Here is a 56208-nt window from a genome sequence, read left to right on the forward strand (position 1 = left end):
CTCGCCGCCCGCATGTCCAGCCGCCGAAGCGCTAGCCAAATCAGGATTGTGCGCCCAACGTTCACTTGATGTTTACCGTCACCTCCTCATATACAGCATGGTTAACGGGCTTGCCGCACGGCATTGTCGGTTGGGTGATTCGGACGGGACAAGATGGCACGCATTCTGCTGGCGGAAGACGACGACGACATGCGCCGGTTCCTCGTCAAGGCGCTGGAGCGCGCCGGCTATCAGGTCAGCGATTTCGACAATGGTGCCAGCGCCTATGAGCGGTTGCGCGAGGAACCTTTTTCGCTGCTTTTGACCGACATAGTCATGCCGGAGATGGATGGCATCGAACTCGCCCGCCGCGCCACCGAGATCGACCCCGACCTCAAGGTGATGTTCATAACCGGCTTTGCCGCCGTCGCGCTGAACCCCGATTCGAAGGCGCCGAAAGACGCCAAGGTGCTGTCGAAGCCGTTCCACCTGCGCGACCTCGTCAACGAAGTCGAAAAGATGCTGCAGGCCGCCTGACGCGCTTTTTGTCCCGTCCTGACCGGCCCGGCAAGCCAGCCATTCTTTCCCTTTTCCCGCTATTGACGTGCAGAACCAAAAATGGTGTATGCGCGGCTTCGGATGGGCGTGTAGCTCAGCGGGAGAGCACTGCATTGACATTGCAGGGGTCACAGGTTCAATCCCTGTCACGCCCACCATCCAGACAATCCCTCAATCGGCCGTCGGTGTTTTCATCGGCTGACGTTCTCGGCCTGATCCGATCCTGACGCCGAGCTCGCCAATACCGACCTCAGGCCGCGCCGAGGCGAAGATCGCCAGTCTCGACGTGCTCCAGAAACCACGCATAGGTCTGTTCCAATCCGCTGCGCAGCGAGTAGCGCGGGCGCCAGCCGGTGGCGAACAGGCGCGATACGTCCATCAGCTTGCGCGGCGTGCCGTCCGGCTTTGTCGGATCGAATGTGATCGTGGCATCGGCGCCGGCGACCGACACGATGGTGCGGGCAAGGTCGGCAATGGTGATGTCTTCCCCAGAGCCGACATTGATGTGGCTGTCGCCGGCATAATTCTTCAACAGCCAGACCAGGGCGTCGGCGGCGTCGTCGACATGCAGGAATTCGCGCATCGGCGTGCCCGATCCCCACACCTCCAGGCTCTTGCGGCCGGCGCGCCTGGCCTCGTGCGCCTTGCGCATCAGAGCGGGCACGACATGGCTGGAATTGAGGTCGAAATTGTCGCCCGGGCCGTAGAGATTGGTCGGCATCGCCGAGATGTAGTCGACACCGTATTGGCGCCGGTAGGCCTGGCACAGTTTCAGTCCGGCGATCTTGGCGATCGCATACCATTCGTTGGTGGGTTCGAGCGGGCCGCTCAGCAAGGCGTCCTCGGAGATCGGCTGCGCCGCGAATTTGGGATAGATGCAGGATGAACCGAGAAACAGCAGCTTCTGCACCTCGTTACGGAAGGCGCTGTCGATGACATTGTTCTGCATGACGAGGTTGTCCTGCAGAAAATCGACCGGAAGCCTGTCGTTGGCCAGGATACCGCCGACCTTGGCCGCTGCCATCACCACTGCATCCGGCTTGCGGTCGGCCATCCAGCGCCGCACCCCGGCCTGGTCGAGAAGATCGAGCTCGGCGCGCGAGGCGGTCAGGACCTCGCAATCCTCGTCGGCCAATCTGCGCAGGATGGCCGAGCCGACCATGCCGCGATGCCCGGCGACAAAAACGCGCTTGCCCTGAAGGTCGAAGGTCATCAACTCACCCCAATGCAGAACGGCAGCTTTGCCAGTGGCCGGCGGAGCGCCGGATCGGCTTCTCTGTTGCCGGACGCATACCGCATACAGATTTATCCAGACAAGCCAAATCGCAAAACCGCCCAAACCAGGCGTTTGGATCAGACGCTGTAACGTCTAGCGATCAGACACCCGCTACTGCGCAGAGGCTTGTCATTCTGGCGATGGCGAGTTCCGGCTCGGCCAGCAACCCCGCCTGATCGGCAAGGCGAAAGACATCGGCATAGTGACGGATGCCGCGCGCCGATTGCATGCCGCCGATCATCGAAAAGTGCTCCTGATGGCCGTTAAGCCATGCCATGAAAACGATGCCGGCCTTGTAATATTCGGTCGGCGCCTCGAAGATCTTGCGCGACAGCGGCACTGTCGGGACCATCAGCGCGTCATAGCCGGCGCGGTCGCCGTCGGCCAGCTTTGCCAGCGCCGCATTGGCGACGGGCGCGATGGCATCGAAAATGCCGAGCAGCGCGTGCGAATGCCTGTCGCCGTCGCCGGCGATCAGCTCGGGGTAGTTGAAGTCGTCGCCAGTGAACATCACCACGCCCTCGGGCAGCCGGTCCCTGAGCGCGATCTCCTTGCCGGCATCGAGCAGCGATATCTTTATGCCTTCGACCTTGCCGGCATGGCGTTCGATGATCGCGATCACCGTCTCGAGCGCAGTTTCGAAATCGCTGCTGCCCCAGTAGCCTTTCAGCGCCGGGTCGAACATATCGCCCAGCCAGTGCAGGATGACCTTGCCGGAGGACTGGGACAGGATGCGGTCGTAGACACTGACATAATCGTCGGGCCCTTTGGCGACCGCCGCCAGTGCACGGCTGGCCATCATGATCGCCTTGCCGCCAAGTCCTTCGATGAAGCCGAGCTGCTCTTCATAGGCCGCGATGACATCGGCGAGCGTGCTCGCGGCGCCCGGCGCCAGATGGTCGGTGCCGGCGCCCGACGCGAGATCGGCGCCGTCGACGCTGCGCGCCTCGGCGATCGAGCGGCGGATTAATTCCCTGGCATTTGCCCAGTCGAAACCCATGCCGCGCTGCGAGGTGTCCATCGCTTCGGCGACGCGGAAGCCGAGCCGCCAAAGGTGACGGCGAAACGCCATCGTCTTGTCCCAGTCGACTGCCGGCCGGGACCACGGATCGGTCATCGCCACAGGATCGGCGACCACATGGGCGGCGGCATAGGCGATGCGCGAGAACCGCGCGCCGGCCGCAGGCTGCACCGGCTGGCCGACAAGCCGGTAGCGGATGCGGCCGCCGCCTTCCCCTGGCAAGGTGATGTCCATGGCTCTCTCCCTTCCCAGCGCCTATTAAATGGAACGTTCCAGTAAATCAAGATGCTTTGCCGCTCCGCCGTGCGCCGGTCGAATTGCGGCAGCGCAACAGCAGAAAGCCATACACTCCTTCGCAATTGGGCGCCATGAGCCGCATTTTCACGGATTCGCAAAAACGCGATTGACTCAAATCCATAGGAGGGATTAGATCGTTCCAATAAATCGCATAAGAAACCATCGGGAGGATAGATCTGGATGGCCAGCCGGGCCAAGGCAACGATACTCGACATAGCCCGTGAGGCGGGCGTGTCCAAATCGACGGTTTCGCTGGTGCTGCAAGGCAGCGGGCTGATCCGGCCTGAAACTGCGCTCAAGGTGCGCAAGGCGATCGAGGATGTCGGCTATGTCTACAACCGCGGCGCCGCCAATCTGCGCAAGGCCCATTCCAACGTCATCGGCATGGTCATCAACGATCTTACCAATCCGTTTTTCGCCGAGATGGCGGTCGGCATGGAGCGCGTCTTCCAGTCGGCTGGCATCGTGCCTTTCATCGCCAACACGGCGGAGAGCCCGGTGCGCCAGGAAGAGGTGCTGAAATCGCTGATGGAGCAAGGGGTCGCCGGGCTCGTCGTGTCGCCGGCGCGCGGCACCGCGCCTGGCGCCTTCCGCCGGCTTGAGACCGCGGGCGTTCCGGTCGTCTTCGTCATGCGCCGGCTTCCTGAAAGCCGCATTCCGGTGATCGCGCCCGACAACCATCGCGGCGCCTATCTTGCCACCGCCCATCTGATCGGCAAGGGGCATCGCCGGCTGGCCTTCTTCGGCGGCTCGCCCGATCTTGTCGTCTATCACGAGCGGCTGGGCGGCTTTCGCGAGGCCTGTGAAGCGCTCGGCATCGCACCGGCCGACAGGCTGGTCTTCGAGGGCGAAACCAGCCGCAAGGGCGGCATTGCCTGCCTGGAAACCGCGCTCGCCATGGCCGCGCCGCCGACCGCGGCGCTTTGCTTCAACGATGCGGTCGCCTTCGGCGTCTTGCTGGCCCTGCGCAAGCGCGGCCTGGAACCCGGCGCGGATTTTGCCGTCGTCGGTTTCGACGACGTGGCCGAGGCCGAACACTACATGCCGGCGCTGACCAGCGTCGCGGTGAACACCGCCGGTCTCGGCGAGCGCGCCGCCCATGTCGTGCTGAAGATGATCCAATCGCGCACCACGCGCGCCGAGGATCATATCGGCGCCGTCAACCTCGTGGTCAGGGAAAGCTGCGGCCCCGATCGCAAGGGACATAGCTGCGCAGGAATGGGAGACGCGGCATGACCGTCAGTTGGGGGCTGATCGGCGCCAGCACGATCGCAAGACAGTTCATGATCGGCGCCATCCGCGCGCAGCCGGACGGCGAGATCGCCGCAGTGATGAGCTCCAGCCCGGGGCGCGCCGCCACCTATGCCAGCGAAAACCGCATTCCGGCGGCGGTCTCGGCGCTTGATGAATTGCTCAGCTCCGACATCGACGCCGTTTACATCTCGACCACCAACGAATTGCATCTCGAACAGGCACTCGCCGCTATCGAGGCGGGAAAGCATGTGCTTTGCGAAAAACCACTGGCGCTGACCAGCGCCGACGCCCGCAAGATGGTCGCCGCCGCCAGGGCTGCCGGCGTCGTGCTCGGCACCAATCACCATTTGCGCAATGCCGGCTCGCATCGGGCGATGCGCGCAGCGATCGCTGCCGGCCGCATCGGCAGGCCGATCGCCGCGCGCGTCTTCCACTCTGTCTATCTGCCGGAAAACCTGCAGGGCTGGCGCATCACCAGGCCGGACGCCGGCGGCGGCGTGGTGCTCGACATCACCGTCCATGATGCCGACACGCTGCGCTTCGTGCTCGGCGACGATCCAGTCGGGATCTCGGCCTTCACACAATCGGCCGGCATGGCCGCCGGCGGGCTGGAAGACGGCGCCATGTGCCTCTGGCGCTTCGCATCGGGCGTCATCGCCCAGTCGCATGAGGGCTTCACCACCAAGTTCGCCGGGACCGGCTTCGAGGTGCATGGCACCGAAGGCTCGCTGATCGGCAGGGACGTGATGACGCAGAAGCCAGTCGGCTCTGTGTTGCTGCGAACGGCACAGGGCGAGGAGGAATTGAGCTTCGATCGCGAAGACCTCTATGCCCGTTCGCTGCGCCAATTCCACGCGGCGATCCGCGGCGAGGGCCAGCCTTCCGCCACCGGCGAGGACGGCGTCTGGTCGCTGACCGCGGCCGAAGCGGCATTGCAGTCGGCCAGGTCCGGCAAGGCCGTTGCCATCGACCCGAAGCTCGGGAGTGCTGGGTGAGCAAGCTCGTCTCCGCGACTGAGGCTGCCGGCCTGATCAAGGATGGTATGGTCGTTTCCGTGTCATCGTCGAGCGGCCTCGGCTGTCCGGACGCGGTGCTGGCCGCCATCGGCGAGCGCTTCGACGCGGATGGGCATCCCAAGGATATCACGACGCTGCACCCGATCGCCGCCGGCGACATGTACGGCATCAAGGGCATTGATCATCTCGCCAAGCCCGGCTTGTTGAAGCGCACTTTGTGCGGCTCCTATCCATCCGGGCCGTCCTCGTCCGAACCGCCGCAGATCTGGAAGATGATCGGCGACAATTCGGTCGCCGCCTATAACGTGCCGTCCGGCATCCTGTTCGACATGCATCGCGAGGCCGCCGCCAAGCGCCCCGGGGTGCTGACCAAGGTCGGGCTCGACACCTTCGCCGACCCGCGCCACCAAGGCTGCGCCATGAATGCCGCCGCCAGCGAGCCGATCGTTTCCGTGCAGCAGTTCGATGGCGAGGAGTGGCTCTATTTCCGCTCGATCGTGCCGCAGGTCGCGATCATCCGCGCCACCACCGCCGACGAGCGCGGCAACCTCACCTATGAGCATGAAGGCGCCTATCTCGGCGGCCTCGAACAGGCGCTGGCCGCTCGCAACAATGGCGGCATCGTCATCGCGCAGGTCAAGCGCGTCGTCGAGAACGGCACGCTGAAGCCGCACGATGTGCGTGTGCCCGGCGTGCTGGTCGATCATATCGTGGTGGCGCCCGACCAGTTGCAGACGACGCTGACGCCCTACGATCCGGCCATCTCCGGCGAGATCTTCCGGCCACTGTCGAGCTTTCGCAACGCTGAAATGAACGTCCAGAAGGTCATTGCCCGCCGCGTCGCCATGGAGCTTGCCGACGGCATGGTCGTCAATATCGGCTTCGGCATCTCGGCCAATGTGCCGCGCATCCTGCTCGAGGAAGGCCAGCACGGCAAGGTCACCTGGGTCATCGAACAGGGCGCGGTTGGCGGCGTGCCGCTGCTCGACTTCAAGTTCGGCTGCTCGTCGAACGCCGACGCTTTCATGCCCTCGCCGCACCAGTTCATCTATTTTCAGGCTGGCGGCTTCGACGCCTCGCTGCTGTCCTTCCTGCAGATCGACCGCCACGGCTCTGTCAATGTCTCGAAGCTTTCGGCGCGGCCGCATGTCACCGCCGGCGCCGGCGGCTTCGTCGACATCACCGCGCGGGCGAAGAAGATCGTCTTTTCCGGTTTCTTCAATGCCGGTGCCAAACTCTCATTGGCCGATGGCGGCATCCGCATCGACCAGGAGGGCAAGGTCAAGAAAGTCGTCGGCGAGGTCGAGCACATCTCCTTCTCGGGCAAGCGTGCCGTCGCCCAAGGGCAGGACATCACCTACATCACCGAGCGCTGCGTGATGAAGCTGACGCCGGCAGGGCTGATGGTCACCGAGCTGGCGCCGGGCATCGACCTTGAACGCGATGTGCTGGCGCAGGCCGAGATCCCGCTTGCTGTCGCCAACGACCTCAAAGTGACGCCGGACGCGCTCTACCACGACCGACCGATCGGCCTGTTGCTTAATAGCGGCGCCTCGCTTGGGGGCGCACATGGCTGAGCGTCTAGTAACCTTTGAAACTGACGGCGCCATCGGCATTGTCACGCTGCGCCGGCCGGAGAAATTCAACGCGCTCGACATTCCGATGCTGCGGGCGCTGGAAGCAGCACTCGACGAGGCCGAGGCGGCGGATGGCGTCCGCGTCGTGCTGGTCTGCGGCGAAGGCAAGGGCTTTTGCGCCGGCGGCGATGTCGAAGCATGGGCAGAAATGAGCGCTGTCGACTTCCAGGTGCAATGGGTGCGCCACGGCCACCGCGTCTTCGACCGGCTGGCGCGGCTGCGGCAGCCGACGATCGCCGTGCTTGCCGGCCATGCGCTGGGCGGTGGGCTGGAACTGGCAGCTGCATGCGACTTTCGCGTGGCAGAAACACAGGTGAAGCTGGGCTTCCCCGAGACCTCGATCGGCGTCGTTCCCGGCTGGTCCGGCACACAGCGCGCCGTGCGCCGGTTCGGTGCACAGGCGGTGCGGCGGATGGCGCTTGGCGGCGAGGTGTTTCTGGCAACCGATGCGATGGCGTTGGGGATTGTCGACCGGGCGGTCGAGACCGGCAAGGCGTTCGCGGACGCCAAGGCCTGGGCCGGCAAGATCGCCGAGCGCGGGCCGCTGGCAACCGAAGCCGCCAAGCTGATGATTGCCATCGCCGAAGGCGAAGAGAGTGCCGCCGCGACCGAAGCGCTGGCCAGCGGCTTCATTGCGCTGACAAGCGATCTCAGGGCCGGCGTCGAGGCTTTCAAAGCCAAGCAGAAGCCGGCGTTCTCAAGATCTTAGGAACCTGAAACTCACATGAACGCGCCTCTTAACATCACTATGCCCGCCGAGGCAGCCGCAGCGCCGAAAAGCTACCGGCTGCTGATCGACGGCAAGTTCGTCGATGCCCAGGACGGCCGCACGCTGGAGCGCAGCAGCCCCGGCCACGGCTTCACCGTTTCGCGCTATGCGCAAGCCGGCGCGGCGGACGTCGAGGCGGCGGTACAGGCCGCGCACAAGGCCTTCGAGACCGGCCCGTGGCCGCGCATGAAAGCCGCCGAGCGCGCCGCGATCCTGCTCAAGACGGCTGGCCTGATCGAGGCGCGACTGGACGAGATTGCCCGGCTCGACGCGCTGGAATCCGGCAAGCCGATTGCCCAGGCGCGCGGCGAGATCGGCGGCGCCATCGACATCTGGCGCTATGCTGCGGCACTCGCCCGCACGCTTCACGGCGAAAGCTACGCCAATCTCGGCGATGCCATGCTCGGTGTCGTGCTGCGCGAACCGATCGGCGTCGTCTCGATCATCACGCCGTGGAATTTCCCGTTCCTTATCGTCAGCCAGAAACTGCCCTTCGCGCTCGCCGCCGGCTGCACGGCGGTGGTCAAGCCGAGCGAGATGACCTCGGCCTCGACCTTCGTGCTCGGCGAGATCCTGATGCAGGCCGGCTTGCCCGATGGCGTCGTCAACATCCTTGCCGGGCTGGGCGCCGATGTCGGCGCACCGATGGTCAGCCATCCGCTGGTCGAAATGGTGTCGTTCACCGGCTCCACCCGCGTCGGCAAGATGACCATGGCGTCTGCCGCCAACTCGCTGAAGAAAGTCTCGATGGAGCTCGGCGGCAAGAACGGCCAGATCGTCTTTCCCGACGCCGACCTCGAGGCCGCCGCCGACGCGGCGGTATTCGGCGGCTTCTTCAATGCCGGCGAATGTTGCAATGCCGGCAGCCGGCTGATCGTCCATGAGGCGATCGCCGACGAGTTCCTCGGCGCCGTCAAAGCCCTCACCGCCAAGGTGGTTGTCGGCGACCCGCTCGACGACCGCACCAAGGTTGGCGCGATGATCTCCGCCGACCATGTGGCCAAGGTCACCGGCTACGTGACGGCAGCGGAAAACGACGGCAGCCGGATTTATACTGGCGGCAAGCAACTTGCTTCCAGCGCCGGCCAGTATCTCGACCCGACCATCATTCGCGACGTCACCGAAGACATGGCCATTGCGCGCGAGGAAGTGTTCGGTCCGGTGCTCTCGGTGCTGACTTTTGAATCGATTGAAAGGGCGTTGCACATCGCCAACAACACGCCCTATGGTCTGTCGGCGGGCGTGTGGAGCGCCAGCATCGATACGTGCATGTCGGTGGCGCGGAATGTGCGTTCGGGAACCGTTTGGATGAACACGTTCATGGAGGGTTACCCCGAACTGCCTTTCGGCGGCTACAAGCAGTCCGGTTTGGGACGCGAACTCGGCAAGCGCGCCGTCGAGGATTATACCGAGGAAAAGACAATCCAGTTTCATCGCGGCCAGCGCACCGGATGGTGGGTCGGCTGAGTTGGGAAGAACCCGGTGGCCATCCGCCGGTCGTTGTAAGTTCAACAAGGGAGGAAGTACATGTTGCGCAAACTGCTTATCGGGACGGCACTCGCGTCGGGCGTTGCGTTCGCGGCCCATGCCGAGGACGTCAAGGAAGTCCAGATGCTGCATTGGTGGACGTCGGGCGGCGAAGCTGCCGCTCTGAACGTGCTCAAGCAGGATCTGGCCAAGGAAGGCTTTGCCTGGAAGGACGTGCCGGTGGCCGGCGGCGGCGGCGACGCCGCCATGACCGCGCTGAAGGCGATGGTGGCGGCCGGCAACTACCCGACCGCCTCGCAGATGCTTGGCTATACCGTGCTCGACTACGCCGCAGCCGGCGTCATGGGCGACCTGACCGAGACGGCGATAAAGGAAGGCTGGGACAAGTCCGTTCCCGCGGCCCTGCAGAAATTCTCGGTCTATGACGGCAAGTGGGTCGCGGCCCCGGTCAACGTCCACTCGGTCAACTGGCTGTGGATCAACAAGGCGGTGATGGACAAGATCGGCGGCACCGAGCCCAAGACCTTCGACGACTTCATCGCGCTGCTCGACAAAGCCAAGGCGGCGGGCGTCATCCCGCTCGCGCTGGGCGGCCAGAATTGGCAGGAAGCCACCATGTTCGACTCGGTCGTGCTGTCGACCGGCGGGCCCGAGTTCTACAAGAAGGCCTTCAACGACCTCGACGAGGAGTCGCTGAAGTCCGACACGATGAAGAAGTCGTTCGACAATCTCGCCAAGCTCGTCACCTATGTCGACCCGAACTTCTCGGGCCGGGACTGGAACCTCGCCACCGCCATGGTCATCAAGGGCGATGCGTTGGTGCAGGTGATGGGTGACTGGGCCAAGGGCGAATTCAACGCCGCCAAGAAGGTCCCCGGCACCGACTTCCTGTGCTACCGCTTCCCCGGCACCGATGGCAGCGTCGTCTACAACTCCGACATGTTCGGCATGTTCAACGTTCCGGAGGACCGCAAGGCCGCCCAGATCGCCTTGGCCACCGCCACTCTGTCGAAGAGCTTCCAGTCGGCCTTCAACGTCGTCAAGGGCTCTGTTCCGGCCCGCACCGACGTGCCGGACACCGATTTCGACGCTTGCGGCAAGAAGGGCATGGCCGATTTGAAGGCCGCCAATGAAGGCGGCACGCTGTTCGGTTCGCTGGCGCAAGGCTATGGCGCGCCTCCGGCGGTTGCCAACGCCTACAAGGATGTCGTCTCGAAGTTCGTGCACGGCCAGATCAAGACCTCGGACGAGGCCGTGACCCAACTGGTCAGCGCGATCGAAGACGCCAAGTAAGGCACCGCCGATGTGAATGATCTCCCCGGCGCAAGCCGGGGAGATTTCCCTGCGGCGAGGTTTTGCGGTTGCGCCGACCGGCACGCTTTCGTGCCGCAGAGCCCGCGACAGCCGAATTCCGGACCCGCCATACGGAATGGACAGATGAGTACAGTTGCTGAAACCAGTATCACGCTGACGCCGGAGCACGATGCCCGTCCGGGCGCCTCTGTGCGCTCGCGCCTTCAGGACGCGCTGCCGAAGCTCGTGCTAGCGCCAAGCTTTGCCGCCTCCGTCGTCTTCGTCTACGGCTTCATCCTGTGGACGATCTATCTGTCCTTCACCAACTCCAAGACCTTTCCCTCCTACGCCATCACCGGGCCACGCGCCTATCAGCGGCTATGGCGCTGGACCTTCGAAAGCGATCCGCCGTCCAGCTGGTACACGTCGATCACCAATATGGGGATTTTCGGCTTCCTCTATATTTCCATCTGCTTGGCACTCGGCCTGTTCCTGGCGATCCTGCTTGATCAGAAGATCCGCGGCGAAGGCATGTTGCGGCCGATCTATCTCTACCCCATGGCACTGTCCTTCATCGTCACCGGCGTTGCCTGGAAATGGTTTCTCGACCCCGGCCTCGGCCTCGAGCAGACGTTGCACCAGTGGGGCTGGACGAGCTTCCATTTCGACTGGATCAAGAACAAGGATTTCGTCATCTACACGGTGGTCATCGCCGGCGTCTGGCAGGCTTCGGGCTTTATCATGGCGATGTTCCTGGCCGGCCTGCGCGGGATCGACGGCGAGATCATGAAGGCGGCGCAGATCGACGGCGCCACCACCTTCCAGCTCTACCGCCGCATCGTCATTCCGCTGCTGCGGCCGATCTTCCTTTCGGCGTTGATCGTGCTCGCGCATCTCGCCATCAAGTCCTACGATCTGGTCGTCGCGCTGACCAGCGGCGGGCCGGGCGGCTCGGCTTGGCTGCCGTCGAACTTCATGTATGAGTACACCTTCAAGCGCAACGAAATGGCCGTCGGCTCGGCCAGCGCCGTGATCATGCTGATGACCATCACCGCGATCATCGTTCCCTATCTCTATTCCGAGCTCCGGGAGAAGCCGCGATGAGCGCCGTGGCCACTCCTGCTCGCCAGAACACTGGCGGTATCCGCGCCAGGACGGTCAACCGCATCGTCATCTACGGGCTGCTGGCGCTGTTCGCGCTGTTCTACCTGATGCCGCTATTCGTCATGCTGGTGACCTCGTTCAAGACCATGGACGAAATCCAGAACGGCAACATGCTGGCGCTGCCGCAAGCGCCGACTTTCGCACCCTGGATAAGGGCGTGGAGCGAGGTCTGCTCGGGTCTCACCTGCGTCGGCATGAAGGGTTATTTCTGGAACTCGATCAAGATGGTGGTTCCAGCGGTCGTCATCTCGACCCTGCTCGGCGCGCTCAACGGCTATGTGCTGACGAAGTGGCGCTTTCGCGGGGCGACGCTGGTGTTCGGGCTGATGCTGTTTGCCTGCTTCATCCCGTTCCAATCGGTTCTCTTGCCGATGGCAACGATCCTCGGCAGCTTCGGCCGGTTCGGCGTCAAACTGCAGAACGCGACCGGCCTCACCTTCGGCTTCGGCAATCCGACGGTGAACCTGGTGTTCGTCCACGTCGTCTACGGCATCGGCTTCACCACCCTGTTCTTCCGCAATTACTACGAAGCGTTTCCGAATGAATTGGTGAAGGCGGCGCAGATCGACGGCGCCAGCTTCTTCCAGATCTTCCGGCGCATCATGCTGCCCAACTCGCTGCCGATCATCGTGGTGACGGTGATCTACCAGTTCACCAATATCTGGAACGACTTCCTCTTTGCCTCCGCCTATGCCGGCTCCGGCGACGTGATGCCGATGACCGTGGCGCTGAACAACGTCGTCAACACCTCGACCGGCGTCGTCGAATACAACGTCAACATGGCGGCGGCGATGATCGCCGCGCTGCCGACGCTCCTCGTCTATGTGCTCGCCGGCCGCTATTTCGTGCGCGGCCTGATGGCCGGCGCCGTCAAAGGATAATCGCATGGCTTTTCTGGAAATTGACGGGTTGAAGAAGCGTTTCGGAGCGGTCGAGATCCTGAAAGGCATCGATCTCGACCTCGAAAAGGGCGGCTTTCTCGTGCTGGTCGGGCCCTCCGGTTGCGGCAAGTCCACGCTGCTCAACACCATTGCCGGCCTGGAGACCATCACCGAAGGCGAAATCCGCGTCGACGGACGCACGATCAACGATCTCCACCCCTCCAAGCGCGACATCGCGATGGTCTTCCAGAGCTACGCGCTCTATCCGAACATGACGGTCGCCGGCAATATCGCCTTCGGCATGGAGATGCGCGGCGTGCCGGCCGACGAGCGCCAGAAGGCCATCGACAAGGTGGCGAAGGTCCTGCAGATCGGCCATTTGCTGAAGCGCAAGCCAAGCCAGCTTTCCGGCGGCCAGCGCCAGCGCGTCGCCATGGGCCGGGCACTGGTGCGCGATCCAAAGCTGTTCCTGTTCGACGAGCCTTTGTCCAACCTCGACGCCAAGCTGCGCGTCGACATGCGCATCGAGATCAAGCGCCTGCACGCCACCACCGGCACCACCATCGTCTACGTCACGCACGACCAGATCGAGGCGATGACGCTGGCCACCAAGATCGCGGTGATGCGCGACGGCGAGGTGCAGCAGTTCGGTACGCCGGCCGAAATCTATAACAATCCGGTCAACCTGTTTGTTGCTGACTTCATGGGCTCGCCGGCGATGAACCTGATCCCGGCGACGATCGGCAGCAACGGCAGCGGCTTCTCCGTCGTCATGGAGCGCGAGGCGCGCCAGCCGATCTCGCTGCCGCTGGCCAATGCGCCGGCCGGCCTGTCGGCGTTCCAGGGAAAACCGATCATCTTCGGCGTCCGCCCGGAAGCACTGACCGATCCCGAAGGGGCCGAACGCAACGCCTCGAACATCGCCCGCGCCGACTGTCACATCGAGGTCATCGAGCCGGCCGGCTCGGATACGTTCGCGGTCACCAATCTCGGCGGCAAGGCGGTGGTGGCGCGGCTGCGCGCCGACGCCAACATCCAGCCCGGCACGGTCACGCCGCTCGCCTTCAACCTGACCAAGGCGGTGTTCTTCGATCCGGCGACCGAGAGACGCATCGTCTGACGGCCATGACAAATCCAGATATCGTCATCATCGGCTCCGGCATAGGCGGCGCCACGATCGCTTCCGGCCTTGCCGGCGGTGGCGCCTCGATCCTGATGCTGGAGCGCGGCGAACCGCTGCCGGCGACGCCGCATACACGCGACACCCGCGCCATCTTCGTCGATGGCCACTACCGGCCGAAGGAGATGTGGCTCGAGGCCGGGGGTGCCGCGTTCAACCCTGGCAATTACTACTATGTCGGCGGCAATTCGAAATTCTACGGCGCGGTGCTGATCCGCTACCGCAGGCAAGACTTTTCGGAGATGGAGCACTATGGCGGCATCTCGCCGGCCTGGCCGTTTTCCTATGAGGAATTCGAACCCTGGTATTCCAGGGCCGAGCAGCTTTTTCGCGTGCGTGGTGCGCTCGGCGAAGACCCGACCGAGCCGTTCCACTCGACGCCCTACCCTTTCGGCCCGGTACCCGACGAGCCGCCTATCGCGCGTGCGCGCGCCGAGTTGAAGAGCCTGGGCCTGCATCCGGCATCGCTGCCGCTCGGCGTCGACATCGAAGCCTGGCTGAAAGACGGCAGCACGCCGTGGGATGCGTTTCCCAACACCGGCGCCGGCAAGGTCGACGCGCAAACGGGGCCGCTGGCGTCGGCCCTTGCCGACCAGAACATCAAGCTCGAGACCGGCGCGCATGTCGAACATCTCGAAGCATCGCCGGACGCCAGGACGATCGCCGCCGTCCATTATCGACAGAACGGTACGCTGAAGAGCGTCGCGCCGAAGCTGGTCATCCTGTCGGCCGGCGCGGTCAATTCCGCCGCCATCCTGCTGCGTTCGCCTTCCCCCAACGGCAAAGGCGGCGGCAAAGGCCTGGCCAACCGCTCCGACCAGGTCGGCCGCAACTTCATGAACCACAATTCGAGCGCCATGCTGGCGATCGATCCGCGCCGCCGGAACAAATCCGTCTACCAGAAGACGCTGATGCTGAACGACTATTATCTGTCCGACGGCAAGGGCGGCAAGCCGCTCGGCAATGTCCAACTCCTCGGCAAGATCGACGGCAACATCCTCAAGGCCAATGTCAGGCGCGCGCCCAAATTCGCGCTCGATTTCATGGCCGGCCGCGCCGTCGACTGGTATCTGATGTGCGAGGACCTGCCCGATCCCGAGAGCCGCATCATGGTCGACGGCAAGGACATCGTCATGCAGTGGCGGCGCTCCAACATGGAGTCGCTCGACGGGCTGACCAAGGTGATGCGCGAGAATTTCCGCGCCTGCGGCTATCCGATCGTCCTGTCGCGGCCGTTCGACAAGCGCACGCCCTCGCACCAGTGCGGCACGGTGAAGATGGGCAATGACCCGGCGACCTCGCCGCTCGACCCATTCTGCCGCTCCTTCGACCACAGCAATTTGTTCGTCGTCGATGCCGGCTTCCTGCCGAATTCGGCCGCCGTCAATCCGGCGCTGTCGATCGCCGCACAGGCGCTGCGCGTCGCCGACCACATCCGCAAGACGGAGCTCGCAACATGAGCCGCCCGGCAGCGATCGTCACCGGCGGCGCGCGCGGCATCGGCCTTGCCTGCGCCGAGGCGCTGGCCAGCGCCGGCTTCGACATCCTCGTCGCCGACCTTGCCAACGAAGCCGCCGACGGGCTCGCCGCCGACATCACCGGGCGCGGCGCGAAGTTCGCCTATGTCAGCGGCGACATCGCCGACCTCGACGACCATGCAGCGCTGATCGATGCCGCGACAAGCGCCTTCGGCCGCATCGACTGCCTGGTCAACAATGCTGGCATCGGCACCGTCCTGCGCGGCGACCTGCTTGAACTCAAGCCGGAAAATTTCGACCGGGTGCTCAGCATCAATCTGCGCGGCACCGTATTCCTCAGCCAGGCCGTTGCCAAAGCGATGCTCGACTTGCCGAGCGATGGTGCGAGGTCGATCATCACCATCACTTCGGTCAGTGCCGCCATGGCCTCGCCGGAACGCTCCGATTACTGCATTGCCAAGGCCGGGCTTTCGATGTGGGTGAAGAACCTGGCGCTGCGGCTTGCCGCCGAAAACATCGCCGTGTTCGAAGTGCGGCCGGGCATCATCCGCACCGACATGACCGCGGGTGTCACCGCCAAATATGACGGATTGATCGACGGCGGCCTGGTGCCGGCAATGCGCTGGGGCGAGAGCAAGGATATCGGTGCCGCCGTGGCGGCGCTCGCCGGGAGCAAGCTCGGCTTTTCGACCGGCTCGGTCATCAATGTCGACGGCGCGCTGTCCGTGCCGAGGCTATGAACAGGTGACGCCATGATCGACTACATCCCATGACTGACTACATAATTGTCGGCGCCGGCCCGGCCGGCTGCGTACTCGCCAATCGGCTGAGCGAAGATCCGTCGCATCAGGTGCTGCTGCTCGAAGCCGGCGGCAAGGACTGGCATCCCTTGATCCACATGCCGGCCGGTTTTGCCAAGATGACCAAGGGCATCGCCGCCTGGGGCTGGTCGACGGTGCCGCAAAAGTACATGAACGATCGCGTCTTCCGGTACACGCAGGCCAAGGTGATCGGCGGCGGCTCTTCGATCAACGCCCAGATCTACACGCGCGGCAACGCACGCGACTACGATGCCTGGGAGAAGGAAGAAGGCCTTGCCGGTTGGGGCTATCGCGACGTGCTGCCCTATTTCAAGCGCGCCGAGAACAACCAGCGCTATGCCAACGATTTTCACGGCGACCAGGGCCCGCTCGGCGTATCGAACCCGATCGCGCCGCTGCCGATCTGCGAGGCCTATTTCCGTGCCGGACAAGAGATGGGCATTCCCTTTAATCCCGACTTCAACGGCGCCAGCCAGGAGGGCGTCGGCTACTACCAATTGACGCAGAAGGACGCAAAACGCTCCTCCGCCTCGGTCGCCTATCTCAGGCCGATCCGCGAGCGCAAGAATCTCACCGTCAGGACCGGCGTTCTGGTGACACGCATCGTCGTCGACAAGGGCCGCGCCGTCGGCGTCGAGATCGTCGACGGGCCGGGCGGCCAGCCAACGACCCTGCACGCCGAACGCGAGGTGATCGTCTCGTCCGGCGCCATCGGCTCGCCGAAGCTTCTGATGCAGTCGGGCATCGGCCCGGCCGACCATCTGAAGGCGGTCGGCGTGACGCCGGTGCACGATTTGCCCGGCGTCGGCTCCAATCTGCAGGATCATCTCGACCTGTTCGTCATCGCCGAATGCACCGGCAACCACACCTATGACAACTACGCCAAGCTGCACTGGACGGCGTGGGCCGGCCTGCAGTATCTTCTCCTGAAGAAGGGCCCCGTGGCCTCCAGCCTGTTCGAGACCGGCGGCTTCTGGTACGCCGATCCGACCGCCGCCTCTCCCGATATCCAGCTGCATCTCGGCCTCGGCTCCGGCATCGAGGCCGGCATCGAGAAGCTGAACAATCCGGGCGTGACACTGAACTCGGCCTTCCTGCGCCCGCGCTCGCGCGGCACGGTGCGGCTGAACAGTGCCGACCCGGCCGACCGCCCGCTGATCGATCCGAACTATTGGTCCGATCCCTGTGACCGCGACATGTCGATCAAGGGGCTGAGGCTGGCGCGCGAGATCATGCGGCAGAAGGCGCTGCAGCCCTACGTGCTGCGCGAGGTACTACCGGGACCCGACCTGCAGACCGGCGACGAACTGTTCGACTACGCCTGCCGCAGTTCCAAGACCGACCACCACCCGGTCGGCACCTGCCGCATGGGCCACGATGCGATGAGCGTGGTAACGCCCGATCTCAAGCTGCGCGGCATCGAGGGCCTGCGCGTCTGCGACGCCTCGGTGATGCCGCGCATCCCCTCCTCCAACACCAACGCGCCGACGATCATGGTAGGCGAAAAGGGCGCCGATCTGATCCTTGGCCGGGAGCCGCTGCCGCCGGCGGTGTTTTCCACCAACCGAGCGGCATGAGGGACAAAGAATGATCAGGCACTGTGTTTTCGTCAGATTCCGCAACGATGTCGCCATCGCCGAGCGCGCGGCAATCCATGGCGATCTCGAAGCGTTGCGGCCGGTGATCGACGGCATGGGCAAGGTCGAGTTCAGCGCCAACACCAGCCCAGAACCCTTCGCCCGCGGCTTCACGCACGGCTTCACCATCGACTTTCGCGATGCGGCGGCACGCGATGCCTATCTGGAGCATGAAGCGCACCAGCGAGCCGGCGCGAGACTGGTCGCGGCGCTCGAAGGTGGCACGGACGGGCTGATAGTGTGCGACCTGGAGATCGCGTGACTATCCCAGTCTCAGCGCAACGACGCCGGCGACGATGCTAAGCACCGCAGCACCTCGCCATGCCGTCATCTTCTCGCCGAGCGCGAACACCGAGATCATCATGGCGAACAGGATCGATGTTTCGCGCAGCGACGCCACCGAGGCGATCGGAGCCTTGGTCATCGCCCACATCACGATCCAGTAGGCGCCGCCGCTGAGCACGCCGGTATAGATTCCCGCCTTCCAGTCGCGCGCCAGCACCGGCAGCGCCCGTGGGCCGCGAAAGACGACGCACAGCACCAGCGCCCACAGCGCGTCGCAGACGAACAGCCAGGCCGCATAACTCGACGCGGTGGCGGCGAGCCGCGCGCCGCTGCCGTCCGACAGCGTATAGCTGGCGATGAAGATCGATGTGCCCAGCGCGAAGCCGACGGCGCGCAGGTTCAACTTCTCCAGATGCGCGCCGCCGCGAAACGACAGCACCAGCGTGCCCGCCGACAACAAGACGATGCCGACGATAGCGAGCGGCGCCGGCATCTCGGCCACAACCACAATGCCCCCCAAAGCAGCCAATAGCGGCGCGGTGCCGCGCGCCAGCGGATAGGTCTGGGCGAAATCGCCGGCCTTGTAGGCACCGATCAGGAACGTCCTGTAGCCCATGTGGAAGACAACCGAGGCGAGGATGTATGGCCACACTTCCGGCTTCGGCACCTCGACGAAAGGCAACGTCACCAGCGCGGCGGCACCCATGCCGGCCGTCATCAGCGTAATCGACAGGAAACGGTCGAGATGGACCTTGACCAGCGCGTTCCAGATCGCATGCATGGCCGCAGCGGCAAGCACCGCGAAAAAGACAAACAGGCTCATCGGCGGCTCATCCGCCGCCGATCCCGGTGGCTACCGGCGCTTCCATGTCGATATCGACCCAGAGCGGAAAATGATCGGAGGCGATTTGGCCGACATCGGCACTGACCGAACGCACGCGCCCGGCAAACATGCCGCCGACGAAGCAATGGTCGAGCCGGCGCTTTGCTACTCTGCCGTCGATGGTCTTCACATGGGTATGGAAATCCGTTGTCGGTTCCATGGCGACGGCGGCGGCATCGACAAAACCGTCGAGATAGGCGGCACCGCGATGATAGGGCGCGCTGCCGGCGATGCGGCGGTACTCGGCGCTGCCCGGCTCCATGTTGAAGTCGCCCATCCAGATCGCCGCCAGCGGGCTTTCCGGCTCCTGTTCGCCATTGCTCCAGTTGCGCGCCGGCTCATCGTCGGCACCGCTCCATGGCCCGCCCTCGGACGGCGCCCGGTGATGCTCGGCGAGCAGGTATTCGATCTGCTCCAGCCGCTCCTCGGCGGCAATATGTGCCAGATGCAGCGACAGCACCCGCACCGGGCCGGCAGGGGTGCGGATCATGCACTCGAGTGCGGCATTGCGGGTGTTGAGCGGCCGCAGCGTGCGCCTGAGCGGCAGCGTGTGCAGCCGCGACCAGGCGATCGGCAGCTTCGACAGAAGCATGGTGCCGAATTGCCGCCGCCGGTTGACGATGCGGCCTTCACGCCGTCGGCTGGCATCCATGTCGAAGGCCGGGCCATAGACCCAATGGTAGTCGGGCAGCAATTGCGAAAGAAGTTCCGGCTGGTCGTCCTCGTTGCTGCGCAACCAGTGCCGCTCCACTTCCTGTAAGGCGATGATGTCGGCGCCGGCAACGACCTTGGCGCAGCGCGCCAGATCGTAGCGGCCATCGCTGCCGAAGCCGTACTGGATGTTGTAGCTGACCAGCTTCATTGCTTATCCGGCTCAGTTTCCTGCTGGCAGTAGCCGTTCGCTGACAGCCTTGCAATGTGCAGCCGGGCGGAGGGAGCTTGGGCCAGATGCTAATGCTTGTCGCCCAAAAGTGCGCAGCGGTTTTGGGATAACGACATGCATAGAGACAAAAACTTAAAGCGCGTCGCAAGAGGCTGTCCAAACGCGACGCGCTTTAAGTGGTCAGCGGCTGGAACCGACCGGGCGGGGATGCTGCCAGTTCCGACCAGTCGATTTCTTCCTCAAGGCGGTGGTAGGCTTCGTCGCCGATCGTTCCGTCGATGCGCAAACGCTCCAGCGCATCGCGCTGGCTCTTGATGGCATAAAGACGCAATCTGTCATACTCGGTCGCGGCCTGGGCATCCTCCGGGTTTTCGGCGATGGCGCGCTGCGCCGCATATTGCTCTCGCACCGCCCCTGCCGCACTCGATGTCTTGCCGCTCAGCACGTCCAGCGCCGCCTGCATGATGGCGACGCGCGCCTGCGCGACCTCCCGGTCGACGGTCTGGTCGGGGTCGAAATTGAGCAGAAGCAGCAACGGCTTCAGGCTGACGCCTTGCAGCACCAGCGTGCCGAGCACGACAGTGAAAGCGGCGAGCACGATCGGGTCGCGGCCGGGAAAATCGGCCGGCAAGGCGAAGGCTGCCGCAAGCGTCACCAGGCCGCGCATGCCGCACCAGCCGATGAGCACGCCGCCGCGAAATGTCGGAGCGTCTCTCCGCCTGTCCTCATCGCCCAGACGTGCCAGCCTTCTGAGAATCGCGCCACAGCCCAGCACCCAGACCAGCCGCGAGACGATGACGACAGCCAGCACGGCTGCGGCGAAGATGAATGCTTCGACCTGCCCCTGCTCAGCAAGGCGGCCGACGATCAACCGTGCCTGAAGTCCCATCAGAACGAAGGCCAAGACATTGAGCACGAACACCGCCGTCTCCCAGACCGAGTAGGAACTGACACGATTCCTTGCCGGCATGCGGCGCGGCGACGTACGTGCGATCGTCATGGCATAGACGACGATCGTGATGATGGCGGAAAGCCCTATCCTGTCGGCCAGGATCCAGACGCCGAACGTTGAGGCGAATTGCACCACGGTGCCGCTCGCCGGGTCGTCGATGCGGCCGAGTATCGCGAGAGACAACCGGCCGAGCACATAGCCTGCGGCAAGGCTGCCAACCGTCGACAGCAGGATCATTGGTACGGCACTGCTGAACAGGATGGAGCCGGCGGCTGCGGAAACCGACATCCTGTAGATCAACAGCGCCGTGGCGTCGTTGAGCAGGCTCTCGCCTTCCAGGATGGCGGTGATGCGGTGCGGCACCTTGAACTGTCCGAGCACGGCCGCGGCTGCGACGGCATCGGGCGGCGCCACGATCGCCCCAAGTGCTATGGCCGCGGCAATGGGCAGGCCTGCCATCGTCCAACCGACAAATGCCACGGTCACGGTGGTAAAGATGACGGCGCCGAGCGCCAGCAGGATGAGCGAAACCTTGTAGCGGTTGAGATCGCGCAGCGACGTGTCATAGGCCGCGTCGAGCAGCACCGGCGCGATGAACAGAGCGAGCGCCAGCTCCGGGTCGATCTCGATGGTCGGTGCAAACGGCAGGAAGGCTATGCCGGCGCCGGCCAGCGCCAGCAACGAAGGATAGGGAATCTGCAGACGCCGTGACAACGCCGTCAGGGCGACCGCGGCCAGGAGAAGAACAAGGGTCAGTTCAAAAAGCGCCATGCCCAGTTATAACCGTGAAAAGCGACCGACGGCAGGGGCCTGGACGGTTCGATCATGACTGAGGGCGGTCAGCGAACTGCGGCGGCGCGCTGGAATGCTCCAAGAAGCGCGTCCGCATACATCTGGCGACGCGCCGCATGATCGGCACGCAGCTTTTCGGCCTTTTCATGCGTTCGCGCCGGTCCCTGAGACATTGTGACCATGGCGGACGCTAACGCCACGGCATCGTCGACCGGAAAGAACGTCGCGTTTGGCGCCTGCTCCCGATGAAGGCTGATATCCGAGAGGAGCATCCGTGTGCCGAGCGCCTTGGCTTCCTCGACCGTGGTTGACCAGCCCTCGAACAGCGAAGGATTGATGAGAGCATCGGAAGCAGCGTTGAGGCCGAACACATCCTCGTAAGGCACAAGGCCCAGATGACGGAAATGACCCGACACGCCGGCCTCCCTGGCGCTAGCCAGCAACTGGTCGAAATGTCGGGGATTGCGCGGGTCTTCGGTTCGCCCGGTCAAGATCACGGGGGCAACCTTATCAAGCCCGCCATTTGCCGATATGTGCGCCAATGCTTTGATCACAAGCCCATGGTTCTTGTGCGACCAGAACTGGTTCGGTAGGTAGAAATAACGCTGCGGCAGTTCATACCGTGCGATCACCTCCGCCTGCCTTGCTATATGCGGGGCCGGATCAAGATCGATTGCAAACCGAACGACCGCCGTCTTGCCGCGTGCTGCGGGATAATACATCTCGCAGTCCCGCCTGGCGTCATCGCTCGACAACAGGATGATGCGTTTGCCGGACGTCTGCAGACGGTATCCCAAATCGCGACGCCACCACATGGAGCGCGAGAACAGGTGTGGCAAGTGTCGGTGCTGGAAGTCAGGAATCCACGATACGACAGAAATCGGAAAACGGTTGCCGTAGAACTGCGCCGGCTCGAACACCACGTCGACGCCTTCGTGGCTTAGTATCCGTGCCGCATCGGCGTCGCTGCCGCTGGCCAGCGCCCGGATGGCGTTGCGACCGCGGCCAAAATCAGCAACCTTCGCATCGACGATCGGCGGCGCGGCCAGGAAAGCATCCATCGATGTGCCGATCTTTTCTGCCTGCGCCGGAGTTAAGAACAGCTTGGCCTGCAACTTCCCGGCCAATTCGCTGGAAATAACGCCGAGCATGTTGCGCAGGTAGGTCTCCCCACCTGACCAGTTGCCTCGGCCGATGAGCGTGAAGCCCGCGGTAATCATCTTCGCCCCTCGATGCCTCAGCCTGCCTTTTTGAAAGGAAACCCGCGCACGATATCGGCCACGGCGGCTGGAAGTTCGATCTTGGCGGACCAGCCAACTCGATTTCCGATCTTGTCCACCTTGGCCAGTTGCGTTGCGCGGTCGACCCTGCGTAAGCGCGCCTTGTCCTCGACGATCTCGATATCGACCTTCATCGCCGCTCCGATCAGGCGAACAAGCTCCTCCACCGATGCGTCCCTGCCGGAACCGATATTCATCACATCGAAACTCGCCTCACCAGTGTCGCCGGCCAAAGCCGCCACCCCGGCAGCGGTATCCTCCGCATGGATGTAGTCGCGCCGCGGTTTCAGATTGCCCAATGCGATCCTGGCCTGGCCCTTGGCATTGTAGAGCTGGTTGAGAATATCGGGAATGAGATGCGCATTGGGGTCGTCATGGCCGATAGTGTTGAAGATGCGCGCCACACGCCCCCTCCCGCCGGTCCTGTCGGCCCAGAAACGAAGCTGGCTTTCATTGGTCAGCTTGGACAGAGCATAGTTGTCGCAAGGCCAGGTCCTGGTCGCATCCTCGTCGAGCGGGGCATCGACCCAGTCGTACACCGCGCCGCTGGACGCCAGCACGACCGTTCCGACACCAGCCTTTTCAGCAGCATCGAGGACGATTTCGGTGCCGACCACGTTCACGTCCAACGCATAGGCGCGCTGTCGCTCGCATGTCGGAATGTGGTGAATAGCCGCCAGGTGGATAATGGTGTCGGGCTTGAAACCCTCAGCCAACTCTACCATCCCACTCTTGTCGCGGATGTCGATCTCCCGCGTCTCGCATCCGTCCATGTCAGGCATCGGCATGCCGACCGAAAGATTATCGGCGATCAACACCCGAGCGCCGTCCTTGGCGAGATTTCGCGCGCACCGCCAGCCTATGAAACCAGCTCCGCCCGTAACGAGGACGCGTTGGGGATTCGTCATCAGGATTTCTCTCCGGCTATCTGAAGTTCACAAGGGCATGGCAGCCGGCGCGGACGGATCATCGCGCGGCCGGCAGAGCACCATGAGGGAAAAGCCGCCCAGCAGCAGCGCACTGGTAGCGGGGGCAACGCTGCCTATCAGTTTGCGCACTGGATTGAGCAATTTGGTGCGCAGAGGCCTCGTGGAAACGTTGGCTTCGCCCGCCACGTCGGTAAAGTGCCAATCGACCACCGTGTAACCCGTGTCCTCAAGCGTCGCAAGCGCGGTCTCGCGCGTGAAATAATGGAGATGCCCCACCTTCTGACGTGCGTGCATGTAAGCTCGCCGAACCAGTCCCTGGACGTGAAGGTCCAAAGGAATATGAAAAACGTGATAGCGGCCGTGCGGGCGCAGTGCCCGCAAAAAGCCCATATAGTCTTCGACATGTTCGAAGACGTCGATCAGCATGACAAGGTCATGCACTGACTTGGTCGCCAGAAAATCCTCGTGGTGGAAGATCGCGCCAGACGCCTTTTGCAGCGGCCAGAGTTTTGCTGCGTCTTCGGAAATATCGTATCCATGAATAGGTCTGCCCGGATATTGCGCGGCCAATTTGCCGACGATGCCGCCGCTGCCGCAGCCGACCTCGACGGCGTCGCGCCAGACAACATTGTTGCGCTCCAGGATGTTTGCGATCTCGCGCGCCTTCCAGGCTGTATCGGCCAGATGCCAGTCAGGATTGTTGGCAAGGTACTGACTGTCCGAGTAGATGTCAGCCGCGGTATCAGTGACTGTTATCGGCCGCGCTTCTTCGACCCCTTTAGCCGACATCACGATCTTCCTTTTCACAAATGAACGATACCAGGTGACCGGCTTCGACGACATCAATGCGCGTACCGGTGTTTCTGGCGGGCGCCCGAATCGCATCAGTTCCGGTCAACGCGCTAGGGTCCGGCTCAACCGCCGTGACCTGCCATCCATCGGCCGCCGACGCAAGAGACAGGGTTCCATTGCCCACCCCGAGATCAAAGGCTCGCCCAAGCTGCTTCGGCAAATTGCGGCGCAACTCGGCACTTCCATGATAGCGGCGCGCCGGCATCGATTTCAGTTGATGGAAATACGCTGCGCGCGCCAAGTCGGCCTGTTCCGGATGACCAGGCAACCTGCGCACAGCGTCTTCAGAGTCCAGGAAATTGCTGGAGCCCATCAGCCAAAATGTCCCAAACTGCAGGTCACAAAACCGGCTGCAGACAATTCCAATTCAAGGATCAATCTTCACTCCCCAGCGGGTTTCCCTTGGCGGTCTGCTTGTCTCTTTTGACGCATGAGATTGACCGCGATTGCAACATTCCCTGACTAAATGTGGAGCACAGGAAATCACACCGTCGCGACCTCCGTATATTCGTCCGATCGACAATTGTCACGCTACCAAGCTTGGGTCTGAGCAGATCCGGTTCTTTTGCTCGCGCCGAGGCAAATCCGCCTGTCTATTGGCGGATCGCCTGAAGGCGATCCCAGGAAAATGTGGAACAGTTTTCCAGAACTGCCTCAATGCAGCACAAGCATGTCGCCGGACGAGAACGAAATCTCGGCCTTTTCGCCGACGGCAGGCGGCGGCGTTGCCGGGCTGTTGAATGTGTCTAGCGAGACCGTGCTGCCGCCGATGCCGACGCGCACCCGGATCACCGAACCGAGGAAATGCACCTCGGCGATTTCGCCCGAAAGGCTGGAGTCGCGGCCGGGGTGGCGGCCGAGCGAGATCGCCTCGGGCCGCAACGCCAGCGACAGCGTGTCCCCGGACTTCGAGCCGTTGAGCTTGCCCTTGAGCGAGACCTCTTGCGAGTTGACGCGCACCTTGCCCGAAGCCGCGTCGGTGACCGTGCCTTCCAGCACGTTCAGCGTGCCGACGAAATTGGCGACGAATTTGGTTGCCGGCCGGTTGTAGATCTCGAACGGCGTGCCGACTTGCTCGGCCTTGCCGCCATACATCACAGCGATGCGGTCGGAAATCGACAGCGCCTCTTCCTGATCGTGGGTGACGAAGATGGTGGTGATGCCGAGCTTCTTCTGGATCGAGCGGATTTCCTCGCGCAGCGATACGCGCACCTTGGCATCGAGCGCCGACAACGGCTCGTCGAGCAGCAGGAGCTTCGGCTTCGGCGCGATGGCCCGCGCCAGCGCGATACGCTGCTGCTGGCCACCGGAGAGCTGATAGGGATAGCGATCGCCCATCTGCGGCAGCTTGATGAGGTCGAGCATCTCGGCAACGCGCCTGTCGGCATCGGGCTTGGGCATGCCCGCGACCTTCAGCCCGAAGCCGATGTTCTGCGCCACGGTCAGATTCGGAAACAGCGCGTAAGCCTGGAACACCATGCCGACATTGCGCTGGTTGGGCTTGAGCCGGGTGATGTCCTTGCCGGCCACCACGATCTTGCCGGCGCTCGGCTCCTCGAAGCCGGCGACCATGCGCAGCACCGTCGTCTTGCCGCAGCCCGATGGCCCGAGGAAGGAGACGAATTCGCCCGGCTCGACGTCGAGGTTGAAATCCTGCACCACGGTGGTGGCGCCGAAGGATTTTTGCACCTGCTGTATTGAGAGGAATGGCTCGGCCATGACTTTTTCTTTCGATCAGTTCGGGCGGTTTGCCGATTTCGGCGCGAAGCGCGACAGGATCTGGATCAGCGACATGCAGCCCCAGGTGATGGCGAACGAAATGATCGCCAGTGCCGACGGCTCATAGGCACTGTTGGCGCCGATGTTCTGCAGATAGGGGCCGAAGGCTGGGCGATTCAACAGCGAGGCCATGGTGAACTCGCCGATGACGATGGCAAAACTCAGGAACGCGCCGGATAAGACGGCGATCAGTACGTTCGGCAGGATGATGCGGGCGATGATGGTGGTCCAGCCGGCGCCGAGGATTTGTGCGGCTTCGGTGAGCGTTCTGACGTCGATGGTCCTGAGACCGGTATCGACCGCCCGGTACATATAAGGCAGCGCCAGCACTGCATAGCCGATGACCAGCAGAACATCGGTGCCGCGCGCTGTCGCCAGGAAAGGCAGCGTTGAATTCGAACCGAACATTCTGATGTAGCCGAAGACGATGACGATAGCGGGAATAACCAGCGGCAGCAGAGTGATGAACTCTATGAGCGGCCGCAGATTCGGTAGCCGCAGCCGAATCCAGTAGGCCGTCGGGACAACGAGGAGCACGCCCAAAAGAATGGTGAAAACCGCCACAACGACGGAGTAGGTAAATGTCGTCTGGAAATTCGGATCTTCGAAGACTGAGCGGTAGGCGTCAAAGGAGTATTCCCCGCGCCGCTTACGCAAGGAGAATTCAAAGGTCGCCAAAAGCGGCAGGACAAAATAGGCGGTTCCCACGCCAAAAACGAGCCAAGCCCAAAAGCGGCTGCCTTGCTTCATTTCAGCCACCGCTCGGCTCGCCGTTGGAACAAGATATAGAAGAGGTTGGCCAAGCCGGTGATGACTATCATGCCGAATGCAAGCGCGTAGCCTAGATTCGGATTGTAAAGCACGTCGCCGCGAATCTGCGCGAACAGCTGGATGGGCACGATGTTGAGTGACGGCCCCGTCAGTGCATAGGCTGTTGCGACCGCCCCGAACGCGTTGGCAAAGAGGAGGACCGTCGTACCGAGAAAACTCGGCCATAAGACCGGGATGACCACCATGCGCCAATATTGCCAATTGCTTGCGCCGAGCGTGGCGGCAGCTTCACCCCATTCCTTCTTCAGCCCATCGACCGCCGGCGTGATGATGACAATCATCAATGGAATCTGGAAATAAAGGTAGGTGAGGATTAGGCCCCAAAACGAAAAGATACTGAAGCCGAGCGAATAGATGTTGATGCCGAAAATGTCTCGCAACAGGATTGTCGCCACTCCGAGCCGACCTAGCGTCGCGATGAACGAGAATGCCAGCGGCACGCCGGCGAAATTCGAGGCGACGCCCGAGAAGGTCAAGGTCGCCGAGCGTAACCACGACGGCAAACCTCCGCGAACGACTGCCACGGCCATTGCCAGGCCGATCAAGGCGCCAAGGATCGCAGAAACAAAGCTGATCTGAATGGATACCCAATAGGCCGCCGCGAGCTTGGGTTGCGACAACGCTATGATGTTATCGAGCGTATAGTCGCCAGCTGCATTTTTGAACGCGCCCGCGACCAGCCCTACCGTGGGCAAGATCAGAAAGAGCAGCGCGAAAATGAAGAACGGAGTTACGCCTAACCAATGCAGTGGCAGCCGAAGGCGGCTGATCTCCGGCGCGCCAGGACTGACGCTGGCTGTCTGGGACATTGTGGAATCTGCCATGGAGTTCCCGAAGTTGGCATAGGGCGCCGGGCGGCGAACCGCCCAGCGCCCTATGAATTACTTCACGACGGCGCCAACGATGGCATCCCAGTTCGTGCTGATTTCCTTCTTGGCAGCGTTCTGTTCCTCCAAAGTAGGGAAGACCGCTTTTTCATAGTTCTCGGCGGCCGGCAGCTTGTCCAGCATCTCCTTCGGGATCACGCCCTTCTTGGCGAGATCGTTGAAGCGGATCGGGTGGCAGTAGCCCTTCAGCCAACCGAGCTGGCCTTCGTCCGAATAGAGATACTCCATCCACAACTTGGCGGCATTCGGGTGCGGCGCATAGGCACTGATCGCCTGAACGTAGACGCCTGCGACCACCGCTCCCTTTGGCACGACGATTTCAATTTCCGGATTGCCGGCCATCTTGTCGCGCATGGCAAGCAGGTTGTAGTCCCAGTTCATCACGATCGGCGTCGTGCCCTGGGCGACAGCTGCCGCTTCAGCGTCGACCGGCACGAAGTTGCCGGCATCGTTGAGCTGCTTGAAGAATTGCAGACCCTTGGCGGCGGCGTCCTGGCCGCCGGTACCACCAGCCGCGAGGCCCGAGGCGTAGACCGACATGACGGCGTTGTTCGACGTGCGCGGGTCACCGGCGAGCGCCACCGAGTTGGCATATTCCGGCTTCTGCAGGTCAGCCCAGTCCTGTGGCGCGTTCTGCACGACGGCTTTGTTCACGCCGAAGGCGAGCACGCCGTAGTAGTCGCCGGTCCAGAAGCCATCGGCATCCTTGGCGCTGTCAGGGATCGTATCCCAGGTCGACACCTTGTAGGGTTGGATCAGGTTATCTGCCTTGGCGGACGGGCCGAAAGACAGGCCGACGTCGATGACATCAGGCGCCTGCGGGCCTTTATTGTCCTTGTTGGCCTTGATCGCCTCGATCTCGTCGCCGGAGCCGGCATCGGGATTGAGTTCGTTGACGGTGATCCCCGGATATTTTGCCTTGAAGCCGGCGATGACGTCGCCATAGCCGCACCAGCTGTGCGGCAGCGCGATCGTGGTGAGCTGGCCTTCCGCCTTGGCTGCGGCGACCAGTTCATCCATGGACTGGGCCGACGAGATGGCAGAGGTCGCCATCAGGGCGACGGCCGAAAGGGAAAGCAGTTTTCCCGTGAATTTGAACATGTGTTCTCTCCGTTGAACTGACGCCGTTGGACGCCTGCGATGCGGTATCGTTTTCGTGTGACAGCCAGATGAAAGCTTTGTGAAAGCGATGCCCTGCAGTACGAAAAAGTAAACTCTTTTTAACCGGCTGTAGCAATCGCTACGCCGTTATTTTTCCGGCTAACTAGTTTCGGCCTTGCCTTTCATCCTTTCCCCCTTTCTTCGCCTCTTTTTTCCCAAATGGATTTGCAATGCTGAAGTTGCCTCAGACGGCGCCGGCGATGGCGTTTTCCAGCAGCGTCAGCGCCGCCTTCTTGGTCAGCTTGACCGGGTTGCCGCCGGCGGTCGGATCGACCACCGCCATGTCGGCGATCAGGCCCTTGCGCTTCTTGTCCATGTCGAGCCCCTTGATCAGGCCGGGCAGCGCGTGCGGCACCTTGAGCTCCTTGCGCAGCTTGACGATCGCCTTGGCAAAGCCGTCGAAACCGCCCTTGATGCCGCAATAGGCGGCGAGCCGGGCGATGCGCGGCTCGATCGCCTCGCGATTGAAGGCCAGCACATAGGGCATGAACACTGCGTTGGTCATGCCGTGGTGGGTGTCGTAGAGCGCGCCGATCGGATGCGACAGCGAATGAATGGCGCCAAGGCCCTTTTGGAAGGCGGCCGCGCCCATCGCAGCGGCGCTCATCATATTGGCGCGGGCGACCAGATCCTTGCCGTTGGCATAGGCTTTCGGCAGGTTTTCGAAGACCAGCCTGATGCCTTCCACGGCAATGCCGTCGGCCATCGGGTGATAGCCCGGCGCGCAATAGGCTTCGAGGCAGTGGGCGAGCGCATCCATACCGGTGCCGGCGGTGATGAAACCGGGCATGCCGACCGACAGTTCCGGATCGGCAATGACGATCGCAGGCAAAAGTTTCGGATGGAAGATGACCTTCTTGGTGTGGGTCGCTTCATTGGTGATGACGCCGGCGCGGCCGACCTCCGAGCCGGTGCCGGCCGTGGTCGGCACCGCGATGATCGGCGCGATCGCATCGGCATCGGCGCGCGTCCACCAGTCGCCGACATCCTCGAAATCCCAGACCGGCCGCGTCTGCCCGGCCTGGAAGGCGATCAGCTTGCCGAGGTCGAGTGCCGAGCCGCCGCCAAAGGCGATGACGCCGTCATGCTTGCCCTTCTTGAACACGGCGATGCCGGCGGTCAGGTTGGAATCGACCGGGTTCGGCTTGACCTCGGAAAACACGCCATACGGCACCTTGGCGTCGTCGAGGATCTTCAGCGTCGAGGCCACCACCGGCAGCTTGGCCAGTCCCGGGTCGGTGACGAACAGCGGCCGCTTGATGCCGGTCGCCGCCAGCACCTCCGGCAGTTCCTTGATGCGTCCGGCGCCGAAGCGGACGGTCGTCGGGTAATTCCATTTGGAAACGAGTTTTGTCATTTCGACCTTCTTGACTGCTTTCATGCTCTCGGCTGTTGTTAATTCACAAAGGTATTGGCCACACGGTCTGACCGCATCATGTACGGAATCCAGATGGCTGCGGCCCAGACCGAACGGTAAATGTCGCGCATCGTTTCTTTATCGAACGCATCGTCCAGCGATGGAAAGCTGTCGGGAAAAGCCAGATACCCGGCCCATGAATCGACAACGGAATATATCGGCATCGCGAATGCCCAAATCATGTACCAGCCGGGGAATATCTGCCAGCGCTTGAACATGAAGAACAATAATAGGGCCGGGGCCGTAAGGTTTAGTATGCCGGATATCACCAATTCGACAACAATCAGCACACCTTGGGACAAACTGAAGGCCTGCCAGTTCTGTAACATGCCGAGATAGTCGGTATTGTGCAATTGTACCAACCCTAGTATCGGGGTGAGCATCAACCCGAGCATCGGCAGGACAAGCCAACCGCCGATACCCTCGGGACCTTCACGATCCGGCAGCGCCGATTGTTGCGTATCCGCCATTACTCCCTCTCAACAGCGATCGTTGGCTTGCCGATCGCCACCTTAGATCACCTCGCGCAGATGGTATGATTTCGGCCTGGTCAGATTGTCGTAGCCGATGGCCGACAGTGCCGCGCCCTTGCCGGTGTCCTTGACGCCGGTCCAGACCAGCGCCGGATCGAGATAGTCGCAGCGGTTCATGAACACGGTGCCGGTCTCGACGCGATCGCCGATCGCCGCCGCATGGTCCGTGTCGCGCGTCCAGATCGAGGCCGTCAGCCCATAGGGGCTGTCGTTCATCAGCGCGATCGCCTCCTCGTCGTGGCGCACCTTCATGATACCGACGATCGGGCCAAAGCTTTCCTCGCGCATCACGCTCATCTGGTGGTCGACCTGGGTAAGCACTTCCGGCGCCAGATAGGGCGAGCCTTGCCTGTCGTTAGCCACCTTCATGTCGATGTGCGCCTTGGCGCCCTTGCGTAGCGCCTCCGCCTTTTGCTCGCGGATCAGGTCGGCGAAGCGCGCCTGCGCCATCGGCCCCATAGTGGTCGCCTGGTCGAGTGGATTGCCGACGACGTAGTTCCTGGTCTCGGCGATGAAGCCTTCGACGAATTCGTCGTAGACCTTCTCGTGGACATAGACGCGCTCGATGCCGCAGCAGCACTGGCCGGAATTGAAGAAGGCGCCGTCGACCAGATTGGCAACGGCATGGTCCATCTTGGCATCCGGCAGCACATAGGCCGGATCCTTGCCGCCAAGCTCGAGGCCGAGCGTCATGAAGGTGCCCGCCGCCGCCTTTTCGATGGCGCGGCCGCCGGCGACCGAGCCGGTAAAGTTGACATGGTCGATCTTGCCGGAGCCGAGCAGCCTTTCGGTCTGCGCATGGTTCAGAACGAGGTTCTGGAACAGGCCCTTGGGCAGGCCGGCTCTGTCGAACGCCTGCTGAAACCGTTCGCCGACCAACAATGTCTGTGCCGCGTGCTTGAGGATGACGGCGCTGCCCGCCATCAGCGCGGGCACGATCGTGTTGACGGCAGTGAGATAGGGATAGTTCCACGGCGCGATCACCATGACCACGCCGAGCGGCACCTTCTTCACATAGCGGCGAAAGCCGTGCTTCGGGTTGGAAGCCATGACCGGCTTCAGTGCCGCCTCGGCGATCTCGACCATGTAGCTGACGCGTTCCTTGACGCCGCCGAACTCACCGCCATAACGCACCGGCCGGCCCATCTGCCAGGCGATCTCCGGCACGATCTCGTCGCTCATGGCGACCAGCGCTTCCAGCATGGCAAGCATGTACTTGCCGCGCTCGACGACCGGCGTCTGCGCCCACTTCTCCTGCGCCGCCTTGGCACGTTCGACCGCGGCACCGATCGCCTGGTCCGTGGCCAGAGGCCGTTCGGCATAGATCGAACCGTCGATGGGGGATTTTATCTTGACCGTTTCGGTCATGCCTTGGGTCCTCACATTCTACAATAATTCTCGTTGGTGACGCCGCTCTAGAAGGGACGAAACACCGGCGTTGGCCCCGTTCTTCACAGAGAGCGGGTAAAGGTGAGGGGCGGGCGGCGCCGACGTTGCCAGGTCATTTAATACCGCTCGAACCCCCTGTGCAGTTCCCAGTCGGTAATCCGGCGGTCGTATTCGAACTGTTCCCAGTGTGCCGTGTGGACGTAATGTTCCAGCACATCGTCGCCGAGTGCCTGCCTCAGCATCTTCGATTCCACCAGCGTCGCGGTAGCGTCGCGCAATGTCTTTGGAATTTCAGGCAACTGCGAGACCTGGTAGGCGTCGCCGACGAAGGGCTTCTGCAGTTCAAGCTTTTCATCGATGCCGGCAAGCCCGGCCGCGATCAGCGCGGCGAAAGCCAGATAGGGGTTCAAATCGGCACCGCCGATGCGGCATTCCATGCGGATGCCCTTGGTGCCCTCGCCGCAAAGACGGAAACCGGCGGTGCGGTTGTCCTCGCTCCACATGATCTTGGTCGGCGCAAAGGTGCCGGCCTGGAAGCGCTTGTAGGAGTTGATGTAGGGCGCCAGGAACCAGGTGAATTCCTTGGCATATTTGAGCTGGCCGGCCGCCCATTGCTGGCCGAGTGTCGACAGCGTCCACTCAGCATTTTTGTCGTAGAACAACGGCGTCTTGCCGTCGGCGCTCCATAGCGAATTGTGGATGTGGCTGGAATTGCCGGCGAGTCCGTAATTGTACTTGGCCATGAACGAGATCGCCTTGCCTTCGGACTCGGCGATTTCCTTCGCGCCGTTCTTCAGGATGACGTGGCGATCGGCCATGTCGAGCGCCTCGGCATAGCGAACATTGATCTCTTCCTGGCCGGGACCCCACTCGCCCTTGGAATTCTCGATCGGGATGCCGGCCGCCTCCATCTCGTTGCGCAGCCGGCGCATGACGCCCTCTTCCTTGGTGGTGATGCCGATCTGGTAGTCGCCGATATAGGGCGATGCCGTCTCGAGGCCTTGCCAGTGCTTCCTGCGGGCGGAATCGTAGGTCTCGCTGAACAGATAAAATTCGAGCTCGGACGCGAAATAGCCGATATAGCCGCGTTCCTGCAGCCGCTTGACCTGCTTCTTCAGCATGGCGCGCGGCGAATGCGCCAGGTCGTCATGGGTATGGTGGTCGAGCACGTCGCAGATCACCAGCGCCGTCTTCTCCAGCCACGGAATGCGCCGCAGCGTCGCAAGGTCCGGCTTCATGACGAAATCGCCATAACCCTTCGACCAGCTCGCCGCCTTGTAACCGGGCACCGGTTCCATATCGATGTCGGCGGCCAACAGATAGTTGCAGCCATGCGTCTCGTCATGCGCGGAATCGACGAAATACCGGGCCAGGAACCGCTTGCCCGCAAGCCGCCCCTGCATGTCGACGATGCAGGCCAGCACGGTGTCGACCTCGCCGCTGGAGACCGCTTGCTTCAACTGATCGAACGAGAAATTTCCGGCCATTCTTACGGCACTCCAGCGCTAGTCGTTTTGAAAAGGGAATGAAACCATGGCCGGCGCGATGCCGGCCATGGTCATGAGAGAGCGTCAGGCGCCGGCTTCGCCGACAGCTATCTCGGCTGCCTTGATCGCCGCCTGGCGCTTCGCGATCTGGTCGCCGATGGGCGGACCCTGGAAGCGGCGGTTCTCGAAACCGAACCAAAGCACCGCAGTCAGTACAATGAAGCCCAGGGTGATATAGAGCACTTTGTCGTTCGGCGGCTGGATGGCGATGTAGAAAATGATCGCCATGCCGATGACCGACAGGATGCAAAACAGCTTGAACAGGCCGGCACCGAGATTCCATGGGCCGGGATTCGGCCATTTCGCCGTTCCGAAAGCCATCATGCCGAGCGCGATCGGAATGGTGAAGGACAGGAACAGGAACACCAGCGTCGAATTGACGACGATGGTGTAGATGTTGGTGCCGCCGATCGAAATGAACTGGGCAAGAAAGACATAGATGATCTCGAGGATCGCAGCTGTCCAGATGGCATTGACCGGCGTGCGCCAGGTTGGGCTGACTTTGGCGAGCCCGGCCGAACCGACCGGCATGCCGCCGTCGCGAGAGAAGGCAAACAGCATGCGCGAGGCCGAGGTCACCGTAGCGAGGCCGCAGAGGAACTGCGAGATCAGGATGGCCAGATAGAGCAGTGTCCTTAACCATCCTGGCAAGATCGCGTTCATGGTTTCGAAGAACACGGCCCACCCTTGCTTGGCGCCTGCCGCCATATCCGGAATTGCCAGCACGATCGCGCACAGCATCACCCAGCCGATCAGCGACGACCAGAGCACGGATGAAACGATTGCCCGCGGAACCGAGTGCGCCGCCCTCAACGTTTCTTCCGAGGTATGCGCCGACGCATCATAGCCAGTAATGGTGTAAACCGGCAGCAGCAGGCAGAGCAGGAAGAGATACGTCATGGAATCGGACTGCGGGAAAACACCGCCGCCCGCATCGCCCGAATAGTTCGTGAACGTCCACAACCGGGTGATGTCGATCGCTGGAGCAAACACCAGGCAGGCGACGATCAGCACCGCCGTCGCTCCGAGAATCAGGAAGCCGGACGCATCCGTCAGCATGGCGGTCAGCTTGATGCCGAAATGGTTGAACAGCGCCTGAAGGACCGTGATAATGGCAACAAAACCAACGACTTGAGCCGGAGACGCAACACCGTCGGTGGTAAGCCCTGCGCCGAAGGTCCCGTAGAAAAACAAAGACGTTCCGATGTTGATCGCGCCGAGCACGGTGATCAGGCCGAGCAAATTGAGCCATGCGGTAAGCCAGCCAGTGAAACGGTTCCCCAGAATGGATGCCCAGTGATAGAGGCCGCCGGCGGTCGGAAATGCCGAGGCGATCTGGGCCATGGCGAGCGCGAAAAATCCCGAAACCATGCACCCGACGATCCAGCCGATACCAGCGCCGGCGCCACCGATGGACGATGTCGCCTGCGCGAAGGAATTGATGCCGCCTGAGAGGATGCAGATGATCGAGAACGAGATCGCGAAATTCGAGAAGCGGCTCATGCTTCGCGACAGTTCCTGAGCATAGCCCATTCCGTGGAGAACTTTCAGGTCCTCCTTCTTGTCACCTTCGCTGTAACCCGGTGCTACCATTTTGAAGTCCCCTTTTGGTTTCTTAGCTGGCCGATTGAACTGACTTTCCGACTGCGCTTGGTCTGGAGGCCTTGGCCGCTTCGGGCTCCAGATTGAGAAAAATACCCGTGAGCAGATCCGCCCATTTCCGCTGCCCGGCTGCGCCGGAGATCTCGTCGTTGCGGATTTCGATCATTGCGCAGGGCAGCCCGCGCGAGCGGGCATGGCGTTCCAGCGTGAAATAGACGCGGTCGGCCGGCGAATAGGGTTCGTTGACGCCGACGGTGACGCCGGCGACCCGCTGCAGCGCCGCGATCAGCGGCGCCGCCAGCCGGCGGTCCTCGTCGTGGATAACGCCGATATGCCAGGGCCGGCTGCTGCCCTTGTAGACCGGGGTGAAAGAATGGACCGAGACCAGCCGCGTCTCCCGTCCGGCCGCCAGGCGCTCGTCGATGATCGTCGCGATCCGGTCGTGGAACGGCCGCCAAGCGAGCGCGATGCGCGCCTCCCGCTGATCGGCCGAAAGCCCCTGATTGGCCGGGACCACGGTTTTTTCGCTGGCGCTGACCGTCACTATCAGGTCCGGTGCATCGAGCGGGCGGTTGCAGTCGATGACGAGCCGCGAAATGCAGGTCTCGACCAGCGTCGCATCGAGTGCCTCGGCCATGCGGCGCGCCACCGGCAAGGCGCCGGGATCCCAGGCGATGTGGCGGGAAAGCTCCTCGGCGGCAAGTCCGAGCGTTCCGAATTCCGGCGGCAGGAAATTGGAGGCGTGGTCGCAGGTTAGCACGAAAGGGCTCAATCCGCCGGGGTTCGTCACCCTTACGGTTTCAGGCGATGCAAGGCTGGCGGGCCGTGCTGTCTCCATTGTCTGCCGTCCCCGGGGAGCGCTGTACCGTATGTTACGTATTTTGCCTCATTGCGTCCCTACGGATGATTTCATACAGTTTGGCCGGCTTTGTCAAACGCGATTTCGATAATGCGGTAACGGCCCGGCCAGGGTGGGGAAAAACATGGTTTCCAGCATTGCCGAACTGATCTCCGACCGCATCGGCACCATGCCGGCCGGCGAGCGGCGCGCAGCGCAAACGCTGATCGCCAGCTATCCGCTGATCGGGCTGAAGACGGTCGCCGAATTCTCGGCTGCCGCCGGCGTATCGTCGCCGACGATCCTGCGTTTCGTCGCCCGGCTCGGCTTCCAGAACTATCCGGAATTCCAGTCGGCGCTGCAAGACGAACTGGCGGCGCAATTGCAGTCGCCGGCCTCGCGCACGCTCAATCCGCCATCGCCGGGCAGCAGCGCCGTGTCGCCGATGCTGGAAGCGACGCTCGACAATATGCGCGAGACCTTCCGGCACCTTTCGGATAAGCAGCTTGCCGACATCGTCGCCAAGCTGGCCGACCGGCGCGGCAAGACATTCCTGATCGGTGGCCGCTTCACCGACCCGCTGGCGCGCTACATGGCCGCCCACCTCGCCATCATCCAGCCCAACGTTTTTCACCTCGGCGGGCAGGAAAGCGTCTGGCGCGACCGGCTGATCGACATGGGTAAACGCGACGTGCTGGTGATCTTCGACATCAGGCGCTACCAGGACAGCCTTGTCCGCTTCGCCGAGACGGCCAACCAGCGTGGCGTGCAGATCGTGCTGTTTACCGACCAGTGGCTGTCGCCGATCGCCCGCTTCGCCCGCCACGTCATCGCCGGGCGCACCGCCGTGCCTTCGGCCTGGGACTCATCCGCCGCACTTTTCGTCGTCGTCGAAACGCTGATCGGCGCCGTCACAAGGCAGCTCGAGGCCGACGGCACCAAACGCATCCGCGAGTTGGAAAGCCTACGGTAAAGCGGCCCTTCGGGCGAACGGTCTTCGTTGGGGTCTAGTCAACCAAAAGGCTGACCATCTGCAGGATCAGGATCAGCAAAAAGACGCCAAAGACAGACGCAAAGACCGCTGCCAACAGGACGATGCGTTGTTTCTTACCCACAGCTCCCTCGGGAAGGCATAGCTCCCCCACGATCACGAACGTCAGTCCTGCCTATCGCTCGGCTACCCTCCCAAGTCCTCAAGATCTGCCTGCGGCTTGGGCGGAGGAGTAATGACGAGTTGCTTCACGCGCGAAATGAACCGCTGGCCAAGGTGCTCGCTTAGGGAGACGGCTGCATCATTCATCCGACCCATGTCACGGCCGAATGACCACCTTGCCGCTGGGGCTTAACCATTTCAGCCGCAAAGCGTGCCATCGCCCCAGTCCAGCTACTTTACCCGTGGCAAGGGTGATCGAAGTTCGGCTAGCCTTGGCGACGCGAAGCCGCTCCTTGACCCACCATCAAACAGCGGTGAACTGCGCGGAGGAATTCGATGAGCTATCTGGACGAGCTGTTCTCAGTCGCCGGCAAGACGGCGCTGGTCACCGGCGCCGCCACCGGCATCGGCCGCATGGCGGCGACCGCTCTGGTCAGGGCCGGCGCCACTGTGATGATCGCCTCGCGCAAGGGCGAGGATTGCGCCAAGGTAGCGGGCGAGTTGAACGGGCTTGGCGCATCCGGCCGGGCCGAGGGTTTCGCCGGCGACGTCGCGAGCGAGGCCGGCATTGCAGCGCTTGTCGCCGAGGTCAGGGCGCGGACCGAACGGCTGCACATACTGGTCAACAATGCCGGCATCTCCTGGGGCGCGCCGCTGGAAAGCTTTCCCTATCATGCCTGGGCCAAGGTGTTCGGCGTCAACGTCACTGCGGTCTTCCATCTGACGCGCGAATTGCTGCCTCTGCTCGAGGCCGCTGCCAGCGAGGCCGACCCGGCCCGGGTGATCAATCTGGGATCGGTGATGGGCACGCAGCCTTTGGCCGAAGACGCTTACTCCTACTCGGCCTCGAAGGCTGCGGTTCACCATCTGACGCGTATCCTGGCGATCGAGTTCGCCGCCCGCCGCATCACCGTCAACGCCTTTGCGCCCGGCCCTTTCCAGAGCCGGATGACGGCCTTCGCCACCGGCACCGAAGACCAGGCAAGACATGTCGGCAATCACGTTCCGATCGGCCGCATCGGCGCACCGGATGACATTGCCGGCGCAACGCTCTATTTGTGCAGCCGTGCCGGCAGCTATGTCACCGGCGCCATCCTGCCGATCGATGGCGGGCAGTCGGTGCAACACGGGCTGACATTGTTCAAGGAATGAGACGCACGCCATCCGGCGAGTGAAATGCCGGGGGTGAAGATGGAGGACATCAGCGTGGAACCGATCAGTCTCGATGTGCTTCTGGCCAACGTCGGCAAGGAAGTCGGCGTGTCGCCATGGCGGGTGGTCACGCAGCGCATGATCGACCAGTTCGCCGATGCCACCGACGACCATCAGTTCATCCATTGCGATCCGGAGCGCGCCAGGCGCGAGACGCCGTTCGGCGGCACCATCGCGCACGGCTTCCTGTCGCTTTCGCTGTTGTCGGCAATGACCTTCGAAACCATGCCGCCGCTGGAAAACAGCAAGATGGGCGTCAATCACGGCTTCGATTCGCTGCGCTTCCTGGCGCCGGTGAAAACCGGCTCGCGCATCCGCACCCGCTTCGTGCTGGCCGATGTCAAGGTCAGGCCGTCGGGCTGGGTGCAGACTGCGCACGACGTGACGATCGAGATCGAGGGCTCGAAAAAACCGGCGCTGACCGCGCGCTGGCTGACGCTGACGCTGATCGAACGCCAGCCGGAAGCGGTTTGACTGGCATCCGGGCCTGGGAACCTAAATCTATTTGGCTTCGGCCGCGACGTACTTCATGTGGCGGCTCACCTGCAGCGCAATGTAGACGACCAATGAGCAACCGATTGGGAACACGATCTCGTTGAGGCCGGTTGCGATAGCCTGTGGCAGTGCCAGAGCAGCGTCGTTCGCCGCGGCCGTCTCAATCGTCAGCACCGTGATGCCGCCACCGAATACCGCGCCTATCAGGGCGCCTGCCAGCGCGAAATGGAGCGGACGGGGTTCTTCCTTCGATGCCAGCGACGCCAGTATCCAGCCGAGCAGCCCGTATTCGATCGCCCGCAGGACGCCCAGCGTCGTGAGCGACAGGATGGCCGGCTTTGCCGCCGCGTCGAGCGCGCTGACCATGACCTTTTGCGTCCCCTTGGCGATGCCCATGGCCAGCGGTGCCGAGATCGCGGCGATCAGGCCGCCGAGCGAGGCTCGCACTTTGGCGAGCGCCGTGCCGAGGCTGACGCCGGCGCAGACGAAGAACGACCAGGTCACGCCTTGCGCCAGTTCGATCAGGATCAGCGTCGTCGCCGGGTAGGAACCTGCCGCAAATCTGACGGTCAGAATGAGAGCCTCCATGGCGAAGCCGAGCGCGATCGCCAGCCATGCGACCATGACGACGCGCCTGAGCGCCATCCTGGCGCGATGGGAAAGCGGGTTCACGTCCGGCACGCCGGACGAAAGCTCAGTCAGGGCCATGTTGGCCTCCCAGATTCACAATTCTTGCAGAGCCGCGAATTAGCCTTTGTCTGTAACAGTCCGATGTTGCCGGCTTTATTGCCGGGTTACATCGTTTTGTGACGTCGAGCTTCTGCTTCGTGCCACCCTTGCCCGACGCCGTACAGCGTATATATGCTGCATCCAGCCATCAGTCATTTAAGGCAGTCGAACAATTGCAGCTAAGCGTCCAGGAGCGCCGCGAAAAACAAAAGGCCGAACTGCGTTCCGAACTTGTCGACGCCGCGCACAAGCTTGTCCAGGAAGAAGGCTATGACGGCCTCACCATCCGCAAGCTCGCCAAGCGCGTCGGCTATGCGCCGATGTCGGTCTATTCCTATTTCGCCGACAAGCAGGACATCCTGTTCGCGTTGGCCGAAAACGCCTTCGAGACCCTGGCCAGGCGCATCGAAAATCATACGGCCGACGACCCGATCGAGGCGCTCAAGGCGGTGCTGGTCGAATATGCCGCCTTCGGGCTCGAGAATCCCAACGAATACCGCACCGTCTTCATGACCGAAAAAGTCAGGCCGCCGGCCGGCAAGACGTTCGCCGAAATGCAGAGCGGCAACCCGGCGATGAAAGTGCTGATCGAGAGGGTCGAGGCCTGCGTTGCCGCCGGCAGGCTCAAGGGCGATCCGCGCGCCATCGCCACCATGCTGTGGGCGGTCGGCCACGGCGCCATCTCGCTGCTGATCACCTTCCCGTTCTACCCGTTCGGCGACCAGACGACGTTCATCACACGGATCGGCAACATCATGCTCGAAGCGATCGCCGCGCACGAGATTGCGCCCCTCGGCCCGCCGGTCAACTGCTGAGGAGCGGCGCTCCTCCCGATCTGTAAAATCTTTCTCCGAACGATCCGCGCTCCGGTGCCGAGCGTCCGGCAATTCCTGCGCCTAATTTCTCCGTACGTGTACGATTTTTGCTTGAACTCCCTCAGCCTTGGGCGTATCTGTACGCAATACCGTACATGTACGAATTCACTAGCTGGAACCGGAGACCGATCATGAAGAAGGCAATTCTCACGCTCGCCGCCCTGCTGGCGCTCTCTGGCGCCGCAATTGCCGGCAGCAATCAGACAGGCAAGCAAGAAGCGGCCTGCATCGACACCAAGACCGATGTGAAGCTCGATTGCGCGCCGACCGGATCGCTTGAAAATGCCGATACCGAGACCCACAAGGCCGGCAGCAAGGGCCCGAGGCTCGGCATCGGCATCGACCCGTGGATCGTGCCCAGCAGCTTCTGAGCCGACCGGCGATAATATGCGGCGATGAACCGAAAGGGCGGCAGCAATTTCCGGCCGCCTATCTTGCCGGCCTCAGCCCTGCTTTATCGCGCCGTGCAGATCACTTCTTACGCTTCTGTCCCGCCACCCTCTTCGCCTTGCCGGGTCTTGCCGGCGCGCCGGGAATGGCCGTTCCGGTGATCGACACCGGATCGCTGGCCGGAAACGTATCCTCGAGGCCTTCCTCGAGTTCCTCTTCGACATCCGCCTCAGTGCGCTGCTCGTGTTCGAAAGAGCGCACGGCCGGCGTCTTGGCCGGCAACTTCGGCGCGGAGTTCGACGGCATTTGCATTCTCCCTCGGCTCGCTGTCGCAGAACTGCTGGGCGCGGGGAACATTGCTATGCTGCCGCGTCGCGCGCTGCCTCCGACAGAAAAGTAAAGACATAGTCGGAGAAGGAACGCCAGCATTCGACGCGGAACGCGTCGGCCGCCGTGCGCAACAGCACGATTTCGACCTTGCCGAGAATGGTGCGCGATGCCGCCCCGATCGGAAAGGCGTCGAGCGACAAATCCTGCGGGCAGCCGGCATTGATCGTCGTCGCGGCAGCCGGTCCGGTGACCGATACGGCGACGTTGCGGTGCGAGATGCCGACCGCCGAATGCAGCGCGGAAATCTTGGCGCAATCGGCGAGTGGATCTTTGCCGCTTTCATCGATGACCAGCCATTCGTCCGGCCCGAGCCACAAGGCGGTCCGTCCAGCCTTTGCCGCCGAGGTTTTCGGCCTTAGCGGCAGGGCGATGCCAAGTGCTTTCGAAAGTGCCGCGATCGAGGCGTCCGGCGCGCGCAGCGATATGCGTTCGGCCGGCGGCAGCACGACAAGTGTGACGCCGGTGGCGGAAAGCGACTGGCCGGCGACAGCCGGACGGCGTTCGACCGACGGCCCGGCGACGGCGGTTTTCACAGCGGCCTTAGCCATTGAGGCGCTCCCCCTTCTCGTCGAAGAACACCATACCGGTGACCTCCACCTCAATCACCCCGTTCGGCATCGGTACATAGAGCGTCTCGCCCATGCGATCGCGGCCGCCGGCGACCAGCCCCAGTGCGATCGAGCGGCCGCAATTTTGCGACCAATAGCTCGACGTGACATGGCCGATCATCTTCATCGGGATTGCCTGCTTCGGGTCCGCGACGATCTGCGCTCCCTCCTCCAGCACCACCTTGGGATCCCTGGTCTTCAGGCCGACAAGCTGCTTGCGGCCCTTGGCGACCAGATCCGGCCGCGCCATGCCGCGAATGCCGACGAAGTCGGCCTTCTTCTTGCCGACCGCCCAGTCGAGCCCGGCGTCGTTCGGCGTCACTGTGCCGTCGGTATCCTGGCCGACGATGATGTAGCCCTTTTCGGCGCGCAGCACATGCATCGACTCGGTGCCGTAGGCACAGGCGCCATGCTTCTGGCCCTCGGCCCATAGCGCTTCCCAGACCGCCTCGCCGTAATCGGCCGGCACATTGACCTCGAAGCCGCGCTCGCCGCTGAACGACATGCGAAACAGCCTGGTCGGTACGCCGCAGATCCGGCCTTCGCGCACCGACATATGCGGCAGCGCCTCATCCGACATGTCGATGCCCTCGACCAGCGGTGCGATGATGTCGCGAGACTTCGGCCCCTGCACGGCAATGACCGCCCACTGCTCGGTGATCGAGGTCAGCCAGACGTTGAGATGCGGGAACTCGGTTTGGAGATAGTCCTCCATATGGTTCATGACGCGCGGCGCGCCGCCGGTCGTCGTCGTCACGTGGAAACGGTCCGCAGCGAGTCTTCCCACCACGCCATCGTCATAGATGAAACCGTCCTCGCGCAGCATGATGCCGTAGCGGCAGCGGCCGGGCTCGAGCTTCTCCCATGGATTGGTGTAGAGCAGTTCCATGAATTTGGCCGCATCCGGCCCGACCACCTCGATCTTGCCCAGCGTTGACGCGTCGAACAGGCCGGCCGTCTTGCGCACCGTGACGCATTCGCGGTCGACGGCCGCATGTATGTCCTCGCCCGGCTTCGGGAAATACCAGGCGCGCTTCCACTGGCCGACATCCTCGAACATCGCGCCTTGACGCTCGGCCCAGGGATGGATCGCCGTCTTGCGGGTCGGGTCGAACAGGGGACCCCGCGCGAGCCCGACGATCGAGCCGAACGTCACCGGCGTATAGGGCGCACGGAACGTCGTCAGCCCTACCTGCGGGATCGGCTTGCCCAACGTCTCGGCGGCAATCGCCAGGCCGTGCATGTTGGAGGTCTTGCCCTGGTCGGTCGCCATGCCGTTGGTGGTGAAGCGCTTGACGTGCTCGATCGAGCGCATGCCCTCATGCACCGCCTGGCGGATGTCCTTGGCGGTGACGTCGTTCTGGAAGTCGACGAACGCCTTTACCGTCGTTTCTGCCCCGGCGCCGGGCGCCGCACCCAGCATGCCGCACGACCAGCTCTCGCCGGCATCGACTTTCGGCTTGGTGCCCTTGGCTGGCTTGCTGCCGGCTTCCTTGGCCGCCTTGACGCCCGCTGCATAGGCCTCGTCGATCGTCGCCGACAGCCCGTCCGTGCCGTTGCAGGCGCCGACCGAGACGCAATCCTGTGCATAAATGCCGGGCACGAAGCGCTTGGTCTCGTCGTTGAAGGCAACCTTGCCGCGCGATTGCGAGAACAGATGCACCGACGGCGTCCAGCCGGCCGACATCAGGATTGCGTCGACTGGCATGGTGCGCTCGCCGCCGCCATTCTTCGGTTGCACGGTCATCGACGACACGCGCAATTTGCCGCCGGCGCGGATCACCGCGCGGCCGAAATTGATCTCGATGCCGAGCGCCCTCGCCTCGTCGATCGCCGGCCCGGTCGGATTGTCGCGCAGATCGACGATCGCCGCCACGTTGATGCCGGCCTTCTTCAGGTCGATCGCCGCCGCATAGGCGGAATCGTTCGCCGTATAGACGCCGATATTCCTGCCGACCGCGACGCCGTAATGGTTGAGATAGGTGCGCGCCGCCGACGCCAGCATGACGCCGGGACGGTCGTTGTCGGCAAACACCATGTGGCGCTCGATGGCGCCGGTCGCCAACACCACGCGTTTGGCGCGAACCTGCCACTGCCGCTCGCGCGGCAGGTCGCGGCCGGGGCTCTGCAGATGGTCGCTGACGCGCTCAACCAGTCCGACGAAATTCTGCGCGTAATAGCCGAAGGCCGTGGTGCGCGGCAGTACGCGGACATTGTCCATCGCGCTCAACTTGGCGAGAGCGGATTGCGCCCAGGAAAAGCCGTCCTGGCCTTCGATCTTCGCCCCGCTCTCGAAGCGAAGGCTGCCGCCGAATTCCGCCTGCTCGTCGGCAAGGATGACGCGCACGCCGGTTTCGGCGGCAGCCAATGCCGCGGCAATACCCGCCGCACCACCGCCAAGCACCAGCACCTCGCAATGGGCGAAGCGCGCCGAATAATGGTCGGGATCCGGCTGGTCGGGGGCGACGCCGAGACCGGCCGCGGCCCGGATCTTAGGCTCGTAGAGGTTCTTCCACGCAGCCTTCGGCCACATGAAGGTCTTGTAGTAGAAGCCGGCCGAAAGCATCGGCGAGGCGATGCTGCTGACCGCACCGATGTCGAAGGCGAGCGACGGCCAGCGGTTCTGCGACTGTGCCGTCAGCCCGTCATAGAGTTCCTGCATCGTGGCGCGGACGTTCGGCGTCTTGCGTGCCGCGTCGCGCTTGATCTCGACCAGCGCGTTCGGCTCTTCGGCGCCGGCCGACAGGAAGCCGCGCGGCCGGTGGTATTTGAACGAGCGGCCGACGAGATGGACGCCATTGGCAAGCAGCGCCGAGGCCAGCGTGTCGCCCTCGATGCCGGTATAGGGGCGGCCGTCGAAGCTGAAGCCAGCTATCTTTGCCTGCTTGAGCCGCCCGGCGCCGGCAATGCGGAACGTCGCGCTCATTTGGCGGCTCCCGGCAGCTTCGCCGGCTTTGGCTCGCCGGCCTTGTAGGTCATCAGGAACCTGTCGCTGACGGTGTCGCGCACGGCGTTGAAGAACCGCGCGCAGCCATGCATGTGCCGCCACCGCTCATAGATGATCCCCTTGGGATTGGAGCGGATGAAGAAGAACTTTTCGAAGTCGTCGTCGCTCTCGCCGGCGATGTTTGGGGAACGCGCAATATGCGCCTCACCGGCGTTGCGGAATTCGAGCTCGGGACGCTCTTCCTCGCAATAGGGGCAGCGGATGAGAAGCATGGTTGGTCCTACAGTTCGCCGTGGCCGACGCGAGCGCCGGCAGGTTGGTCGCAAAGCCTCTGACCCATCGTGACGAAAGGCGCGACGAGCCGGATGCGCTCCTCGATGCTTGCCGCAGGGCGAAACAGAGCGCGATTGGCCATGTTGCCGATGGTCAGTTGGATTGGATCGGTGGTGACGATGACGCCGCGCGGCTGGAAAGGCTCGTCCGGATCCAGATCGGAAGGACGGGCCTCGAAGAAGAGGACGATCTTTCGCCCGCCGCTCCAGACGCAGGTCAGCATGCCGTCATCGATGGAAAACGGCCAGTCGGCCTCGTTCCCGGCGCGACTGATCGGCTGCGTGCGCACCTCGTCCGGTGACGGAAAATGAAACAGGCCTTGCTCGCCGGCGAGCATCAGCGGCATGGCGACGGCCATCTCGGTCATCATCAGTGCGCCACCGCCGCCGCCGCCGCCTCGTCGATGAGGCGGCCGGTGCGGAAGCGCTCGATGGTGAAGGGTGCGTTGATCGGGTGCGGATCGTCCCTGGCGATCGTATGGGCAAAGACGTGGCCCGAACCCGGCGTCGCCTTGAAGCCGCCCGTGCCCCAGCCGCAATTGACGTAGAGGCCGGGCACCGGCGTCTTGGCCAGGATCGGCGAACGGTCCGGCGTCACGTCGACAATGCCGCCCCATGAGCGCAGCATCTTCATGCGGGTGAAGATCGGGAACATCTCGCAGATCGCGTCGAGCGTGTGCTGCAGGATGTGCAGCCCGCCGGTCTGCGAATAGGAGACATATTGGTCGGTGCCGGCGCCGATGACCAGCTCGCCCTTGTCGGATTGCGAGATATAGGCATGCACCGTGTTCGACATCACCACGCAAGGCACCACCGGCTTGACCGGCTCCGACACCAGCGCCTGCAGCGGATAGCTTTCCAGCGGCATGCGCACGCCGGCCATGTTCATGATCACCGAGGAGTGGCCGGCGGCGACCACGCCGACCTTCCTGGCGCCAATGAAGCCGCGCGTCGTCTCGACACCGGTAACCGCGCCGTTCGGCGCCCGTTTGACGCCGGTGACCTCGCAATTCTGGATGATGTGGACGCCGCGCGCCGAGGCGCCGCGCGCATAGCCCCAGGCGACAGCATCGTGCCGCGCCGTGCCGCCACGGCGCTGCAGCGCGGCACCCATCACGGGATAACGGGCATCGCGCGAAATGTTGAGCGGCGGGCAGAATTCCTTGGCCTGTTCCGGCGTCAGCCATTCATTGTCGATGCCGTTCAGCCGGTTAGCATGGACGTGGCGCTTCAGCACCTGAATGTCGTGGATGTTGTGGGCGAGCATCATGACGCCGCGCGGCGAATACATGACGTTGTAGTTGAGCTCCTGGCTGAGCCCGTCCCACAGCTTCAGCGCATGGTCGTAGATGCCGGCGCTCTCGTCATAGAGATAGTTCGAGCGGATGATGGTGGTATTGCGGCCGGTATTGCCGCCGCCGAGCCAGCCTTTTTCCAATACCGCGACGTTGGTGATGCCATGCACGGTGGCGAGGTAATAGGCTGTGGCCAGGCCGTGGCCGCCGGCGCCGACGATGACGACGTCATACTCCTTCTTCGGCTCCGGCGAGGACCACTGTTCCTCCCAGCCCTTGTGGCCGCGCATGGCCTCGCGGGCGATAGCGAATACCGAGTATTTCTTCAACGTTGCAGGCCTCGCAAATGGCGGCCGGGCAGATCAGCCAACCCCGGCGCGCGAGCTGTATCACTAGCGAAACCGCACTGCCAGCCTTGCACTGTTTGCGACGGCGCTTGCCGTTTTGCGCCGTGACGAAAAAGAGGTATGCGACGTGACGGGCGATCAAACCAAATCCGAAGCACCTCGCGGGTATCGGGTGGCTCGCGCCGCCCTGATTTGCGACCAAGGATCCCGATTGCCGGCAAGGGCCGGCGCGAAAAAGGATGCAAAAATGTTCGCACTTGCCAACAAAGTTGCCATCGTCACCGGCGCCAGCTCCGGCATCGGCCGCGCCACGGCCAAGGTGTTTGCGGAGGAAGGCGCCAAGGTGGTCGTCGCAGCCCGCCGCCAGGCGGAGCTCGATGCGCTGGTTGCCGAAATCGAAGACGCCGACGGCACCGCCGTCGCTCTTGCCGGCGATGTCCGCGACGAAGCCTACGCAAAAGCCCTCGTCGACCTGGCGGTCGGGAAATTCGGCGGGCTCGACATCGCCTTCAACAATGCCGGCTCGGTCGGTAGGATGGGGCCGGTTTCGGAGCTGTCGCTGGAGGGCTGGCGCGAGACGCTCGATACCAATCTGACCAGCGCCTTTCTCGGCGCGAAATACCAGGTGCCGGCGATGATCGATCGCGGCGGCGGCTCGCTGATCTTCACCTCCACCTTCGTCGGCCACACCGTCGGCATGCCGGGCATGACCAGCTATGCCGCAAGCAAGGCCGGACTGATCGGGTTGACGCAGGTGCTGGCCGCCGAATATGGCGCCAAGGGCATTCGAGTCAACGCGCTGCTGCCGGGCGGCACCGACACGCCTTCGGCGACGTTCAAGACACCTGAATCGCGAGCCTTCGTCGAAAACCTGCATGCCTTGAAGCGCGTCGCCGAGCCTGAGGAGATCGCCCGCTCGGCGCTCTACCTGGCGTCCGACGCATCGAGCTTCACCACCGGCGCGGCGCTGTTCGCCGACGGCGGCGTCTCGATCACCCGGACGTGAGGGTTCGGAGGGCGCAACGCATGCCCGCCAGCCGAAATGTCGCGAACCGGCCCTTGATTTTTTCGGCGATTTGACGATTCCGTCTTCTCCTCGAAGACGGGTTGGAAACATGTTGCTGATCAGGACCTATATCGCTGCAAGCGCAATCGAAGGCGTCGGTGTGTTTGCCGCCGAGCCGATCCGGAAAGGCGCGCAGATCTGGCGGCTCGATCCGGACTTCGACCGGCTGATCCCGAGGGAAAAATACGAGACGGCGCCGCCGCACCTCAAGGAATTGCTCGACAGATATGCCTATCCCAGCCCGGACCGGCCGGGCTTCATGGTCTATGAGGTCGACAATGGCCGCTTCATGAACCATGCCGACAAGCCAAACACCGATTTTTCGCAATATGGCGGGGCCACCGCGACCCGCGATATCGCCGCCGGCGAGGAGATAACCTGCGACTACGGCGAGTTCTTCGAGGGTTTCGAGCAGCTCCACCTGGCCACGGCCCTGGCCACGGCATAGCGGCGCCTATCTGGCCCAAGGCGAATTTTGTTCTTGCTTTGTGCCGGCAGCTATGCTACTAAATTGCCTATGGTGATGATTCACACCAGAGACCCGCCGCCGAGGCGGGTTTTTCGTTTCGGGATCGGCACCGCCTCTCAATCGGCTGTGGACAGCGCCCCTTGATTCTGCTATCAGCCGCCCCAATTCGTGGTGTAACGCGCCGCGGAGGCTTGCGGCTATGGCCGCTTGCCTGTTGATTTCAAACCGAAAGACAGGATTGCACGTGCAGGTACTCGTCCGCGACAACAATGTTGATCAGGCGCTTCGCGCGCTCAAGAAAAAGATGCAGCGTGAAGGCATCTTCCGCGAAATGAAGATGCGCGGACATTACGAGAAGCCTTCCGAGAAGCGCGCCCGTGAAAAGGCGGAAGCCGTGCGCCGCGCCCGCAAGCTGGCCCGCAAGCGCGCCCAGCGCGAAGGCCTTCTGCCGATGACGCCACGTCCGGTCGCGGCCGGTGCTGCCGGCGCCGGTGCTCCGCGTCCGCCGCGGTTCTGACGTCAATTTTTCGTCCTTTTCCAAGGATATCCAAGGTGGCGCGATGCGGAATCGCCGCCACCTTTTTGTTGTGATTTCGACCCGGTTCGAGAGAACCGGTTGGGAGAGATGCCGGTTCGGAGGGGGAACGGACCAGACGGCGCAGTAAGGACAGGGCAGACATGGACGCAATCACCGTAGAGCGCAGAACCGCGTGGCGCGGCCTCGCCCTGACGGCAGCCCTGCTCTCCGGGTTGACGCTTGCCGGCTGCCAGAGCGTTCCGACCGGCGAGTTCAACAACATCGACAAGGCGCAAGCCTCGACCGAGAACATTTCCTCGCTGTCGGCGGTGATCCAGCGCAACCCGCAGGATCCGGAAGCCTACAATGTGCGCGGCTCGGCCTATGGCCGCGGCGGCCAGTACCAGGCAGCGCTGAAGGACTTCAACACTGCCATCCAGCTCAATCCGAATTTCTACCAGGCCTATTCCAACCGGGCGCTCATCCAGCGCTTCCTCGGTGATCAGGCAAGCGCGCTGGCCGACTACAACCGCTCGATCCAGATCAATTCCAACTACGACGCCGCCTATATCGGCCGCGGCAATCTCTACCGCAAGGCAGGCCGGGTCCAGGAGGCGTTCAACGATTTCCAGAAAGCGATCCAGCTCGACACGACTGACGCGCGCGCCTATCACAATCGCGGCCTGATCTACCAGAGCCAGGGCCAGCACGCCTTTGCCATCGAGGATTTCTCGACCGCCATTTCGCTGGCGCCGGATGCTTCCGAGCCTTACAACGGACGCGGCCTCTCCTACCTTGCCATGAACGACGAGGACAATGCCTTCGCCGACTTCAACATGGCCATCAAGCTCGACGGCAAGAACGCCGAGGCCTGGTCCAACCAGGCGCTGATCTACGAGCGGCGCGGCGACAAGGTCAGGGCCGCGAAGTCCTACCGCGAGGCAGTGCACCTCAATCCGACCTACCAACCGGCCAAGGACGGTCTGGCCCGCACCAGCGCCGGCTGACCGGGCCTCCGTTTCCGCACTCCGACAACCCTGCGTTTAGCCTTGCCTTGCTGGCGCCAAGTTTTCGGCGGAACGCTCGGCGTGCTCAGCCGTTGTTCAAAGCCATTTGGAAAGGACCCTCCCATGATCAAGCAACTTGCCTGTGCCGCCGCACTCGCCACGACCGTCGTTGCCGCTCCCGCCAGCGCCGGCAAGCTCCAGCTCGGCGTGCTCGACTGCACCATCGACGGCGGCACGGCCTATCTGGTCACCTCCAACAAGGGTGTTTCCTGTGTCTTTCGTCCGCATCGTGGCGGCCCACCCGAAGTCTATACCGGGGTAATTTCCAAGCTCGGCGTCGACGTCGGCCGGACGCATCAGGGCCAACTGGCATGGGCGGTTCTGGCAGCAACCCGCAACCATGATGAAGGCGACCTTGCCGGCAGCTACTATGGCGTGAATGCCGAGGCGAGCGTGGTCACCGGTGGCGGCGCCAATCTTCTGGTCGGCGGCCTCGGCAGCGCCTTTTCGCTGCAGCCGCTCAGTGTCCAGGCGCAGACCGGCGTCAATCTGGCGGTCGCCGTCACTTCGCTGGACTTGATCCATTCGTTCAAATAGCGGCGTAGCATGGCTCCCCGAGCAGCCGGGCAGCGTAGGTGTCGGCCTGCGAATAGCTGCCGAAAGCTCATGGATTCCGGCAGGCCCGCTCCGCAGAGGATGGGCCGCCCTGATGTTCAAAGTTGCAGCGCTCGAAGATCACGGCATGGATCCTAGGATCCATGCCGTTACCGTGACCGAAGATTGCGGCGATCCAATATTGCTTACATCTTCGGCCTGACTAAGATCTCGACATCTCGTGACTGTCTCGCGCCGCATGATCTTTGGCATCCGCCGCGCTAACGGCGATCAAAAAACCGCTTGAGCTCAACCGCGGTTGAGGTTTTACAAACCGCACGCGAACAAGGCGCGCATCGCGCCTGAAGTGGCAAAGATGCTCTGGCTCGGCAGGAATTCGGGGGTGGACTTGACCAAAACAAGCACAAACAGGGTCGATTGGCGCGCGCTGTGGGCGAGCGGCGATCTGGCGCGCTTCTGCTTCATCAGCCTCGGCATCCTGTTGCACGCCACCAACGAAACCATGGTGGCAACGGTCATGCCGGCCATGGTCGGCGAGCTCGCCGGCGTGCAGCTGGTCGGCTGGTCGCTGGCGATCTACGAGCTCGGCGCCATCGTTGCCGGTGCGGCCGCCGGACGGCTGGTGAGCTATGTCGCGCTGCGCACCAACATGACGGCCGCCGCCCTGCTCTATGCCGCCGGCGCGCTGGTCTGCGCCACCGCGCCGTCGATGCCGCTGTTCCTCTCCGGCCGCCTGATCGAAGGGCTTGGCGGTGGCGCGCTGGTGTCGCTGGCCTTCGTCTCGGTCGAGCGGCTGTTTGCCCGCGCGATCTGGCCGCAGCTTTTCGGCGTTATGTCGGCGATCTGGGGCGTCGCCGCCTTCAGCGGGCCGGTGCTCGGCGCGGTCATGACCGAATTGCTGTCCTGGCGCTGGGCCTTCGGCGTCTTCACCCTCGGCGGCACGGCTATGGCGCTGGCAAGCTTCCTCGTGCTCGATACACCTAAAGCAACAAGGCCGCAGGCGACCGGCGGGTCGGCGCCGCCCTTCCCGTTTGCGGCACTTGGCTGTCTTGCCGTCAGCGTCGTGCTGATCGCCACCGCCGGCGTCGACATCGCCCTGCTGCGCTCGTCGCTGCTGCTCACCCTCGGCATGATCGGCCTGGCGCTGTTCGTCTATATCGACGCGCTGAAGCCGCGCTCGCGGCTGTTCCCGTCGCGGCTGTTTTCATGGCGCTCGCCGGTCGGCGCGGGCATGACCATGGTCGCGGCGTTTTCGGTGGCGACCTGCTCGTTTGCGGTCTACGGGCCACTGCTCCTGACCAGCCTGCACGACATTCCGATCCTCACCACCGGCTACATCATCGCCGCCGAATCGATCGCCTGGTCGATCCTGTCGATCCTCGTCGCCAATGCCCCGCCGGAGCGCGAGCGGCTGATCATCGTCGGCGGGGCGCTGATGATCGCCACGGGCGTCGCGGGTTTCGCCTATACGGTGCCGGCGGGCTCGATCCCGTTGATCCTGCTTTGTGCCTTGCTGCAAGGCGGCGGTTTCGGCATCGCCTGGCCGTTTGTCACGCGTGTCATCGTGGCATCGGCCAAGGAAGGCGAGCAGACGATCGCCTCGGCCGCCGTGCCGACCATGCAGCGCATCGGCTATGCCGTGGGTGCGGCACTGACCGGCATCGTCGCCAACGCCAGCGGCTTTTCCGAAGGCCTGAACCGCGAGGCCGCGGCAAATGTCGCCGCCTGGCTGTTCCTCGCCTTCATCCCGCTCGGCATCCTGGGATGCCTTGCCGCCTTGCGGATTTCGGGCGCGAGCGACGACGCGCGGCTGGCGAAGCTGCCAATCTCCCCCACGAGAGGTGAGATCGGCTAAACACCCGAGGGGAGATCGCTAAACCACGACCGTCTTCAGCCGGCCGGCGATCAGTGCCGCGAGCCGCGTCGCCACCTCTTCCTTGCTCATCTCCGGCCATTCCTCGACGCCGGCCTTCGAGACGATCCGCACCTTGTTGCGGTCGCCGCCCATCACGCCCGGGGAACCATCTTCATGCGAGACATCATTGGCGACGATAAGATCGGCACCCTTTTTCGCAAGCTTGGCCTCGGCATTCCTGACCAGGTCCTGCGTCTCCGCGGCGAAACCGACCACCAGCATCGGCCGCTTTTTGTGATGCCCGACGCCGGCAAGAATATCGGGATTTTCCACCATCTGCAGCGCCGGCGGCCCCTCGCCCGCCACCTTCTTGATCTTTTCCCCGGCCGAACTTTGAGTGCGCCAGTCGGCGACAGCCGCGACGAACACTGCCGCGTCGGCCGGCAGCAGCTGTTCGACCGCATCCTTCATCTCGACGGCCGTTTCGACATGCATCGTGGCGACGCCGGCCGGATCCGCAATGCCGACCGGACCGGAGACGAGACGCACGTCGGCGCCGAGCCTGGCCAGCGCCGCCGCGATGGCATGGCCCTGCTTGCCCGACGAACGGTTGGCGATGTAGCGCACCGGGTCGATCGGTTCATGCGTCGGCCCGGAAGTGACAATGATCTTCCTGCCCGCCAGCGGCTTTGGCCGACTGTCGAGCAGCGCCTCGATCGCGGCGACGATCTCCAGCGGCTCGGCCATGCGGCCCTCGCCCGCCTCGTTGCTTTCGGCCATCTCGCCCTTCGCCGGGCCGACGAATGCGACGCCGTCCTTACTCAGCATCGAGCGGTTGCGCCGGACCGCCGGGTGCGTCCACATTTTCGGGTTCATAGCCGGAGCCATCAAAACCTGCTTGTCGGTGGCGATGAGCACCGTCGAGGCAAGGTCGTTGGCGTGGCCGTTGGCGAGCTTTGCCATCAGGTCGGCGGTGGCCGGCGCCACGACCACAAGGTCGGCCTCGCGCGACAGCCTGATGTGGCCGATGTCGTGCTCGTCCTGCCGGTCGAACAGCTCGGTGAAGACATGATCGGCGGACAGTGCTCCGGCCGACAGCATCGTGACGAATTCCTGCGCCGCGGCGGTCATCACCACGCGCACCGAAGCACCGCGCTCGCGCAGCCGGCGGATCAGGTCGAGCGCCTTGTAGGCGGCGATACCGCCGCCGATGATCAGCAGGATGCGCTTGCCGGAGAGGACACCTCGCGCGACTTGGCTGGGGACCGCGACCACCGGAGCTGCAGGATTCTGCAAGCTTGTCAGTTCGCGCAACGTTTTCTCGATCTGGTCGATGCGGCCGGACGAACCGAGTTGACCTTCGACCGCTGCGCGGATCATGACCCGCGCCTGGTCTTCCATTGACCGGCCATTCTCCGCAGCCAATCGGCGCAGCATATCCTTGACCTCGTCATCAAGGTTGCGGATCGTGATGCTGGCCATGTGATTGCACTTTGCCCGAGATCGCTGCAAGCAATGATATCAATGCAATCAAGCGACAACAAGGCGTTAGAGCAGCTTCCAGGCGATATACAGCAGCGTCAGAGCGATCACCCACAGCGCCAGCCGGCCGGAGCGGGTGTAGCGCGCCTCGGCCTTGCCGATCGCGCGCGCGGTCCTTTCGTCGAAACGCAGGCCGTTTTCGGCCATCAGGTCGATCTCGCGCGACAGCCGCTCGGTGCGTGCGGCGAGGTCCGGCGCCTGGCGGGCCAGCGCCAGCAGCGCACTGGCACCGTCGCGCGCATCGGCCAGCAGGGCGCGCGGGCCGAGGTTGCGGGCAATCCAGCCGCTCACCACCGGCTCCGACGTCTTCCACATGTTGAAGGCCGGGTCGAGCGTGCGGGCGACGCCTTCGACGACGACCATGGTCTTCTGCAGCAGCACCAGCTCGGACCGCGTCGCCATGTCGAAGAGGTCGGTCACTTCGAACAAAAGCGTCAGCAGCTTGGCCATCGAGATTGTCTCGGCAGGCTGGCCGTGGATCGGTTCACCGATCGCCCGGATCGCCTGGGCGAAGGCCGCGACATTGTGCTGGCGCGGCACGTAGCCGGCCTCGAAATGGACCTCGGCGACGCGCTGATAATCGCGCGTGATGAAGCCGTAGAGGATTTCAGCGAGGAACCGGCGCTCCTTCCTGCCGAGCCGGCCGGCAATGCCGAGGTCGACGGCGACGATGGTGCCGTCGGCCTCGACGAACAGGTTGCCCGGATGCATGTCGGCGTGGAAAAAACCGTCACGCAGCGTATGGCGCAGGAACGACTGGACCAGATTGGCGGCGATCGCCTTCAGGTCGTGGCCGGCGGCGGTCAGGCCGACAATATCGTTCATCTTGATGCCGTCGACCCACTCCATGGTCAGCACATCGCGGCCGGTGCGCTCCCAGTCGACCGACGGCACGCGAAAGCCGGGATCGTCCTTGGTGTTTTCGGCGAGCTCCGAAAAAGCCGCCGCCTCCAGCCTCAAATCCATTTCGATCTTGGTGGTCTGGGCCAGCGTCTCGGTCACCTCGACCGGCCGCAGCCGGCGCGACGACGGGATGTATTTTTCCTGCAGCCGGGCGGCGAGGAAATAGCTCTCGAGATCGCGAAAGAAGCGGCGGCGCACGCCCGGCCGGATGACCTTCACCGCCACCCGGGTAACGACGCCGTCCTGCAGGGTTTCGGCGGTATGGACCTGGGCGATCGAGGCGGCGGCGACGGCCTCGCCAAAACTGGCATAGAGCTCGCCGACCTTGCGTCCGAGCGAGGCCTCTATTGCCGCTATGGCTTCGGCCTTCGGAAATGTCTGCATCTTGTCCTGCAGCATGGCGAGATCGAGCGCTATGTCGTTGCCGACGACGTCCGGCCGCGTCGCCAGGAACTGGCCGAGCTTGACGTAGGATGGGCCGAGCCGCACGACCGCCTTGGCCAGCCGGTCGCCGCGCTCGTAGGCAAGCGCGCGGCGGCGGGTGAACAGCCGGGCCATGCGCCAGCCGAATTTCGGCAGGCCGAAGAGTTCGTCGCCGGGCAACGCCGCGATGACACCCTCGCGGACCAGCACCCAGCCGGCCCGCACGAGCCTGAAACCAGCGCCTATGCTGCTCATGGCTGGCTTTGCCTTGCCGGTTTCCTGAACTGGCGAAAGGCACGTCGGGCTATGAAAATGCGGGCCAGCCTCAAAGCTTCCAGCCCGAATGAAGCGCGGCGATGCCGCCGGAATAGTTGCGGAATGAGGCGCGCTCGAAGCCCGCGCGCGAGATCATCGCCGCGAAATTCTGCTGGTTGGGAAATTTGCGGATC

54 protein-coding genes and 1 tRNA gene (1 of these 55 only partly in view) are annotated in these 56208 nt (G+C 63.3%); 26 read left to right on the forward strand and 29 right to left on the reverse strand.

The genetic code is table 11. The features are described from left to right. Positions 1-153 precede the first annotated feature (153 nt). Together cpdR and NKJ09_RS15925 are read left to right on the forward strand one after the other, a co-directional pair. Positions 154-516: a cell cycle two-component system response regulator CpdR gene (gene cpdR / locus NKJ09_RS15920; RefSeq protein WP_006199474.1), complete on the forward strand. Its 363-nt coding sequence runs from the start codon at positions 154-156 to the stop codon at positions 514-516. A gap of 104 nt (positions 517-620) precedes the next feature. Continuing rightward, a tRNA-Val gene (locus NKJ09_RS15925) sits at positions 621-695 on the forward strand. A gap of 92 nt (positions 696-787) precedes the next feature. Here NKJ09_RS15925 and fcl read toward each other — a convergent pair. After that, a complete protein-coding gene (fcl, locus tag NKJ09_RS15930; RefSeq protein WP_352481930.1) occupies positions 788-1750 on the reverse strand; it encodes a GDP-L-fucose synthase in 963 nt (320 codons plus the stop codon). Between the two features lie 163 nt (positions 1751-1913). Then, positions 1914-3068, reverse strand: a complete 1155-nt coding sequence (locus NKJ09_RS15935) for a dihydrodipicolinate synthase family protein (RefSeq protein ID WP_023719064.1) — start codon at positions 3066-3068, stop codon at positions 1914-1916. A 243-nt stretch (positions 3069-3311) separates the two neighbouring features. On the opposite strand from NKJ09_RS15935, the gene NKJ09_RS15940 reads away from it, so the two are divergent. The 13 genes from NKJ09_RS15940 (at position 3312) to NKJ09_RS16000 (ending at position 18011) form a co-directional block, all read left to right on the forward strand. Next, positions 3312-4367 (forward strand): LacI family DNA-binding transcriptional regulator, encoded by a 1056-nt coding sequence (locus tag NKJ09_RS15940; protein ID WP_352481928.1) that lies wholly within the window; start codon positions 3312-3314, stop codon positions 4365-4367. Further along, a complete protein-coding gene (locus tag NKJ09_RS15945) occupies positions 4364-5380 on the forward strand; it encodes a Gfo/Idh/MocA family protein (protein WP_352494700.1) in 1017 nt (338 codons plus the stop codon). The genes NKJ09_RS15940 and NKJ09_RS15945 overlap by 4 nt, the downstream gene beginning before the upstream one ends. Beyond that, positions 5377-6978, forward strand: a complete 1602-nt coding sequence (locus NKJ09_RS15950; protein ID WP_352494699.1) for an acyl CoA:acetate/3-ketoacid CoA transferase — start codon at positions 5377-5379, stop codon at positions 6976-6978. The genes NKJ09_RS15945 and NKJ09_RS15950 overlap by 4 nt, the downstream gene beginning before the upstream one ends. After that, positions 6971-7747 carry an enoyl-CoA hydratase/isomerase family protein gene (locus NKJ09_RS15955; RefSeq protein WP_352494698.1) on the forward strand — a complete coding sequence of 259 codons (777 nt, stop codon included), beginning with the start codon at positions 6971-6973 and terminating at the stop codon, positions 7745-7747. The genes NKJ09_RS15950 and NKJ09_RS15955 overlap by 8 nt, the downstream gene beginning before the upstream one ends. 15 nt (positions 7748-7762) lie before the next feature. After that, positions 7763-9274 carry an aldehyde dehydrogenase family protein gene (locus NKJ09_RS15960; protein WP_023719059.1) on the forward strand — a complete coding sequence of 504 codons (1512 nt, stop codon included), beginning with the start codon at positions 7763-7765 and terminating at the stop codon, positions 9272-9274. Positions 9275-9334: 60 nt separating this feature from the next. Further along, positions 9335-10588, forward strand: coding sequence for an ABC transporter substrate-binding protein (locus NKJ09_RS15965; protein WP_031194023.1), 1254 nt, complete (start codon positions 9335-9337; stop codon positions 10586-10588). Between the two features lie 144 nt (positions 10589-10732). Next, on the forward strand, positions 10733-11692 hold the full coding sequence (locus tag NKJ09_RS15970; protein ID WP_023719058.1) for a carbohydrate ABC transporter permease: 960 nt from the start codon (positions 10733-10735) through the stop codon (positions 11690-11692). Then, positions 11689-12633: a carbohydrate ABC transporter permease gene (locus NKJ09_RS15975; protein ID WP_023719057.1), complete on the forward strand. Its 945-nt coding sequence runs from the start codon at positions 11689-11691 to the stop codon at positions 12631-12633. The genes NKJ09_RS15970 and NKJ09_RS15975 overlap by 4 nt, the downstream gene beginning before the upstream one ends. A gap of 4 nt (positions 12634-12637) precedes the next feature. Next, entirely contained in the window at positions 12638-13753 is a 1116-nt protein-coding gene (locus tag NKJ09_RS15980) for an ABC transporter ATP-binding protein (RefSeq protein ID WP_023719056.1), read from the forward strand. A 5-nt stretch (positions 13754-13758) separates the two neighbouring features. Further along, positions 13759-15273: a GMC oxidoreductase gene (locus NKJ09_RS15985; RefSeq protein ID WP_023719055.1), complete on the forward strand. Its 1515-nt coding sequence runs from the start codon at positions 13759-13761 to the stop codon at positions 15271-15273. Continuing rightward, on the forward strand, positions 15270-16031 hold the full coding sequence (locus NKJ09_RS15990; protein ID WP_352494697.1) for a 3-ketoacyl-ACP reductase: 762 nt from the start codon (positions 15270-15272) through the stop codon (positions 16029-16031). The genes NKJ09_RS15985 and NKJ09_RS15990 overlap by 4 nt, the downstream gene beginning before the upstream one ends. A 29-nt stretch (positions 16032-16060) precedes the next feature. Next, positions 16061-17689, forward strand: coding sequence for a GMC family oxidoreductase (locus NKJ09_RS15995; RefSeq protein WP_352494696.1), 1629 nt, complete (start codon positions 16061-16063; stop codon positions 17687-17689). A gap of 10 nt (positions 17690-17699) precedes the next feature. Beyond that, on the forward strand, positions 17700-18011 hold the full coding sequence (locus NKJ09_RS16000; protein WP_023719052.1) for a Dabb family protein: 312 nt from the start codon (positions 17700-17702) through the stop codon (positions 18009-18011). Here NKJ09_RS16000 and NKJ09_RS16005 read toward each other — a convergent pair whose 3' ends face one another. The 17 genes from NKJ09_RS16005 to NKJ09_RS16085 form a co-directional block, all read right to left on the reverse strand. Then, entirely contained in the window at positions 18012-18857 is an 846-nt protein-coding gene (locus tag NKJ09_RS16005; RefSeq protein WP_023719051.1) for an EamA family transporter, read from the reverse strand. 7 nt (positions 18858-18864) lie between these two features. After that, positions 18865-19779 (reverse strand): endonuclease/exonuclease/phosphatase family protein, encoded by a 915-nt coding sequence (locus NKJ09_RS16010; protein WP_352494695.1) that lies wholly within the window; start codon positions 19777-19779, stop codon positions 18865-18867. A 193-nt stretch (positions 19780-19972) separates the two neighbouring features. Continuing rightward, positions 19973-21523, reverse strand: coding sequence for a cation:proton antiporter (locus NKJ09_RS16015; protein ID WP_352494694.1), 1551 nt, complete (start codon positions 21521-21523; stop codon positions 19973-19975). Positions 21524-21591: 68 nt separating this feature from the next. Next, positions 21592-22764: a glycosyltransferase family 4 protein gene (locus NKJ09_RS16020; protein WP_352494693.1), complete on the reverse strand. Its 1173-nt coding sequence runs from the start codon at positions 22762-22764 to the stop codon at positions 21592-21594. 17 nt (positions 22765-22781) lie between these two features. Then, positions 22782-23732: an NAD-dependent epimerase/dehydratase family protein gene (locus NKJ09_RS16025; protein WP_352494692.1), complete on the reverse strand. Its 951-nt coding sequence runs from the start codon at positions 23730-23732 to the stop codon at positions 22782-22784. A gap of 27 nt (positions 23733-23759) precedes the next feature. Continuing rightward, positions 23760-24596, reverse strand: a complete 837-nt coding sequence (locus NKJ09_RS16030) for a class I SAM-dependent methyltransferase (RefSeq protein WP_198030481.1) — start codon at positions 24594-24596, stop codon at positions 23760-23762. Then, positions 24532-24918, reverse strand: a complete 387-nt coding sequence (locus tag NKJ09_RS16035) for a class I SAM-dependent methyltransferase (RefSeq protein WP_023719046.1) — start codon at positions 24916-24918, stop codon at positions 24532-24534. Before NKJ09_RS16035 ends, NKJ09_RS16030 begins: the two co-directional genes overlap by 65 nt. A gap of 341 nt (positions 24919-25259) precedes the next feature. Beyond that, the gene (locus NKJ09_RS16040) at positions 25260-26324 is read right to left on the reverse strand and encodes an ABC transporter ATP-binding protein (RefSeq protein ID WP_023719045.1); all 1065 of its coding nucleotides are present in this window, start codon (positions 26322-26324) and stop codon (positions 25260-25262) included. A gap of 15 nt (positions 26325-26339) precedes the next feature. Beyond that, complete coding sequence (locus NKJ09_RS16045) at positions 26340-27134, reverse strand: ABC transporter permease (protein ID WP_352494691.1); 795 nt, start codon at positions 27132-27134, stop codon at positions 26340-26342. Beyond that, entirely contained in the window at positions 27131-28024 is an 894-nt protein-coding gene (locus NKJ09_RS16050) for an ABC transporter permease (protein WP_352494690.1), read from the reverse strand. Before NKJ09_RS16050 ends, NKJ09_RS16045 begins: the two co-directional genes overlap by 4 nt. A gap of 72 nt (positions 28025-28096) precedes the next feature. Then, positions 28097-29203 carry an ABC transporter substrate-binding protein gene (locus NKJ09_RS16055; protein WP_023719042.1) on the reverse strand — a complete coding sequence of 369 codons (1107 nt, stop codon included), beginning with the start codon at positions 29201-29203 and terminating at the stop codon, positions 28097-28099. A 244-nt stretch (positions 29204-29447) separates the two neighbouring features. After that, positions 29448-30620 carry an iron-containing alcohol dehydrogenase gene (locus tag NKJ09_RS16060; protein ID WP_023719041.1) on the reverse strand — a complete coding sequence of 391 codons (1173 nt, stop codon included), beginning with the start codon at positions 30618-30620 and terminating at the stop codon, positions 29448-29450. Between the two features lie 38 nt (positions 30621-30658). Further along, complete coding sequence (locus NKJ09_RS16065; protein WP_352494688.1) at positions 30659-31150, reverse strand: DUF2569 domain-containing protein; 492 nt, start codon at positions 31148-31150, stop codon at positions 30659-30661. Between the two features lie 42 nt (positions 31151-31192). Then, a complete protein-coding gene (locus NKJ09_RS16070; protein ID WP_352494687.1) occupies positions 31193-32581 on the reverse strand; it encodes an aldehyde dehydrogenase family protein in 1389 nt (462 codons plus the stop codon). A 137-nt stretch (positions 32582-32718) separates the two neighbouring features. After that, on the reverse strand, positions 32719-34089 hold the full coding sequence (locus NKJ09_RS16075; protein ID WP_352763032.1) for a glutamine synthetase family protein: 1371 nt from the start codon (positions 34087-34089) through the stop codon (positions 32719-32721). An 84-nt stretch (positions 34090-34173) separates the two neighbouring features. After that, positions 34174-35742, reverse strand: a complete 1569-nt coding sequence (locus tag NKJ09_RS16080; RefSeq protein ID WP_352494685.1) for an amino acid permease — start codon at positions 35740-35742, stop codon at positions 34174-34176. Positions 35743-35764: 22 nt separating this feature from the next. Further along, the gene (locus NKJ09_RS16085; protein WP_352484629.1) at positions 35765-36589 is read right to left on the reverse strand and encodes an N-formylglutamate amidohydrolase; all 825 of its coding nucleotides are present in this window, start codon (positions 36587-36589) and stop codon (positions 35765-35767) included. A 145-nt stretch (positions 36590-36734) separates the two neighbouring features. On the opposite strand from NKJ09_RS16085, the gene NKJ09_RS16090 reads away from it, so the two are divergent. From NKJ09_RS16090 to NKJ09_RS16100, 3 genes are all read left to right on the forward strand, one after another. Beyond that, positions 36735-37562 carry a MurR/RpiR family transcriptional regulator gene (locus NKJ09_RS16090; RefSeq protein WP_023719035.1) on the forward strand — a complete coding sequence of 276 codons (828 nt, stop codon included), beginning with the start codon at positions 36735-36737 and terminating at the stop codon, positions 37560-37562. Between the two features lie 516 nt (positions 37563-38078). Continuing rightward, positions 38079-38894: an SDR family oxidoreductase gene (locus NKJ09_RS16095; protein WP_352494684.1), complete on the forward strand. Its 816-nt coding sequence runs from the start codon at positions 38079-38081 to the stop codon at positions 38892-38894. Between the two features lie 39 nt (positions 38895-38933). Further along, positions 38934-39428 (forward strand): MaoC family dehydratase, encoded by a 495-nt coding sequence (locus NKJ09_RS16100; RefSeq protein WP_031194015.1) that lies wholly within the window; start codon positions 38934-38936, stop codon positions 39426-39428. Between the two features lie 27 nt (positions 39429-39455). On the opposite strand, the gene NKJ09_RS16105 is transcribed toward NKJ09_RS16100, so the two are convergent. Then, positions 39456-40157, reverse strand: coding sequence for a hypothetical protein (locus NKJ09_RS16105; RefSeq protein WP_156948069.1), 702 nt, complete (start codon positions 40155-40157; stop codon positions 39456-39458). 194 nt (positions 40158-40351) lie between these two features. Here NKJ09_RS16105 and NKJ09_RS16110 point away from each other — a divergent pair, with 194 nt between their 5' ends. After that, positions 40352-40993 carry a TetR/AcrR family transcriptional regulator gene (locus tag NKJ09_RS16110; RefSeq protein ID WP_352494683.1) on the forward strand — a complete coding sequence of 214 codons (642 nt, stop codon included), beginning with the start codon at positions 40352-40354 and terminating at the stop codon, positions 40991-40993. A gap of 191 nt (positions 40994-41184) precedes the next feature. Continuing rightward, positions 41185-41424 carry a DUF680 domain-containing protein gene (locus tag NKJ09_RS16115; RefSeq protein WP_352484636.1) on the forward strand — a complete coding sequence of 80 codons (240 nt, stop codon included), beginning with the start codon at positions 41185-41187 and terminating at the stop codon, positions 41422-41424. A 100-nt stretch (positions 41425-41524) separates the two neighbouring features. Here NKJ09_RS16115 and NKJ09_RS16120 read toward each other — a convergent pair whose 3' ends face one another. From NKJ09_RS16120 to NKJ09_RS16145, 6 genes are read right to left on the reverse strand one after another with little or no spacing between them, the layout of a single operon-like run. After that, a complete protein-coding gene (locus NKJ09_RS16120) occupies positions 41525-41749 on the reverse strand; it encodes a hypothetical protein (RefSeq protein ID WP_023719028.1) in 225 nt (74 codons plus the stop codon). A gap of 53 nt (positions 41750-41802) precedes the next feature. After that, on the reverse strand, positions 41803-42381 hold the full coding sequence (locus NKJ09_RS16125; protein WP_023719027.1) for a sarcosine oxidase subunit gamma: 579 nt from the start codon (positions 42379-42381) through the stop codon (positions 41803-41805). Then, the gene (locus NKJ09_RS16130) at positions 42374-45367 is read right to left on the reverse strand and encodes a sarcosine oxidase subunit alpha (protein WP_352763035.1); all 2994 of its coding nucleotides are present in this window, start codon (positions 45365-45367) and stop codon (positions 42374-42376) included. The genes NKJ09_RS16125 and NKJ09_RS16130 overlap by 8 nt, the downstream gene beginning before the upstream one ends. After that, the gene (locus tag NKJ09_RS16135) at positions 45364-45660 is read right to left on the reverse strand and encodes a sarcosine oxidase subunit delta (RefSeq protein ID WP_023719025.1); all 297 of its coding nucleotides are present in this window, start codon (positions 45658-45660) and stop codon (positions 45364-45366) included. Before NKJ09_RS16135 ends, NKJ09_RS16130 begins: the two co-directional genes overlap by 4 nt. Positions 45661-45668: 8 nt before the next feature. Continuing rightward, entirely contained in the window at positions 45669-46091 is a 423-nt protein-coding gene (locus NKJ09_RS16140; RefSeq protein ID WP_352484640.1) for a hypothetical protein, read from the reverse strand. Continuing rightward, on the reverse strand, positions 46091-47344 hold the full coding sequence (locus NKJ09_RS16145) for a sarcosine oxidase subunit beta (protein WP_352494681.1): 1254 nt from the start codon (positions 47342-47344) through the stop codon (positions 46091-46093). The genes NKJ09_RS16140 and NKJ09_RS16145 overlap by 1 nt, the downstream gene beginning before the upstream one ends. Before the next feature lie 265 nt (positions 47345-47609). On the opposite strand from NKJ09_RS16145, the gene NKJ09_RS16150 reads away from it, so the two are divergent. The 6 genes from NKJ09_RS16150 to NKJ09_RS16175 all read left to right on the forward strand — a co-directional run bounded on the left by NKJ09_RS16150 (position 47610) and on the right by NKJ09_RS16175 (position 52891). Next, on the forward strand, positions 47610-48368 hold the full coding sequence (locus NKJ09_RS16150) for an SDR family oxidoreductase (protein WP_352494680.1): 759 nt from the start codon (positions 47610-47612) through the stop codon (positions 48366-48368). A gap of 109 nt (positions 48369-48477) precedes the next feature. Beyond that, on the forward strand, positions 48478-48876 hold the full coding sequence (locus tag NKJ09_RS16155; RefSeq protein ID WP_352494679.1) for an SET domain-containing protein: 399 nt from the start codon (positions 48478-48480) through the stop codon (positions 48874-48876). A gap of 265 nt (positions 48877-49141) precedes the next feature. Beyond that, positions 49142-49414: a 30S ribosomal protein S21 gene (gene rpsU, locus NKJ09_RS16160; protein WP_023675331.1), complete on the forward strand. Its 273-nt coding sequence runs from the start codon at positions 49142-49144 to the stop codon at positions 49412-49414. A 161-nt stretch (positions 49415-49575) separates the two neighbouring features. Continuing rightward, entirely contained in the window at positions 49576-50421 is an 846-nt protein-coding gene (locus tag NKJ09_RS16165) for a tetratricopeptide repeat protein (protein ID WP_352494678.1), read from the forward strand. Positions 50422-50544: 123 nt separating this feature from the next. Continuing rightward, positions 50545-51018 carry a DUF992 domain-containing protein gene (locus NKJ09_RS16170; protein ID WP_023719019.1) on the forward strand — a complete coding sequence of 158 codons (474 nt, stop codon included), beginning with the start codon at positions 50545-50547 and terminating at the stop codon, positions 51016-51018. 373 nt (positions 51019-51391) lie between these two features. Then, positions 51392-52891 (forward strand): MFS transporter, encoded by a 1500-nt coding sequence (locus tag NKJ09_RS16175; RefSeq protein ID WP_502896341.1) that lies wholly within the window; start codon positions 51392-51394, stop codon positions 52889-52891. An 18-nt stretch (positions 52892-52909) separates the two neighbouring features. On the opposite strand, the gene coaBC is transcribed toward NKJ09_RS16175, so the two are convergent. The 3 genes from coaBC to ubiE form a co-directional block, all read right to left on the reverse strand. Beyond that, on the reverse strand, positions 52910-54373 hold the full coding sequence (gene coaBC / locus NKJ09_RS16180) for a bifunctional phosphopantothenoylcysteine decarboxylase/phosphopantothenate--cysteine ligase CoaBC (protein WP_352494676.1): 1464 nt from the start codon (positions 54371-54373) through the stop codon (positions 52910-52912). A 66-nt stretch (positions 54374-54439) separates the two neighbouring features. Next, positions 54440-56014, reverse strand: a complete 1575-nt coding sequence (gene ubiB / locus NKJ09_RS16185) for a 2-polyprenylphenol 6-hydroxylase (RefSeq protein WP_352494675.1) — start codon at positions 56012-56014, stop codon at positions 54440-54442. 70 nt (positions 56015-56084) lie between these two features. Next, positions 56085-56208, reverse strand: the end of a protein-coding gene (gene ubiE / locus NKJ09_RS16190) for a bifunctional demethylmenaquinone methyltransferase/2-methoxy-6-polyprenyl-1,4-benzoquinol methylase UbiE (protein ID WP_352484649.1). The gene runs 653 nt beyond the window's last position; only the last 124 of its 777 coding nucleotides appear in the window; its start codon lies off the right edge, out of view; it ends in the stop codon at positions 56085-56087.

The sequence above is a fragment of the Mesorhizobium sp. M0189 genome (genome assembly GCF_040322135.1).
Taxonomy (GTDB): domain Bacteria; phylum Pseudomonadota; class Alphaproteobacteria; order Rhizobiales; family Rhizobiaceae; genus Mesorhizobium.

What these genes read in the sequence shown, in the direction of transcription:
- cpdR (WP_006199474.1), top strand. Translation starts at nt 154, where the DNA reads ATGGCACGCATTCTGCTGGCGGAAGACGACGACGACATGCGCCGGTTC.
- fcl (WP_352481930.1), bottom strand. Translation starts at nt 1,750, where the DNA reads ATGACCTTCGACCTTCAGGGCAAGCGCGTTTTTGTCGCCGGGCATCGC.
- NKJ09_RS15935 (WP_023719064.1), bottom strand. Translation starts at nt 3,068, where the DNA reads ATGGACATCACCTTGCCAGGGGAAGGCGGCGGCCGCATCCGCTACCGG.
- NKJ09_RS15940 (WP_352481928.1), top strand. Translation starts at nt 3,312, where the DNA reads ATGGCCAGCCGGGCCAAGGCAACGATACTCGACATAGCCCGTGAGGCG.
- NKJ09_RS15945 (WP_352494700.1), top strand. Translation starts at nt 4,364, where the DNA reads ATGACCGTCAGTTGGGGGCTGATCGGCGCCAGCACGATCGCAAGACAG.
- NKJ09_RS15955 (WP_352494698.1), top strand. Translation starts at nt 6,971, where the DNA reads ATGGCTGAGCGTCTAGTAACCTTTGAAACTGACGGCGCCATCGGCATT.
- NKJ09_RS15960 (WP_023719059.1), top strand. Translation starts at nt 7,763, where the DNA reads ATGAACGCGCCTCTTAACATCACTATGCCCGCCGAGGCAGCCGCAGCG.
- NKJ09_RS15965 (WP_031194023.1), top strand. Translation starts at nt 9,335, where the DNA reads ATGTTGCGCAAACTGCTTATCGGGACGGCACTCGCGTCGGGCGTTGCG.
- NKJ09_RS15970 (WP_023719058.1), top strand. Translation starts at nt 10,733, where the DNA reads ATGAGTACAGTTGCTGAAACCAGTATCACGCTGACGCCGGAGCACGAT.
- NKJ09_RS15975 (WP_023719057.1), top strand. Translation starts at nt 11,689, where the DNA reads ATGAGCGCCGTGGCCACTCCTGCTCGCCAGAACACTGGCGGTATCCGC.
- NKJ09_RS15980 (WP_023719056.1), top strand. Translation starts at nt 12,638, where the DNA reads ATGGCTTTTCTGGAAATTGACGGGTTGAAGAAGCGTTTCGGAGCGGTC.
- NKJ09_RS15985 (WP_023719055.1), top strand. Translation starts at nt 13,759, where the DNA reads ATGACAAATCCAGATATCGTCATCATCGGCTCCGGCATAGGCGGCGCC.
- NKJ09_RS15990 (WP_352494697.1), top strand. Translation starts at nt 15,270, where the DNA reads ATGAGCCGCCCGGCAGCGATCGTCACCGGCGGCGCGCGCGGCATCGGC.
- NKJ09_RS15995 (WP_352494696.1), top strand. Translation starts at nt 16,061, where the DNA reads ATGACTGACTACATAATTGTCGGCGCCGGCCCGGCCGGCTGCGTACTC.
- NKJ09_RS16000 (WP_023719052.1), top strand. Translation starts at nt 17,700, where the DNA reads ATGATCAGGCACTGTGTTTTCGTCAGATTCCGCAACGATGTCGCCATC.
- NKJ09_RS16005 (WP_023719051.1), bottom strand. Translation starts at nt 18,857, where the DNA reads ATGAGCCTGTTTGTCTTTTTCGCGGTGCTTGCCGCTGCGGCCATGCAT.
- NKJ09_RS16010 (WP_352494695.1), bottom strand. Translation starts at nt 19,779, where the DNA reads ATGAAGCTGGTCAGCTACAACATCCAGTACGGCTTCGGCAGCGATGGC.
- NKJ09_RS16015 (WP_352494694.1), bottom strand. Translation starts at nt 21,523, where the DNA reads ATGGCGCTTTTTGAACTGACCCTTGTTCTTCTCCTGGCCGCGGTCGCC.
- NKJ09_RS16020 (WP_352494693.1), bottom strand. Translation starts at nt 22,764, where the DNA reads ATGATTACCGCGGGCTTCACGCTCATCGGCCGAGGCAACTGGTCAGGT.
- NKJ09_RS16025 (WP_352494692.1), bottom strand. Translation starts at nt 23,732, where the DNA reads ATGACGAATCCCCAACGCGTCCTCGTTACGGGCGGAGCTGGTTTCATA.
- NKJ09_RS16030 (WP_198030481.1), bottom strand. Translation starts at nt 24,596, where the DNA reads ATGTCGTCGAAGCCGGTCACCTGGTATCGTTCATTTGTGAAAAGGAAG.
- NKJ09_RS16035 (WP_023719046.1), bottom strand. Translation starts at nt 24,918, where the DNA reads ATGGGCTCCAGCAATTTCCTGGACTCTGAAGACGCTGTGCGCAGGTTG.
- NKJ09_RS16040 (WP_023719045.1), bottom strand. Translation starts at nt 26,324, where the DNA reads ATGGCCGAGCCATTCCTCTCAATACAGCAGGTGCAAAAATCCTTCGGC.
- NKJ09_RS16045 (WP_352494691.1), bottom strand. Translation starts at nt 27,134, where the DNA reads ATGAAGCAAGGCAGCCGCTTTTGGGCTTGGCTCGTTTTTGGCGTGGGA.
- NKJ09_RS16050 (WP_352494690.1), bottom strand. Translation starts at nt 28,024, where the DNA reads ATGTCCCAGACAGCCAGCGTCAGTCCTGGCGCGCCGGAGATCAGCCGC.
- NKJ09_RS16055 (WP_023719042.1), bottom strand. Translation starts at nt 29,203, where the DNA reads ATGTTCAAATTCACGGGAAAACTGCTTTCCCTTTCGGCCGTCGCCCTG.
- NKJ09_RS16060 (WP_023719041.1), bottom strand. Translation starts at nt 30,620, where the DNA reads ATGACAAAACTCGTTTCCAAATGGAATTACCCGACGACCGTCCGCTTC.
- NKJ09_RS16065 (WP_352494688.1), bottom strand. Translation starts at nt 31,150, where the DNA reads ATGGCGGATACGCAACAATCGGCGCTGCCGGATCGTGAAGGTCCCGAG.
- NKJ09_RS16070 (WP_352494687.1), bottom strand. Translation starts at nt 32,581, where the DNA reads ATGACCGAAACGGTCAAGATAAAATCCCCCATCGACGGTTCGATCTAT.
- NKJ09_RS16075 (WP_352763032.1), bottom strand. Translation starts at nt 34,089, where the DNA reads ATGGCCGGAAATTTCTCGTTCGATCAGTTGAAGCAAGCGGTCTCCAGC.
- NKJ09_RS16080 (WP_352494685.1), bottom strand. Translation starts at nt 35,742, where the DNA reads ATGGTAGCACCGGGTTACAGCGAAGGTGACAAGAAGGAGGACCTGAAA.
- NKJ09_RS16085 (WP_352484629.1), bottom strand. Translation starts at nt 36,589, where the DNA reads ATGGAGACAGCACGGCCCGCCAGCCTTGCATCGCCTGAAACCGTAAGG.
- NKJ09_RS16090 (WP_023719035.1), top strand. Translation starts at nt 36,735, where the DNA reads ATGGTTTCCAGCATTGCCGAACTGATCTCCGACCGCATCGGCACCATG.
- NKJ09_RS16095 (WP_352494684.1), top strand. Translation starts at nt 38,079, where the DNA reads ATGAGCTATCTGGACGAGCTGTTCTCAGTCGCCGGCAAGACGGCGCTG.
- NKJ09_RS16100 (WP_031194015.1), top strand. Translation starts at nt 38,934, where the DNA reads ATGGAGGACATCAGCGTGGAACCGATCAGTCTCGATGTGCTTCTGGCC.
- NKJ09_RS16105 (WP_156948069.1), bottom strand. Translation starts at nt 40,157, where the DNA reads ATGGCCCTGACTGAGCTTTCGTCCGGCGTGCCGGACGTGAACCCGCTT.
- NKJ09_RS16115 (WP_352484636.1), top strand. Translation starts at nt 41,185, where the DNA reads ATGAAGAAGGCAATTCTCACGCTCGCCGCCCTGCTGGCGCTCTCTGGC.
- NKJ09_RS16120 (WP_023719028.1), bottom strand. Translation starts at nt 41,749, where the DNA reads ATGCCGTCGAACTCCGCGCCGAAGTTGCCGGCCAAGACGCCGGCCGTG.
- NKJ09_RS16125 (WP_023719027.1), bottom strand. Translation starts at nt 42,381, where the DNA reads ATGGCTAAGGCCGCTGTGAAAACCGCCGTCGCCGGGCCGTCGGTCGAA.
- NKJ09_RS16130 (WP_352763035.1), bottom strand. Translation starts at nt 45,367, where the DNA reads ATGAGCGCGACGTTCCGCATTGCCGGCGCCGGGCGGCTCAAGCAGGCA.
- NKJ09_RS16135 (WP_023719025.1), bottom strand. Translation starts at nt 45,660, where the DNA reads ATGCTTCTCATCCGCTGCCCCTATTGCGAGGAAGAGCGTCCCGAGCTC.
- NKJ09_RS16140 (WP_352484640.1), bottom strand. Translation starts at nt 46,091, where the DNA reads ATGATGACCGAGATGGCCGTCGCCATGCCGCTGATGCTCGCCGGCGAG.
- NKJ09_RS16150 (WP_352494680.1), top strand. Translation starts at nt 47,610, where the DNA reads ATGTTCGCACTTGCCAACAAAGTTGCCATCGTCACCGGCGCCAGCTCC.
- NKJ09_RS16155 (WP_352494679.1), top strand. Translation starts at nt 48,478, where the DNA reads ATGTTGCTGATCAGGACCTATATCGCTGCAAGCGCAATCGAAGGCGTC.
- NKJ09_RS16165 (WP_352494678.1), top strand. Translation starts at nt 49,576, where the DNA reads ATGGACGCAATCACCGTAGAGCGCAGAACCGCGTGGCGCGGCCTCGCC.
- NKJ09_RS16170 (WP_023719019.1), top strand. Translation starts at nt 50,545, where the DNA reads ATGATCAAGCAACTTGCCTGTGCCGCCGCACTCGCCACGACCGTCGTT.
- NKJ09_RS16175 (WP_502896341.1), top strand. Translation starts at nt 51,392, where the DNA reads ATGCTCTGGCTCGGCAGGAATTCGGGGGTGGACTTGACCAAAACAAGC.
- coaBC (WP_352494676.1), bottom strand. Translation starts at nt 54,373, where the DNA reads ATGGCCAGCATCACGATCCGCAACCTTGATGACGAGGTCAAGGATATG.
- ubiB (WP_352494675.1), bottom strand. Translation starts at nt 56,014, where the DNA reads ATGAGCAGCATAGGCGCTGGTTTCAGGCTCGTGCGGGCCGGCTGGGTG.